A 57,671-nucleotide genomic window follows, 5' to 3' on the forward strand; every position below is an offset into this window, starting at 1 on the left:
ATATGCCCATCCATAATCAACTTACCGATATGAGAATAAATCGTAGTCGTAGTCAACTTTCTAGTTAGTGCAATATCTTCTATGCTCATCTTCTCTTTCCACATCTCTAAGGTAATAACGAAGGTAGATTTCTTCTTCTCTTTTGTCTTCGTTTTTGGGCTAGAAGAATATACTTCTATATCTTCCTCCTCTTCTACTCCTAGTTTAGTACTTCTAATCAGATTAGCGATATTGACTAAATGGTTAATCTTATATTCACTGATCTCTAGTGAGCGCAGATTCTCCTTGCATATCTTCTTATCCTCTTCTATTAACTGTAACATAATAGAAGCCTTCTTCATCTGAATAACGGTCTTCAGCAATGACTCTTCTAACGGTACTAATTCTTCGTAGAACGCCTTTGATTTCTTCGCAGTTTTTACCTGTGCTATAGTGAACAATAGTTCAAACACCATGTGGTCTAAACGAGGAAAAAAGTAATCATACGCCTTAAGTACACGCTCTTTAGTAAACTCAAATCTGAAGGGCTCTTCCTCAAACAACGCTCTCAACTGATTGACAAATTTCTCTGAGTGAACAACCATTTCATCTAAGTGATTAGTCATACGCTGAGCCCAGCCCATAAAGGCACTTTTTTTACTTCTCTCCGCCTCGGCATTATAACTATAAAGATGTGTATGCCACTGTGTACTAAGATTAAACCAAGAATAGGTCTGTATCAAATAGTTTCGTAGAAAGTTCTTTGTTTCTATCTTTAATTGCAGATTTAATTCTTCTGCACCAGCCTTATTCTCAGCATAGCTCATTACATCCTCGTCATTGACTAACCCATTCATCTGTATAGGTGATAATAACACTAATCCATCTAACGAACGAAGTCTAGATAAGGCTACATAAGCCTGCCCAGGCAAAAACACCTTAGATACATCTAAAACAGCTTTATCGAAGGTAAGCCCTTGACTCTTATGTACCGTAATAGCCCATGCTAGCTTAAGCGGATAATGACTAAAGGTACCTAAGACCTCCTCTACGATCTCCTTAGTATTAGGGTCTACCGTATATTTTATATTCTGCCACTCGTATCGTTCTACTTCAATGACTTCTTTATTTTCAAACTCTACGAATATCTCATGCTTTGTCAAGGTCTTCACTATACCCATCTTACCGTTGTAGAATCGCTTCTCAGGAGAGATATCATTCTTAATAAAAATAACCTGAGCACCTTCTTTAAGCGTCATTTTTGCTTCTATAGGATATATCTTTTCTGGGAAATCCCCGACTACCTCAGGCATAAAGCTAAACTCCTTGGTAAACAATCCTCTAAGTGCATCCTCATTTATCTTATCCGCCTTAGCATTATGCGTACTTAGAGTGATATAACCAGGGTTATCTTTTATATTAAAATTAGGATTAGTATATTGATTTAAGAGTGCCACATCTTCTCTAGATACGCGATTATTTCGAAGATTATTAAGCAAATTAATAAACACTTGGTCTGACTGTCTATAGACTTTCTCTAACTCTATATACAAAGGTGGATACTGTCTAACGACTTCTGAATGGAAGAAATATACCCCGTCATAATAGCGCTTTAGCACATCCCACTCTTGGTTCTTCACAACAGGAGGTAACTGTAGTAAATCTCCTATGAAAAGAACCTGTACACCACCAAAAGGCTGTTGACTCTTACGCACAGTTTGCAGCATAAAGTTCATCGCATCTAATACATCTGCACGCAACATACTGACCTCGTCTATAATCAATAAATCCATGTTTAAGAACAACGCTCTACGAGCATTACTCATCAGCATATGACGTCTTAGCGATACGCGATTTTCAAACTTGATTGTATCAGTAAAAATAGGAGGATTCTTAGTATCAGGAACGAAAGCAGCAAAAGGCAAATGAAAAAAGGAATGTATGGTCACTCCACCAGCATTTAAAGCCGCTATCCCAGTAGGAGCCACTATTACCGCATTTTTGTGGGTAGTATTAATAATTTCTTTTAACAAGGTAGTTTTACCAGTACCAGCCTTTCCTGTCAAAAAAAGAGATCTATTCGTCTCATTGATAAACTTTAAAACGTATTCTGCTTCTTCTGAAAAATTAGTCATTCCTTTTTTTTTACAAAATACGATAATAAAACTGTACTAAACGAAAAAAGCTCCTGTTAAAACAGGAGCTTTCTCTAAAGTAATTCAAAGATATTACTTTTTATCTTCTTTGCTTTCTGCAGGTTTTGTCTCCTCTAATTTAGCAGGAGTAGCACTACCTTTATATTTAGCATTTAATTCTTTGATCATGATATCAGTAACATCATTACCGTCTTTGCTATAGATAACAGTAGACGCATCCTCAGTATTGAATACATAGTCTAAGTTATTCTTTTTAGCATATTCAGCGATATGTTCTTTTACTTTTTTTACTACAGCTTCCATCTCTTCACCGCTTTCTTTTTGTAAAGCTTGCATTAAAGTTTGTTGTTTAAACTGTAATTCTTGCTCTTTTCTTTGAAGGTTAGCAGCAGTTTGCTCAGCCCATGCTTGACCTTTTTGACGAGCATTAGCTTGGAAGTTTTGAACCTCTTGTTGGAACTTAGCAACTTCAGCTTCTAAGCTTTTTCCTTTTTCTTCAGATTGGATCTTATATTTTGATTCCATATCCTTCATCTCTTCATACTCCTTCATCAACTTAGCAGAATCTACATAAGCAGTTTTGAATTCAGTAGCAGGAGTTGCATTATTATTACATGAAAATAATAATCCAGCTATACCTAGCATTAAAATAGTTTTTTTCATTTTCGCTTTTTTAAACCTGTTGTAAATGTAATAAACTTTTTACAGTTAAATAAAAATAATTAATATATAATAAAAATCTATCACATACATATTATAATATAGATAATACTAATATACAACGTCTTATTTAAACAATAAAAAGAACTATTATCTCAAAAAAGGAATATAAAGACATAAATACTATATAGAAAGTCGCTTAAAACGCTTTAAAATAAGAAATAGCAGTTCAAAAGAGCTAAAAACACCTCTTAACCTATTAAAAAGTAGCTTAGTTCTTTTTTAAATAATAAATCAGGGAAGAGTACTCTAAATTTGTTCTTGCTTCAATATTTGATTTTAATCCGACACGAAAAGCTTTAAACCAATTCTTCTTTCCAGTTTTATATTGTTCTGATAAAAGTGAAACATAAAAACTATCAAATAACATTGGGTACGTTTCTACTAATTCGAATTGGTAAGGATTAAAAAGTAATGGTATTGACTTCTGAGAAAAATGCCAAAGGTGACGAGGTACATCATAAGCTGCCCAATATTGACCATAATACTTAGCATCGTAAGAATTATAATTAGGTACAGCTATGATCAGTGTGCCTTCTTTTTTTAATATACGTTGAAGAGTTTTTATCTGTGTGTCTAGATCAGGTACATGTTCTAACACATGCCACATCGTAATAACATCTACAGAATGATCATCTATATCTTCTAGTGAATCCACTAAGTTTATTCCTTTACTTAAACTTAATTGTCTCGCTCCACTATTTGGTTCATAACCTAAAATAGACCAACCTCTATTTCTACCTTCTAATAGAAACTCCCCTGTCCCACATCCTATGTCTAAAAGTAGACCTTGATCACTTTTAATATCTTCAAGTATTTTGTACTTATTCTGGATTGCTTTTGATTTGATAGTTTGATATACTTTATCGAAGAAAGTCTTTTTACTATCTGTATGAGAAATGTATTCAGGGCTTTCGTAATAACTATCTAATTTATCCAAATCAGGAACTGGTTCAGTTTTTAATAACTGAAACTTCTCATCTAAATAAAGTTCAAATTTTTCTTTAGAAACAGAATGATCTTCTACCTCTAAATATTTAATAGTTGCATTAATTTCCATCAATGAAGTTTTAAAAGCCACACAAATATAAACAACATACATCAGCTTTGATTCTAAAACCACAAAAAAATAATGACCTAATTAAATGGAATTTTAAAATAAAAAAAGATAGAACCAAAGCCCAAAAAGAATAATTCAAGTTATTATTTAACTTCAAATAACTACCCTAAGCAATTCACTTAAAAAACAAAAAGCAATAAACTAAATCAATCATCCTAAACAATTACTCTAACTAAAAATATAAAATAAAGAACTAGATAGTTTCTTTCCTAAGTTTCGTTAAACTTCATTTTGATTCTTAAAAATAGTCAAGTTAGATAGACTAATAACACATAAAATTATTGCATAATATTATCCCCTACTCTCTACATAAAAAATGATATAAGACAACCAAGATGATTATATATAAATATAAACTCTTACGAATAATCTACTTTCTTTTTTCTACTCCAATTAGTACTATGTAGTAAAATTATATGATCACTATGAAAGTAAATAAACATCTACATAAGACCACTTTCTAATATAGTATTAAGGTCTAAACTAATCCTCTTATTTTAAAGAAAGAAAAAACTAAAGCATCAAATACCATCTACTCAACACCACTATTAAAGTTAAATCACAAGAGTATTAGACGATCCCTTACAATACAAAACACAATAATTATAGAGCGCATACTACATCTATAAGTGCTAATAATAACCCAAAAATAAGTACTCTGAACTTTACAGATCATGCACTATATCTCTACCTACTCTATGCCTTAATGTATGTACCTGCTACACTACTTCTATACTATTCTATACAGCTACATCCATAAAAAAAGGTTGGTATGTTCCACGTGGAACATACCAACCTTCTATATTTATTCAAAGCTTTTAAAGTTACTTATCTTCCCATGTGGATTAACAAGATAGAGATATCTGTAGGTGTTACACCACTGATACGAGAAGCTTGAGAAATCGTAATAGGTCTAATATTTTTAAGCTTCTCACGTGACTCAAATGATAGAGATACTATCTTATCATAATCAAAATTAGCAGGGATTCTCACATCCTCCAGCCTATTAAGTTTGTCAGCATTATTCTTTTCTTTCTCTATATACCCAGAGTATTTTACTTGGATTTCTGCTTGCTCTATGATCTCCTGATCAAGATCATGTTCCTCTATATACGTCTTTACCTTTTCGAATTTAAGGATATCTTCTAGCTCGATTTGTGGACGAGAGAATACCTTAAACATCTTATCAGGTTGACTCATTAGAGACGATCCTTTCTCTTCTAAAATAGGATTAGCCTCCTCTGTTTTTACACTTGTTTCTTTAAAGAATTGAACGAAGTTTTCTGCTTCAGTCTGCTTATGCTCCATTCTTCTCATACGTTCTTCAGACGCTAAACCTAGCTCATAAGACTTCGGTGTTAATCTAAAGTCAGCATTATCTTGACGTAATAAGGTACGGTATTCTGCACGAGATGTAAACATTCTATAAGGCTCTTCTGTCCCCTTCGTGATTAGATCATCTATTAATACACCTATATATGCTTCGTCTCTTCTAAGGATTAACTCCCCTTCTTCTCTTACTTTTAAAGCAGCATTCATACCAGCCATTAGCCCTTGCGCAGCTGCCTCTTCATAACCTGTAGTACCGTTGATTTGTCCAGCGAAATATAGTCCTTCTACAAGCTTAGTTTCAAGCGTATGCTTTAACTGTGTAGGTGGAAAATAATCGTATTCGATAGCATATCCAGGTCTAAATATCTTAGCATTCTCAAACCCAGCTACCGAACGTAGAGCCTTAAACTGTACCTCCTCTGGTAGTGAAGTAGAGAATCCATTTACATAGATCTCACAAGTATTCCACCCCTCAGGCTCTACGAATATTTGGTGTCTATCTTTATCTGCAAAGCGGTTAATCTTATCTTCTATCGACGGACAATAACGTGGTCCTATACTCTTAATTCTACCCGTAAACATCGGAGAACGATCAAATCCTTCTCTTAATAAATCGTGTACTTCAGGAGAAGTATACGTCATGTAACAGTCTCTTTGTTGAACTAATGGTTGTGTCACATCTAAGTACGAGAACTTAGAAGGGTTAATATCTCCCCCTTGCACTTCCATCTTACTATAATCTAATGATCGACCATCTACCCTAGGAGGTGTACCTGTCTTCATTCTTCCAGAAGTAAAACCAGCTTTCACAAGATCTTCTGTTATACCGTAAGCAGCACCCTCACCTGCTCTACCACCACCGAACTGTTTTTCTCCGATGTGGATAAGCCCATTTAAGAATGTACCATTCGTTAAAATAACTGTCTTAGCTTTTATTTCTAACCCAAGATTAGTTACTACACCTTCGATCTTATGATTCTTAATAATCAAAGATTTTACCATATCCTGATAAAAATCAAGGTTAGGCGTACCCTCTAACATAAGCCTCCAAGTCTCAGAAAAACGCATACGGTCAGACTGTACTCTAGGAGACCACATAGCTGGTCCTTTGGATTTATTAAGCATCTTAAACTGGATCGCAGTCTTATCTGACACGATACCAGAATACCCTCCTAATGCATCTATCTCTCTTACGATTTGCCCTTTTGCGATACCTCCCATTGCAGGATTACAAGACATCTGAGCGATGTTCTGCAAACTCATTGTAATCAATAAAGTTTTAGAACCCATATTTGCAGCAGCAGCAGCAGCTTCAGAACCAGCGTGCCCACCACCTACTACTATTACATCATATTTATCAGCGAATATACTCATTGTTCCACGTGAAACATTAAAATTAAAATACTCGAAAAAACACTATTGTTCCACGTGGAACATAGCCATTTTCTCTTCTTCTTTACTACGCATTAAGCGTTCATCCTCTGGAGATTTATCCTTATAACCACAATAATGTAAGACACCATGAGACATAACTCTCAGTAACTCAACGTCAAAATCAACATTAAAGTCCTTAGCATTATCGCGTACTCTTTCTATAGATAAAAAGATGTCACCAGAGACAATCTTTCCTTCACAATAATCAAAACTGATAATATCTGTCAATGTATCATGATCTAAATACTTAACATTAATCTCATGTAAGTAAGCATCATCACAAAATATATAACTGATATCTCCAGGGATCAATCCTTCTGAAGTCACTATCTCCTCTATCCAATCTTCATAATTAGTCTCATTAACTAACTGAAAATCAGTTTCATAGTTAAAAAATATCATTCTTTTTCTCTATTAAAAAATAATTGTTGCAAAGGTACACGGAAAAATAAAAAATAGACTTAAAAAGCCCTTAAAATATCAAATTTACAAACTAAATACACAGATAGTTAATTCGTTAGCCTCTTATAGCTAAAACCGGACTCAAAAAGCCTCAGCTAATCCAAAACAACGCGCTTAGCTTTTGATATTTAATACCAACTCTTGATGAGAATAATATATTGAAATTATACAGCGATGTTTTCTTGTATAAAAAAACTTTTATAAAATATACCCCCATACCATCTTCCAAAGTTACGCAAATAGAAAACCAAACTCCTACTTAGATCGATAACAATTAGAAAAAAATCTAGTGATACAAAAACAACGCACTACTACTACTCTATTTTTTTTCACGTGAAACAAAAAAGAAAATATGACAATCTCAACGCGTCACTTTTTACAATTCAACATTAAAATAAAAATATGAACCATCGGAAAATAAAAATAACAAAAAAAGTTAAAAATCTGCTCTTCTCATATTTTCGATAAAACGTACCAATGGCCAGGAAAAAAAATATACGCGATTCTCAGGGCGTTGAAAAAATAGACTAAAAACAAAGAAATTTAATTCTCTTAAAATTTATCCTTCATACAAACTCATATTTTCAAGAAACTAAATCTAAAACTCGAATATTCAAATCTGGTAACATATATCCCATCCAGTAAAAAACAGAAAAATACAACTTAATAAAATCTACTCCACTAAACCGAAAAAATTAGTAATGTCTAAAATCAATCCACTGAAAAAAGAAAAATATAAAAACTTCTAAAAATGTTCCACGAGGAACAATTAGCTCCTCATCAATAAAGACTCAAGAAACAAAAAAACAAAATCTAAAAACACAAAGATTTACACTATTGAAAAAAAAACATAAATATCACCTGGATCATAAAATCAGATTACACCATCAGAGATTTTGATTAACAAGAAAACAACTTACCTCCTAAAATTCTCAGTCAAAAAAAATGATCACCGAAATGAAAAATATAGAATAAAAGTTCTAAAATAACTCCTCTAATCTAACCTAAAAAACACATTGAAAAAACGCGCGATAATACACCCAAAAAACTACACAAAAAAGGTTACAAAAACAGAGTCAAATTTTACTAAAAACAACCTCTTATAATTTAGATATTTTACCCTACTTCCGCTGTCAGAAAATATACGCAAATTACAAGCCGATATTTCGGAATGTTCCACGAGGAACAATCCCTCTCTTTTAAAAAAACAACCTCCTATATTTTTAGTATAACAACCAGCTACTCTATCAAAAAAATATAAGCAAACCTCAGAGGCTTAAAAAATGTTGACCGTCATCTTACTTATTCCTTCTCTAAAAAACAACGCCTTATAATTTCAATATTTCACACTCAACAATACATAATACCAAATATGAAAAACAAAAACACTTATCAACGTTATTAACAACTATCATATATATAAATAGATTTTTTAAAATTTTAAAATAAACTAATAGTATAGTATTGTCTGTTAATATGTACAATAACTTTTCTCTATAAATTCTATAAAATCAATTATTAATACTTATCAACAGGTTGTTAATTCACAAATCATTTAAAATAAATAGTTTAGACTGGTTATTAACAAGAGACTTTTTCGTTATCAACAGTTATTTTTAGATAAATGAGGGTGTGTAAAACTGTTCACAACCTATACTTTTGATCTTAATATCCACACAATATGTTTTAGAAAATAAATTTGCAAATATGTGTGCATGAGCTGTATTGTAATTTTTTTGAAATAAACAAAAAATACTTTTTTTAAACTTTTTACAGTTATCAACACAAATTGTTAGTTCTTAGTTTGTTTAATATCAGTGTTATACTGTTTCTTATTAACAATGGAGTGTATGGAGATAAATAGCTGTATTATAATACATTATAAAATATAGTAAACTTAGTTACTATCTCTGTTTTAGCACCTTTTGTACTCCTAATAGAGGTTATAAACAGAGTTTCGATTGTATTTTTGAGTTCAAAATTAAGTGTCCCGAGGTAATTATTGGGGTTAGTCACTTTGTGAAATTTGGGGTAAGATTGGGTAGATTACATACTCATTTTTCAGGTATGGAGAGGAGTTTTTTTATCCATGATGGACGTTAGAATGAAGTACTTTTTTAAGATTTTTACATTGTTTTTACTTCTTATTTTTTTACCGAATAGATGAATTTTTGAGGAAAATATTCTCTCTATTTTCACTTTTAGACATGCTTTTTTTACTGTTATTTTTGCCCTTATTTTAGATATTTTGGTGATGTATTTTGACCTAGTTTTTGATGTGTTTTTTGAGGGTTAAAAACGCGTTTTTTTCACTTTAAAAAAGGATGTTTTTTTGTCTAATTTGGATTAACAATATTTCTGAATTGTTAGTTTCTACTAGATGAAAATGTAGTGTATTTAGTTAGTAGATTGTTCGGGTAGAAATTTGGTACGGTTCGGTAAAAAACCTTCTAGCCCAAGTAAATACTGGGTATTACCGAACACTATCCGAACAGATTTATTTTGAATTCATATAACAGGTTTATTTAGTGTTAGTTAGGTGTTTTAAATATAAGCAATTAAGATCAAAATAATCATAGTAGGTCATTATGATCAAAGAAGGTCATTCTTAGTCAGTTTGGTTTGCATATATATAATATAGGTGTATCTTAATGATAATGTACTCCTATATATAAGGTGTGAGATTTGATAGATTTCGGCTTTGTATAAAATATTATACTAAATATCAATAGATAAATGACCTTAGTATTTATCTTTGTAAAAAATTTAAAACAAAATGGCTAAGCAAGTTCGCGTGCGTTTTGCACCAAGTCCAACAGGACCATTACACATTGGTGGCGTAAGAACCGCATTATTCAATTATTTATTCGCTAAAAAGCACAACGGAGTATTCTATATCAGAATAGAGGATACTGACCAAAATCGTTTTGTACCAGGAGCTGAGGCTTATATATTAGAAGCTTTAGAATGGTTAGGGATTTCACCTGATGAGACTATCGGTAAGAATGAAAAGTTCGGACCTTATAGACAGAGTGAACGCAAGGAATTGTACAAACAATATGCTGATCAGCTGATCGAAAGTGGATGGGCATACTACGCTTTTGATACTGCTGAAGAATTAGACGAATTAAGAAAAGTAGCTGAAGCAGAAGGAAAGACATTTATATATAATCATACAAATAGAGAGCAGCTGAGCACTTCTCTTAAATTAAGTAAAGAAGAAGTGGATGCTAAGATAGCTAATGGTGAGGCTTATGTTATCCGCTTTAAGACTCCTGTAGGAGAGACTTTACATCTAAAAGATATTATCAGAGGTGATATCAAGTTCGAAACGAGCTTATTAGATGATAAAGTGTTGTATAAAAGTGACGGAATGCCGACATATCACTTAGCTAATATCGTGGATGACCATCTTATGGAGACATCACACGTGATTAGAGGTGAAGAGTGGTTACCTTCTCTTCCACTACACGAGTTGTTATACAAAGCGTTCGGATGGGAAGCTCCTGAGTTCGCTCACCTTCCTCTAATCCTTAAGCCAGTAGGTAACGGTAAGTTATCTAAGCGCGATGGAGATAAACTAGGATTCCCTGTGTTCCCATTAGATTGGCAAGATCCTACATCTGGTGAGAAATCTTCTGGATATAGAGAGAGAGGATTCTACCCTGAGACTGTGGTGAACTTCCTAGCTTTACTAGGATGGAATGACGGTACAGATCAAGAGATTTTCTCATTAGAAGAGCTAGTAGAGAAGTTCGATTTAACACGTGTACACAAGGCAGGTGCTAAGTTTGACCCAGAGAAGAATAAATGGTTTAATCAGCACTATCTGAAACTACAAAGCGATGCTGACTTAGCTAAGGCATACCAAGTAATCTTAAAAGAGAACGGTATCGAGGCGACAGATGCTTATGTAGAGAAAGTAGTAGGATTAATCAAAGAGAGAGCAACATTCGTAGCTGATTTCTATGAGTTGAGTGATTTCTTCTTCATAAAGCCAACAGAATACGATGCTAAGGCATTAAAGAATTGGAAAGAAGATACCTCTGATATTATGACACAAGTGTCTGATGTAATAAAAGGTATTGAGGCATTCGAAGCGAAGAATATAGAGTCTATCGTGAAGGATTGGATCAATGAGCAAGGTATCGGAATGGGCAAAGTGATGCAACCACTTCGCCTTAGTCTAGTAGGTGCTGTGAAGGGGCCAGACTTATTTGACATCATCGAGATGATCGGTAAAGAGGAAACTTTAGAAAGATTAGCTATCGCTGTAGAAGCGAATAAATAAGATATAGAAGAGGTCTGAACATCGTTTAGGCCTCTTTTTTTATTATTATATATTCTGTGATATTTTGGATATAAATGCCTAAATTTAGGTGTGTATTAAAACGTAATGCTATGAAAAAGGTCAGTTATATTATTTTATTTCTATTCGCGGGTTTAGTATTTAATAGTTGTTCTAGTGATGACAATGGAGGATCTAACGCTGAGAGCGAATGGATAAAATTTGTTCAAAAGCACTTGATTGGGGAATGGACACCTCAGCAGATAGACGTAAAACCTCTTATAGGACAGGCAGTATTTAGCTCTCCTTATCCTCATACTCCTAGCTGTAATAAAGATGTATTAGTACTCCAAAAAGACTTTACAGGTAACTTCGATCACTATGTACAGGGCTGTCAAATGGGCAAAACTAACTTTAAATGGAATCATAGACTAGGTGAACTTAGTTTTACGCTAGAGAATGGTACTGAGATACCTATGATCTTATTAAAAAAGTCAGAGAAGGTACTTGTACTAGCGATACCTGCTAAGGCTGTAAAAGAATATCTGATTCCTTTATTTCCAGAAATAGAGTATGTAGAAGATAGTCAATTGAACCTGCTTTTTGCTAATATTATACTGACAAAGTAATAAAGAATGAATTATTCTTTTAAATAAGAATATAAATATTTATTTTAACAGAATAATTCATAAAAATTGCACTATGACACCAATGTACTTTATAGTCGGAGCGGTAATTATATTGTTACTTCTTGGCTTTTTTACAGTGAAGCAGCAGTCAGCTGTGATCATTGAACGATTCGGAAGATTTAATAGTATTAGACATTCTGGATTACAAATCAAAATACCTTTTGTGGATAGAAAGGCAGGAGTGGTAAATCTTCGTATCCAACAATTAGATGTATTAATCGAGACTAAAACGAAAGATAACGTATTCGTTAAACTGAAAGTTTCTATTCAGTTTAAGGTTATCCAAGATAGAGTAGAAGATGCGTTCTACAAGCTAGAATATCCTCATGACCAGATTACTTCGTATGTATTCGACGTAGTGCGTGCAGAAGTACCTAAGCTGATCTTAGATGATGTGTTCGAGCGAAAAGATAATATCGCTATCGCGGTGAAACGCGAATTAAATGAAGCGATGACAACGTACGGATATGATATCATCAATACACTTATCACGGATATCGACCCTGATATCCAGGTAAAAAATGCGATGAACCGTATTAATGCGGCGGATAGAGAGAAAGTAGCTGCAGAGTATGAAGCAGAAGCAAGTAGAATCCGCATCGTAGCGAAAGCAAAAGCTGAGGCTGAATCTAAGCGCTTACAAGGACAGGGTATCGCTGATCAACGTAGAGAGATCGCACAAGGACTGGTAGAGAGTGTGGATGTATTAAATAAAGTAGGTATTAACTCACAAGAAGCTTCTGCGCTAATCGTGGTGACACAACACTATGATACGTTACAGTCTGTAGGAGCTGATAGCCGTTCTAACTTAATCCTATTACCAAATGCACCATCAGCAGCGAGCGATATGCTTACGAATATGGTAGCTTCATTTGCAGCTAGTAGCAAGATAAAAGAAATGAGTACTGTAGAAGGTGTTTCTAAGCGTTCTGAGGACTTTTCTTCTAAAGAATATAATGATTACTCATCAAGCTATGAAGATGGCTTAGAAGATGAATAAATACAAAAAGGGCTCCATCTAGATGGAGCCCTTTCTTATTGAAAAACTATTTGTTTTTAGTTCTATTCTTAAAGAAGTATTTTAAAGCAGTTGTTATTAAAAACGCTTGAATATTACTCGAACCTTTTACATAAGATGTAACTGAGCCTAATGTATTTCTAACGACTCTATCAGGTGATAATTCTGTTTTTATATTATCTACTGCTCTAAAGACTTTGTGATAGTGTATATCTTTTTTCAGTTTTAGAACTTCTAGATCATATTTGATTTCTTCAAAAGAAGAATAAGACTTTCTCATCGTACCAGTTTTAATCGTTAAATATTATCTCAGATAACTTTCTAAGAAATGGTTTCTCTACTAGAGGTTTTCTAAATAGATAAGCTAATACAGCTATCAGCATATAGAATGCTGCTACTAGTAAAAAACCTAGAGCTGTACTCTCAAGACAAGCTGCTAAAGCATAAGCTGCAAATAAAGATAAGAAAAGTAGAGACATCATAACAAACAGACATACTAGAAGTAAAGTCATAAACTTGCTCCCAGCTTTGGCTGTAATCTTAAACCCCCATAAGCGATAGTAATCTAAACTAGTATTAATAAACTCTTCAGAGTTAGTCTTAATGTCGTCTAGATTCTCTTTTATATCTTTAAATGCCATTTCTTATATACTACTTGATTACTTCTTAGCGTTTTCAGCTATACTGTTTCCTTTAGACTTTAACTCTGCTAATTTTTTTTCTAAAGCAGCGATTACGTCGTCTTTTTTGTCTTCTGTATGAGCTAAAAATTCATCAAATCCAGCTTCGAAATCTTGTTTCTTTTTTGCTACAGTTTGACGTACTTGTTTTTTTAATTCATCAATTTTATCACTTAAATCATCTTTTGACTCATTAAATGTTTTTTTGATTTTTTTACGTGTTTTTTTTCCTTCGTCAGGTGCAAATAATATTCCTAAACCTGCTCCTACTACTACTCCAGCTAATACTGCGATAGCTGTATTTCCTAATTGATTTGACATAGCTTTTAATTTTTAAAATGATTAATACTCTAAGATATAAAAAAAGCAGTGTTTTAACCGTTAATTTTTAGTTAAAACACTGCTTTTGTGTAGTTTTTATCGAAGTATTACTTTTGTTCTACTTTTGCCCAAGTATCTCTTAAACCTACGGTTTTATTGAATACTAGTGCTTCTGGAGTACTGTTTTTATCTACACAGAAATAGCCTAAACGTTGGAATTGGAATTTATCTCCTTCTACTGCTGTACTTAGACTTGGTTCTAGATATCCTTTCACTACCTCTAAAGAGTTAGGATTGATAAAATCTAAGAAGTCTACCTCTTTATTACCATCAGGGTTCTCATCTACGAATAGACGGTCATAGATACGCACTTCTGCTTCTACTGCATGAGGTACAGATACCCAGTGTATAGTTCCTTTTACTTTTCGTTTGCTCGCTTCAGATCCACTACCACTTCTACTGTCAGCATCATAAGTAGCGTGTATTTCAGTGATGTTGCCATTCTCATCTTTTACTACGCTTTCACCTTTGATGATATAAGCATTTTTAAGACGTACTTCTTTTCCTAAAGTCAATCTAAAGAATTTGCTATTCGCTTCTTCTTTGAAGTCTTCTCTTTCGATATAAAGCTCTTTAGAGAAAGGCACTTTACGGAAAGTCATTACTTCTTCTTCAGGGTTATTCTCTGCATCTAGCCACTCTTCTTGTCCTTCAGGATAGTTAGTGATTACTAGTTTTACAGGATCTAATACTGCCATCACACGAGGAGCTATCTTATTAAGGTCTTCTCTGATGCAGAATTCTAATAGAGATACATCGATAAGATTATCACGCTTAGCGATACCTATCGTATCAGCATAGTTTCTAATAGAAGCTGCTGTGTATCCTCTTCTTCTCAGTCCTGATATCGTAGACATACGTGGGTCATCCCATCCTGTCACGTGTCCTTCGCTTACTAGACGAGCTAGCTTACGCTTACTTACTACTGTATGTGATAAGTTTCTTCTAGCGAATTCGCGTTGTTTAGGTCTGATATTATTCTCATCTACCACTTGATCTAAGAACCAATCATATAACTCTCTGTGAGGTAAGAACTCTAATGTACAGAATGAATGTGAGATGCTCTCTAAGTAATCACTCTCTCCGTGAGCCCAGTCATACATAGGGTATATACACCAGTCATTATTCGTTCTGTGGTGTGCTTTTTTCATGATTCTATACATGATAGGATCACGCATAAGCATATTTGTATGTGCCATGTCTATCTTAGCACGTAAAATATGAGTTCCTTCTTCAAATTCGCCATTCTTCATTCTTTCGAATAAATCAAGGTTCTCTTCTACAGATCTATTTCTATATGGACTATCTACACCTACTGTAGATGGAGTACCTTTTTGCTGAGCCATTTCTTCAGAAGTTTGGCTATCAACATAAGCTTTACCGTCCTTAATCATTTGGACAGCCCAGTCGTATAGCTGTTGGAAATAGTCAGATGCATAAACTTCATTTGCCCATTTGTACCCTAGCCACTCTACGTCTTGCTTGATTGCGTCAACAAACTCCTGTTCTTCTTTAGAAGGATTGGTATCATCAAAGCGCAAGTTCACAGGCGCATTGTATTTAAGACCTAATCCAAAGTTTAAACAAATAGAACTCGCGTGACCTAAATGCAAATAACCATTAGGCTCAGGCGGAAAACGGAAATGAAGTTTTTCTGTTGGCAAACCATTCTTGATATCTTCTTCAATGATTTGCTCAATAAAGTTTAATGATTTCTCTTTTGTTGACATGGAAATAATTATTATAACTACAAAGGTATCAAAAAACTAATCAAAAGCTGATAGTCTTTTAGCATATTATGAATTATAGGAGGCAAATAATTTGTACTTTTAGCCATTATTAAACAAACAAATGTGTTATGGGAATAATTAGATTAAACAATATTAGAACGTTTTCTTTTCATGGATGTATGGATGAAGAGGCAAAAATAGGTTCGGATTACCGAGTAGATTTAATTGCGAAAGGAGATTTTACGATGGCTGCTTCTACAGATGATTTGAAACATTCTATAGACTACGTTCACTTAAATACAATCGTGAAGGAAGAAATGGCTATTCGATCTAAGTTATTAGAGCATGTAGCACAACGAATCATCGATAGAGTAATCCTAGAAATAAGAATGGTAGAAGAAATAACAGTATTAGTCTCTAAAATAAACCCTCCTGTAGGTGGTGATGTAGAATATGTAACTGTTGAAATGCAAGGAGTTAGATAATATCGTCTTGAATTGTTGTAAAAAAGTACATTAATTGGTTTTGAAATATCAAAATATTTAGTAAGTTTGCAATCCAATTCAAGGACAAGGCTTCGTGTCCGAGTGGCTAGGAAGCGGTCTGCAAAACCGTCTACAGCGGTTCGAATCCGCTCGAAGCCTCAACTAAAGGATAGTGAAATCACTATCCTTTTTTTATGCATTATAGTTAACGTTATTCGTATTATAAAAAGAAAGGACTTAGTAATTTACTAAGTCCTTTCTTTTTATTTCTTACTCTCTAGATTAGGTAGAGGGAGGTTAATATGATTATCTGCAGATTTTGGAAGTATTCCTTTAATCATAATGACTAGTCCGAATACCATAATAACAATACTGCTTATTTTTTTTATCTTTAAGATATTGGTTGCTGTAAGCTTTTCGCGTAGTTTTTTTGCTAAGAATATCTTGAAAAGATCTGTAACGAAGTACGCTAGAATAGTGAACCCAAAGAAGGTAAACATCTTATTAGGATTCATATCCATCTGCGGACCTAATGTTATGATAATCCCTAACCAAAAACCGAGTACTCCTACATTGATAAAATTAAGTAGGAACCCTTTTGCAAATAAGTTTAAGTATTCACGTCTTAGATTAGGAGGGGCTATTTGTAAGGTTTGTACTTGTACCTTTTTTAGTTTGATAAAAGAGATAATCCCATAAGTAAGCATAATCATTCCACCAAAAAGGAATAGTGCAGGGTCATCCTTTATCGCATTGATTAATTTAAAGCTACTAAAGAACGCTATAGCGAAGAATACCGCATCAGCTAATATAACACCTATATCGAAAGCTATAGCTGCCTTAAACCCTCTTGTAATACTTGTCTCAATAAGAATAAAAAAAACAGGTCCTATCATAAAACTCAGAAAGAATCCAAGAGTGACACCTGTTAATAAATCATCAAACATCTTATATAATTAAAAAATGCCAATTCTAGAATTGGCATTTATTCATAATCTTTTGCAAGATACATTTTTTTGTATAAAAACGTATTATTACTAATCTACTTTTTTAATTACTCCACCTAGAACATTCTTTTCATTAATGGTTTTAGGGTTTCCATGAACTCTGATTTCTCCACCTGCTCTAACCTTTGCCTCTACTAATTCAGTAGCTCTTACTTCTGCAACACCGCCAGCATTCACGGTAACAATAGTTTGATTTGTTTCTAGGTTTTGACTCTTTACTTTAGCACCAGAACTATTCAGTACATCTTGTACATTTGCTTTTCCTTCTAGTGTAATAACTGAACCCGCACTTGATTTAACAATTGCTTTGTCTACATCTATATTTAGATTAATCATTCCACCAGTCTTCGCATTTATAGTTAGCGTAGTTGCTTTGATAGGAGTTTCTCCTTTTATAGTAGCTCCTTCACCTGCTACTACTTCAGATAGCTTGTTGTAATATAGTTTTACTTTGATATCATCTCCTTGAAAACTATTTACGAAGTTCATCTTTATTTTTAATGCTCCGTTCTTGTTTACTACGTTTACATAGTCTTCTTTATCTCCTTCAATTTCTATTTTGCCCTCTTCTCCAGGAACTAAAGTTACTGAAATTTGATCAAAAACATTAACTTTTGAAAAGTCTCCTATTGATTTCGTTTTTTGTGCAAAAGAAATTGTACTTGCCATTACAGCAATGAATAAAACGATTTTTTTCATCTTAGTTTACCTTTTTAATATAGTTGAAATCTAATTGTTTTTTTACAAGATCTGCATTCTTAACAGTAACGATAACCTCATCACCTAGTTGAAGCATCTTTTTCGTTGCTTGTCCTACTAATGCATATTGTTTCTCTTCGAATACGTAATAGTCTTCTTTTATTTCTCTAATACGCACCATACCTTCACATTTATTATCTACTATCTCTACATAGATACCCCATTCTGTAACACCTGATATAACACCCAAGAATTCTGTACCTTGCTGATCTTGCATATACTTCACTTGCATATATTTGATACTATCTCTTTCTGCATTAGCAGCTAGGTTCTCTCTAGAAGAACAGTGTGAACATTTTACTTCATATAACTCTGGATTTACGTTGTCACCATGGTCTAAATAATGTTGTAATAATCTATGAGCCATTACGTCAGGATAACGACGAATAGGTGATGTAAAGTGTGAGTAGTAATCAAACGCTAATCCATAGTGCCCAATATTATTCGTAGAATAACTCGCTTTACTCATACATCTAATCGCTAGAGTATCTACTAAGTTTTGTTCTTTTTTACCTTCTACATCTTTTAGAAGTTTGTTTATAGACTTAGAGATGCTAGACTTAGACTTAAAGTTAATATTATGTCCAAAACGTGCAATCACAGTCTGAAGACCAAATAACTTCTCTTGATCTGGTTCGTCGTGAATACGATATACGAATGTTTTCTTTTGTTTACCAATAAACTCAGATACTTTTCTATTTGCTAATAACATGAATTCCTCAATCAAATGATTAGCTTCTTTTGATTGCTTAAAGAATACACCTACTGGCTCAGCAGCTTCGTTTAGGTTAAACTTAACCTCTACTTTATCAAAAGAAATAGCACCATCTGACATACGGTTCTTACGCATGATCATCGCTAATTCATTTAGCTTTAATACTGCATCAGCTACTTCTTCACTTATTTCTTGATCTTCTCCTGTAAGTGAGATATCAGCAGGAATAACTCTGTCTTTAGAATCAATGATATACTGAGCTTCTTCGTAAGCCATACGTTGGTCTGAATGCGTTACAGTACGACCAAACCATTTGTTTCTGATTTCTGCTTTATCGTCTAATTCAAATACAGCAGAGAAGGTATATTTATCTTCATTTGGTCTTAACGAACAAGCAAAGTTAGATAACACCTCAGGTAACATAGGTACAGTTCTATCTACTAAATACACAGAAGTAGCTCTGTTATAAGCCTCTTCATCTAGGATAGTACCTTCTTTTACATAGTGAGATACGTCAGCGATGTGAATACCTATTTCGTAGAATCCATTTTCTAGTTGTCTGAATGATAAAGCGTCATCGAAGTCTTTTGCATCTTTAGGGTCAATCGTGAACGTAAGAATATCACGCATATCTCTACGCTTCGCTATTTCCTCTTCAGTGATAGAAGTATCTAAGTGATTAGCATAGTCATCTACTTCTTTAGGAAATTCAGCTGTTAATCCATATTCAGCTAAAATAGCGTGTATTTCAGTATTGTGCTCTCCTTGTTTACCAAGTACTTTCATCACTTTACCGAATGGACTATCTGCTTTCTCTGGCCAATCTTCTATTTCTACTACGACTACATCTCCATCACGTGCCTCTCCTACTTTTTCTTTGGGAACAAATATATCTGTGTACATCTTAGCATCTGCAGTAGATACGAAAGCAAAGTTCTTCTGAATCTCAATAACTCCTACAAATTGTTTTTTGTGTCTTTCTAAGATTTCTACTACTTCTCCTTCAGGTTTTTTACCTTTTCGTTTGTTGTAGATATAGGCTTTAACGAAGTCACCATCTAAAGCCTTGTTTAGGTTATTTGTTGGGATAAATACATCATCCTCTACTCCTTCTACTACTAGATAAGCAGTCTTACGAGAAGTCATATCGATATAACCTTCTACATAATTTGCTTTAGGGATGAATCTGTATTTACCAGTTTCGATCTCTTCTATTTTTCCTTTCGAGATAAGGTGTTTAAGCTCTTTGATAATCTCATTTCTACCTTGAGTATCGTTTATTTCTAATTGAGCAGCGATCTGTTTATAGTTATACGTTTTAGTCGTATTCTTAGATAAGAATTTTAATATTTTTGGAGCAAAGTCAAATGCTTTACTCTTTTTATGTTTAATTTTTTTTGTCATTTTCTAATTCATTATGTTTACCTAAAATAGGGTTGGTAATTATCCTTAAATGTACGAATTACTAACTGTTTTATCCTATTTTTTAGTAATATTTTAATTTGATTGTTTTAATCAGCGATAATATTTCTTCTTTTGTAGCTAAGTTTTTAAAGAAATAGGTCGAGAAATAACTCTTTTAGAGAAAGGAAGGTAGAGTTATTTAATACTTATATTTTATCGTTGATCAGTACACTGTACTCTCATTGCTTTAAGTACGTTTGATTCTGCAAATTTATAATGTTCTAGTTTATTTTCCAAAAACTCCCTAAAAAGAGAAATAGAATAATATAAAAAGCAAGAATAAGGTTCTTCGATATCCTATTCTTGCTTTACAATACATTTCTTTAACGTAGTTTGACAGTGAGGTAGGTAAGGTCTAATCCATACAGGAAATTACCATTATAGTACTAGCTTTTATTAATATCGTTTTTTTCTACCATTGATTATAGTTGCCTCATCTTCATCTTTTTTAATTATACCTGGAGAGGTACTATAAAGTTGCTGATTTATAATATGTTATATATTGTCGTCTTCTCCGTATTTATAGTATTAGTTACTTATTTGTTTGACTAAGAGAAGGGAGTTAGAGAATAGAATAATTTTTTGAGAATAATGATGCCTTTTATGTACTACTGCTAAGATTCTTTATAGCAATTAATTATATAAAGTGAATTGTATATAAAATTTCGTACTTTAGAAAAACCAACAAAAAACTATATTTATGAATACTATTTCTTATGTGCATGGTGCATCTGATACACCATTGTTAGGAGAAACCATAGGACAGAATCTAAAAAAGATAACAGATCGATACCCCAAAAATGAGGCATTAGTCAGCGTTCATCAAGGATTCAGAGCAACGTATCAAGAGTTCTATAACCTTACTACTCAAGTTGCAAAAGCATTATTAGCGCACAATATACAGAAAGGAGATCGCGTAGGGATATGGGCACCCAACTGTTATGAATGGGTGCTTATGCAGTATGCTACTGCTCGTATAGGTGTGATATTAGTTAATATTAACCCTGCTTATCGAGCACATGAGATCGAGTTTGCGGTTAATCAATCTGAAATATCCCTTATCGTATCTGCTCCAAGTTTTAAAAGTAGCGATTATAGGAAGATCATCTCCTTGATTTTTGAAGATTGTCCTTCGTTAAAAGAAGTTGTTTTCTTAGGAGAAGAATGGGATACTTTCTTATCAGATAGCGATCAAATAACGGATGGAGAACTAGCCATTATAGAAGACTCTGTACAGTTCGGAGAAGCTGTTAATATACAGTATACTTCAGGGACTACTGGTTTCCCTAAAGGAGTAACCCTTACACATCATAATATCCTAAACAACGGTTATTTTATCGGCAAGCGTTTAAAGTACACTACAGTAGATAGAGTCTGTATTCCTGTGCCTTTTTATCACTGTTTTGGGATGGTTATAGGCAATCTGTGTTGTACCTCTCATGGAGCTACGATCGTTATTCCAAATGACGGATTTGACCCAGCTAAGACTCTTCAGGTAGTACAAGACGAGAAGTGTACTTCATTATATGGAGTGCCTACTATGTTTATCGCTGAGCTACAGTTGCCAGACTTTAAAGAGTATGACCTTACCTCTTTGAGAACGGGAGTGATGGCTGGCTCACTGTGTCCTGAGCAAGTAATGCGTCGCGTGAAGACAGAGATGAATATGGAGGAAGTAAGTATCTGCTACGGTATGACTGAGACTTCACCTGTATCTACCCAAACGCATATCGGTATTGATATTGTCAAACAGACAACTACGGTAGGAACTGTACAAGACCATCTAGAAATCAAAATTATAGACCCAGAAACAGGTAGAATAGTTCCTAGAGGAGAAGCAGGCGAACTGTGTACACGTGGGTATTCAGTGATGCTGAAATATTGGAATAATCGTACACTCACTTCTGAAGTATTAGATGAGAACAGATGGATGCATACAGGAGACTTGGCTACTATGGATGATCAAGGGTATATTTCGATTACAGGGCGTATTAAAGACCTTATTATTCGCGGAGGGGAGAATATATCTCCGAAGTGGATAGAAGACTTCTTATACACCCATCCCTCTATTGCAGATGTGCAGGTTATCGGGGTTCCAGATGAGAAATATGGAGAAGAGATTATGGCGTGGGTAATCTTAAAACCAGGCATAACCTTGACAGGTGAAGAATTAAAAGGCTTCTGTACGGAGAAGATAGCCCACTTCAGAATACCGAAGTATTGGAAGTTCGTATCAGAATTTCCAATGACCATATCAGGTAAGGTAAGAAAAGTAGAGATGAGACAAATAGCAGTGGAAGAATTAGGGCTGTAGAAAAGATTTATTCTTAACTTTGTACAAAATTATTCAACACAACACACAATGAAAATAGCAATCGGAAATGATCACGCGGGACCTGAATACAAAAAGGCTATCGTTAAGTATCTAGAAGAAAAAGGATTTACAGTAACTAATTATGGGACAGATGATTTTTCGTCTGTTGACTATCCAGATTTTGGACATAAAGTAGCTACAGATGTAGAAGAAGGTAAAGTTGATTTCGGTATCGTAATCTGTGGAAGCGGAAACGGTATAGCGATGACTGCTAATAAACATCAAGGTGTGCGTTGTGCCCTTTGTTGGACAAAAGAGATTGCTGAGTTAGCAAGATTGCACAATGATGCTAATGTGATCAGTATCCCTGCTCGTTATACTTCTATAGAGCAAGCTGTAGCGATGGTAGAGACTTTCTTAAACACAGCTTTCGAAGGTGGAAGACACCAGAATAGAGTGAACAAGATTACTTGTGCCTAAACAAGTTTTAATAATATAGAAAAGTCCATAATTAGCATTATGGACTTTTTTATTTTGTATACTATTACTCTATTTCGAAGATAGCTTGTATCTCTACCGCAGAGTTGACCGGTACAGAAGTAGCACCTAGAGTACCTCTAGCATGTTTGCCCTTCTCTCCAAATATTGCTACGGATAAGTCTGATGCCACATTCATGAGATTAGCGTGCTGAGCGTAGTCAGGAGTGGTGTTGAATATTCCTGTTAGCTGTACGGTTTTCTTTACTCTGTTGAGGTCACCATCTACAGCTAATTTAAGCACCGCGATTACATTTAGCATCGTCTGTTCAGTCGCTTGCTTTGCTTGTTCTTCTGTAACATCTACACCTACCTTACCAGGATATAATATTTGGCCATCCTTTAAGGCTACCTGATTGATGAATATTAGATTTCCACTGCGTGAGTAAGGCGTGTAGTTTCCCACAGGATTAGGCGCTACAGGCAGTATGATGTTTTTTTGTTTAAGCGTAGTTTCTACATCAGTGACTACTTGTTTAGGAGTGCTTTCCTCTTTCTTCTGAAAAGTTCCTTTTAGGGCTTTGGCAACTTTGGCGAAGTTTTGACCTTGCGTATAAGCGATTAGCAGTTCACTTTCGCTGGGACGTTGTACCGTTTTGTTTGAAGCAAGGCTACTGGCTCCCAAGACACTATTGCCTTGAGGGATACTATTATCCAGCTTCTCCGTAGCTCTAATGCCATTCGGTACGAGTATCATCCCATGTACTGCTAAGCTGTTCCAGAACGACTGCAATGCGAGCTCCTTCCCTGCTCCGCTACCAGCAGACATAAATACGGCTGTAGGCATTCCCTCTAGGGCATGAGCAGTCCACAGATCTACAGTCTTCGCGAGAAAGGCACTCATCGGAGTACTGATATTGCCAAAATATACAGGAGACCCCCATACGATGCCATTATAAGTAGGTAGCTCCTCAGGAGTAGCTATCTGTAGATCACTTAATAGTGCATTTGCTGAAGGTTGTACTAGTTTTATAGTCGCCTCTGCGTGAGGGTTGCTTTCTATTCCCTTAGCGATTTCTTGTGCCATTCTATACGTACCACCTGTATCAGAGTGGATAAGTACTAATATTTTGGTTAGGGTGTCTTTTGCCATGATCTGTGTTGTTGTGAAGAGTAATGCACAAGTGATTAGTGCAGTATATAATGCTTTCATATTAATTATTTAAAGTATAATCACAAAGGTATGCCTGCAGTTTATATTATATTTGTCAAAAAATATATGCAAAACGCCAATATCAAATGTGGATTGACCGAGAAACTCTTAGGAGTATATGATGATACTAATGAGGTACAGGCGTATGTATGGTATGAAGACAACTTCGTTCACGATGAGTATCAGCACGCTCATCAGCGATATCAGCTCACCTACGTAGAACAGGGCTATCAGTACCTTCATGTAGATAACTGTATCTATCTAGTCCCTCAGTATCACATAGCATGGATACCTTCAGGACAGCAGCACGCTACTACCTCTACAGCGAAGGATATTAATCTTAAAGTACTGTTGTATAAAGAGGTGCCAGCTGACTCATTCTATGATCAAGTGCACATCTTCCCTGCTCCTACTGTGCTGAGGGAGATGCTACAGTATGCGACAAAGTGGAATAGAGTAATCGAGACAGAATTAGAGAAAGAACAGTTCTTACAGGCTATTCTTATGAGTTTAAAATCGTTCTGTGAAGAGAATCAATCGCTCCAATTACCTATTCCTACCGATCATAGGTTAATACCTGTATGCACTTATATCAATGAGCATCTTACCTCAACGCTAGACTTAGATGAACTAGCCAGTATCTCTACCATGTCTGTGCGCAATCTACAGCGCCTGTTCAAACTAGAGACGGGTATCACTCTACAGAAATACCTTCAGATCATCCGCATCTTGAAGAGTATAGAGCTAATAGATACAAGAGAATTTATCTTGAGTGAAATCGCTTTTAAAGTAGGTTATAAAAGCTTAGTGGCTTTTAGAAACTCCTATTTTGACATAGTGAAAGTATATCCTAAAATTAAAAAATAAGGGTATACACCCCTGACAAAAGGTTGTCACTACCCTACTCTACCTTTGCTCCATAATCTTAACAATATACAGAATGATACGCTTAAGTAATGCATCAGTGTGTGCGATGGAGTTCACCAGTTTTAGAAAGAAATCAACAGTAAGTGATGACGAATTATTAGTTGCAGTAGCCCGATTTGAGCGTCAATTGGCGCAGGTAGAAGGTATTGTCTATCATACCTTAGTTCGCAACTATGATAACGAGTATGCTAATGTGCTGTTCGCTACTTCTATGGAGGTGATTAAGACCTTAGAAACAGTGATAGGAAACACCAAAGAAACCCAAGACTTCTTCAGTATGGTAGACATGAGTACAGTGCAGGTAGAGTATCACCAGATAAACAAGTCTAACTTCACAGTGCCTTCCTACTTTGGTTGTATAGAGAATGGTAAGTTTTCTCTTAAAGATACTACCCAAGCCTCTACTCTATTATCTGCTTCGTATGCTGTAGAACAAGCTTATCTCAATGCTTTCGAGAACACCAAAGGGCACTTTATCTCCACTCGTGGCGATAACCAATATGCCGAAATCGTATTAGGTCATACCTTAGGCAATACGAAGGAGATTTGCTACGGATATTTTGGAAATGAAGCTTGCCTTTCTCTTCTGGAGCTAATCGAAGAGAGTAGTATGCATTTAGGTTTTTGGTATGTGGTGGGATAATTATAAGATTAGTTGAAGGTCTAACTATTTTTATTGGGTACTTAAGCCCTATTTGAGCTGTTTTCTATTTATTTAGTTAGTAGATTGTTTGGGTACGAGTTTGGTATTGTTTTGAAAACAGGCTCTCATCTCAAGTAAACACTGGGAATTACCGAACACTATCAAAACAAAATAAAAGCGATTATTTGTTATATGTTGATTATTAGTGTTTTGTTTGTTTTTTGAATGATTATAATTGATCAAAAAGGGATAATTAGACCATTATTACCAAATGAGGTCAAAAGTGACTTTTTTGGACACCATAATTACTTTTAATATATGTATTTTTGAAAAAAAAATATGAAAAAGTATATATGTAGCATCGCAATAGCTATGTTTGGAGTATTTATAACTTCATGTAGTAATGATGATAATCTAAATGATAGTAAACCTGTAGAAGAGAGAAAGGGACGCTTTGACAGCAGTCCTTTTAGTTGGGATGTGAAGGGAAGTGCTGAAGTGAATGATCTATTGTTTATAGAAGATACTAATTATACTGTAGAGATATTGGGAGAACATTATTCTACTAGTAATGATTTATATCCTGGAGCTGTATTTCCAAAGAGTAGCATAGATAGATTGACATTTGATGCTATGGTGAAAGCAGAAAAGAATCCTTATGATTTAATGTTTATGTTCTATAAATCTTTTGTTTTAAGTGATATTAGTACGAAGAAAGAGAAGGTAACATATTTAAATGCTGTTAATCAAGCTCTAGGCAGTGAAGCTTTTCGATCAGAGGTAAGAAACAGAGCTTATGGTATTGAGGATTTATATATTACAGAGTGTTATACTTATAAAGACGTTGTCCAATCTTTTAGTGGTAATCTGAAGTTAGGAGAAGTTTTTGCGAAAAATATGAAAATGAATGCAGGTGATAGTAGATATAAGTCTATTTTACTCATGAGAGTAGGTAAGGTATTCTATGGAGAGTGGTTTGAGGGAGATTATGAAAATTTCTTTAAAGAGCCTATGAATGAGAAGGATTTGTATTATGTGAAGAGAATTATGAGAGGAACTCCCGTTACTTATGTGGCAATAGAGAGTAAGGCCGATTATGCAGACTTAAAAGATGCTGTAAGATCAGCATTAGTACATTATCGAAAAGAAGGTAATTTAAATTTAAATGATAAGAATGGTGAAATCTTGAGTAATGCAAGTTTTACAATATTAAGCACTGAAGATAAGATAAACAGCTTAGGTAGGTGGAGTACTTCTAAAGACGATATGTTCTCAGTACTTAAGAATAATTTGTCTGCGAATTATATAGGACAGCCTATTTACTTAGAGATTAGATCTGTAGATACAGATAAAAGATACTAAACAATAAAATATTTAAAGAAGACTTATAACTGCGGGTATAGGTCTTTTTTTATGGATATTATCGTTTAAAGACGATAAAGAATAAGGCTACCTGTATGGCTAGGATGGCATAAAACTTTAGTTTAAAAGAGTCTTTAGAAATCTTATGTCTAAGTTTCTTCATCGCAATCCATGCACCTAGTGTTCCACCAAAAAAGCAAAGAGACAGGAGGTTCTTCTCAGAAACACGTCTTTTGTTTTTAATCGCTTGTTCTTTGTCAAAGGCAAACATGGAGAAAGCTAAATAGTTTATTATAAGTAGATATAGGAATAAAAACTTCATGAGATTTATTTATTGTGACAAAGGTAGTATTTTAGCTATTCTTAAAATAATAAAATATGACGTTGATAGAGTTTATTCAACAGGCTGTGAGTGCTAGTGCAAAAAGTATAGAGAATACGCTGTCTCTGTTAGGAGAGGGATGTACTATACCGTTTATCGCTAGATATAGAAAAGATAGAACAGGTAATCTAGATGAGGTGATTATCGAAAAGATAGCGAAGTATAGTGAGCTGTACGAAGGAATAGTGAAGAGAAAGGAGTCTATATTAGGCTCAATAGAAGAACAGGGCAAGCTAACAGATGAATTGCGCAATAAGATTACAAATAGCTTTGATCTAACAGAGATAGAAGATTTATACTTGCCATATAAGAAGACGCGTAAGACGAAGGCTGATACAGCTAGAGAGAACGGTCTAGAGCCATTGGCTAAAGTGATTATGGCTCAGAATGCTCATGATATAGAGTCTATCGCTGCGAAATATCTTAATGATAAGGTAGGAAGTGAAGAAGAGGCTATACAAGGGGCATCTGATATCATTGCAGAATGGATTAATGAAAATATGTATGTGCGAAAATCACTGAGAAGAAAGTTCCAACGCAGTGGAGTGATCAGTACTAAGGTGGTAAAAGCAAAAAAGGAAGAAGAGCATGCGCAGAAGTTTGAGCAATATTTTGATTGGGCAGAGCCTGTGTATAAGATACCTGCACATCGATTATTAGCAATACTAAGAGCCGAGAAAGAAGGTTTTATCAAGTTTAATGTAGGTATTGATAAGAGTGAGGCTATTAGCTTCATAGAAGATAATGTAGTGAAAGGTAAGAATGAGTGTGGTAAGATAGTAGAGAAGGCGGTAGCGGATAGCTATAAACGTCTGTTAGAACCAGCATTGTCTAATGAAGCCTTGGTAGAAGCGAAGGAGAAGGCAGATTTAAACTCTATACAGGTATTTGCGGATAATCTTACTCAGTTATTATTAGGTTCGCCATTAGGAGAGAAACGCATACTAGCTATTGACCCTGGGTTTAAGACTGGGTGTAAGGTAGTTTGTTTAGATGAGCAAGGAGATTTGTTATACAACGAGACTATATTTCCTCATGCTCCTCAGAAGGATACTACTATGGCGATGAAGAAGATTCGCTCTATGGTCAATGCATACAATGTAGAAGCTATCGCTATCGGTAATGGTACAGCCTCTAGAGAGACGGAGTTCTTTATTAAGAAAATAGCTTTTGATAAACCAGTACAAGTATTCGTAGTGAATGAGGCTGGAGCATCTGTGTACTCTGCGTCTAAGATAGCGAGAGAAGAGTTTCCTGCTTATGATGTGACAGTGAGAGGTGCTGTGTCTATCGGGCGTCGTCTGTCTGATCCATTAGCAGAGCTAGTGAAGATAGATCCTAAGTCTATCGGAGTGGGACAGTATCAACACGATGTAGACCAAACATTGCTTAAAAAAGAGTTAGATAATGTGGTGATGAAGTGTGTAAACTCAGTAGGAGTTAATCTTAATACTGCTAGTAAATCGCTACTGAGCTATGTATCTGGGATAGGTGAGAAGATGGCTGAGAATATAGTGCAATACAGAACAGAGAATGGGCCATTCGAGAGTAGAACAGAGCTTAAGAAAGTACCTCGACTAGGAGATAAAGCCTTCCAGCAGGCAGCTGCATTTGTGCGTATTAAGAATGCTAAGAATCCACTAGACGACTCTGCTGTACATCCAGAGGCTTATGGTGTGGTAGAGAAGATCGCTAAAGATATGAAGGTATCTATAGGGGATATGATCTCTAATAAAGAGCTTATCGCTAAAGTAGATGCTAATAAATATACTACGGGTGAGGTAGGAGCATTAGCGCTTCAAGATATCTTAAAAGAATTAGAGAAGCCTGGTCTAGATCCTAGACGCAGTGCTAAGGTATTTGAGTTTGATCCTAGTGTGAAACAGATTACAGACTTAAAAATAGGTCAAGTACTGCCTGGTATTATCAATAATATTACCAACTTTGGTTGTTTTGTAGATGTTGGAATTAAAGAGAGTGGTCTAGTGCATATCTCTCAACTTAAAGCAGGCTTTGTATCAGACGTGAATGAAGTAGTAAAGTTACACCAGCATGTACAAGTGAAGGTGACGGATGTAGATGTGGCTAAAAAAAGAATACAACTGTCTATGATATTAGATTAAACCCAGATTCCGCATTCGGCCCATACTACGAATAAATTCAGAGTTTTTTTGTAGAATTTACTCTCGTTAATAGGTCTATCGCATATTCTAGGTTTAAAAAAAATAAAAAAACATTTCTAAATCTTGTTTTTGGCACGATACTTGTTTTTAAACTAGTACTTGAGTTTGAAAACAATAATGTTGTTATTGAAAAAGAAAACAAGCAGGTAAGTAGTGTTTTTATTATGTTTTATAAGTGAAGTGCCTATCTTTTATTGTCAAGATAGGTACTTTTTTTTGTGCTATAGTGACGTATAAAAACAAAAAAGCGTTATATAGCAAGCCATATAACGCGTAAAATATATAAGTTTAGAACAGAATTATTCTGTCTTAGAGTTATCTTGTGTATTCTCTTTTTTAGTTGTCTGTTGAGCGTTTTCGTCTCTAGTAGCATCTTTAAATTCTTTGATACCAGAACCAAGTCCTCTCATTAATTCAGGGATCTTTTTACCTCCGAATAACAATAGAATGATAGCTACAATAACTATAATTTGCCATGGCCCAACCATTCCTAAAAATATGTGTAATGAGTTCATAATAATCTTTTTGAAACATTAAGTAGCGACAAATATAGTAAGAAAAATGTAAAACGTTTATTCGTAATAGGTTTTATTTAACTTTTAACGTTTATCTAGTAAGGATTTTTCTTTTAAACTGTGAATATTTAGGTAAAGTGACAGAGTCAAATTTTATAATTATTATATTTGTGTAGTAAAATAGGTACAGATGTTAGGAAAGGGACATAAAAGAAAAAAGTGGAAAAGTACACTTTTAAGTAAATACCGTATTGTTATCGTTAATGATAAGACCTTTGAAGATGTAAAATCTTTTAAGCTTAATTTACTTAATGTTTTTGGCGCCAGTACTACATTGGTATTTTTGTTTATTCTATCAACTGTTTTACTGTTGGTATTGACTCCGTTAAAGGAATATATACCGGGATATTCTTCTGCTGAGTTAAAACAAAGGGCTGTAGAGTTAGCTCTAAAAGTAGATTCGCTAGAGAATGAATCTAGACAGAATCAACACTATCTAAGTGCGATCAAAAGCGCATTGTTAGGAGAAATACAGGTGACAGAGGCTAGTATAGATTCTTTAAAACTAACTCAGAAACCACTGAATCAAATCGAACATAAAGATCCTAGTGAAACAGATATGAAGCTAAGAGAAATGGTTCGACTAGAGGATAAGTATAATCTCTTCGAAGAAAGTAAACCTAAAGTTAGCCAAGTCCTATTTAGCCCAATTAATGCAGAAATAGTAAGAAAGTATGATAGTAGAGCTATGCATTTCGGGATTGACTTTAGAGCACCTGCTAATACACCTGTAAAAGCAATTAGTAAAGGGACTGTGTTATTCGTAGACTGGACTATAAAAGATGGTTATACAATCATCTTATTACACGATGAAGGTTTAATATCTGTATATAAGCACTTAACATCTCTTACTAAAGGAGAGTATGAAAGTGTAAGGTCAGGAGAAGTGATAGGTCTGTTTGATGGAAGTAGTGAGGCTACTGCATTAAATGCTTCTACAAAATACTTCCACTTCGAACTTTGGAAAGATGCTTATCCATTAGATAGCTCATTATTTATAGATTTAGAATAAGAGAATATGTCAATAAAGTCATTTGGAGCTAAAATATTTGCTTCAATTATACATAAGAAAACACAAAAGTGGGTCAATGACCCTATCAATACACAAAAGAAGGTTTTTGAACAATTGCTAGAGGATGCTAAGCACACTGCATTTGGAAAAGACCATAATTTTGCTTATATTAATAGCTACGAAGATTTTGTAAAGCAAGTACCTGTGCGAGATTATGAGGGGTTAAGACCTTATGTAGATAGAGTGGTAGCTGGTGAGAGTGATGTGTTGTGGAAAGGGAAACCTCTTTACTTCGCAAAGACTTCGGGTACAACTTCGGGTGCTAAGTATATCCCATTGACCAAAGAGTCTATGCCTTATCATATAGAAGCTGCTCGTAATGCAATATTAGCTTATGTACATGAGACAGGAAAAGCGGACTTCGTAGATGGTAAAATGATCTTCTTACAAGGCAGTCCTATACTAGATGAAAAAAATGGCATAAAATTGGGTAGACTATCAGGTATAGTAGCTCACTATGTACCTGCTTATTTACAGAAAAATAGATTGCCTAGTCTAGAAACAAACTGTATAGAAGACTGGGAGACCAAAGTAGATGCTATAGTAGAGGAAACAGTAGATCAGAATATGAGTGTGATCTCTGGTATTCCGAGCTGGGTGCAGATGTACTTCGAAAAACTAAAGGAGAAAAAGGGTAAACCTGTAGGAGATATATTCCCTAATTTTAATTTGTTTATTTATGGCGGTGTAAACTATGAGCCTTATAGAGGTAAATTTGAACAAATGATAGGGCGTAAGGTACCATCTATAGAGTTGTTCCCAGCTTCAGAGGGGTTCTTCGCTTATCAAGATACACAGACAGAGAAAGGGATGTTATTACTGCTAAATGCAGGTATCTTCTATGAGTTTATAAAGGTAGAGGAGTTCTTTAATGAGGATGCTAGAAGATATACCATAGGAGAGGTAGAGCTAGGTGTGAATTATGTATTAATTATCTCTACCAACGCTGGACTATGGGGATACAATATCGGTGATACGGTACAATTCGTTAATTTGAAGCCTTATAGAGTAGTAGTATCTGGGCGTATAAAGCATTTTATCTCTGCATTCGGAGAACATGTGATCGGTAAGGAGGTAGAGTCGGCTATACAAGAAGCAATGGAGGGTACTTCAGTAACTGTTAATGAGTTTACTGTAGCACCACAGATTAGTCCAGAAGAGGGATTGCCTTACCATGAATGGTTGATAGAGTTCGGCAATGAACCTGAAGATTTAGAAGCTTTTGCTTTAAAGATAGATAATGCTTTAAGAAAGCAGAATATGTATTATGATGACTTAATTGTTGGAAAGGTGTTGAAGACATTAGTCATCTCTAAAGTGAAACAAGAAGGCTTTAATAACTATATGAAAAGTATAGGGAAGCTAGGAGGGCAAAATAAGTTACCTAGATTAAGCAATGATAGAATCATCGCTGATCAATTAAAATTATATTAGTAAAAAGAAATAATAAGACGTAAAAAGGAGAAGTATATGAAAGAGATAAAGAATATATCTAGAACGAGAGCGCAAGTGTCGTCTGCAGCTGTGGAGCGTATGTATATTACAATGCGCCATTTGTTTAACAGAGGTTTCTATAAACCGATGGGAGTGTCAGGAGATACATTAAGAGAAGCGCTATTAGAATTGCGTCCGGAAATATATGGTACTATCGCAGAAGAAAAAGTAGAGTTAAACGGATTGTTATATGTTATAGAACGCCTTCCGATCGGAATAGAGGAGTGTCGTTATATTAACTTGACATCTGATGAGGGGTATTCATTCTCTCACTTTACAGCCATCGTACCGCCTAAGAGAAGAAGAAACTGTTATCGAATAGATGAGGAGCAGATGAATATCGAGATCACTAGAGGTAGATCTGATATCTATGATGTTTTGACTCACTTGACATTTATATTTATTGAATCACATAAGATTAAAGATCGTGTATTGATAGGAGAGGATGGAAAGGTAACTCGCGATTGGAAAAAGATAGAAACTGCTGCTAAAAAAGAAGAGTTTTTAGAATTAGAGGAGAAAGAGGTGATCATGTCTCACTTAGCTAATGTATTAGGACGTTCTTTTGCTGAGGTTCTTGATGTATATGAGAAGTTTGCTATTCCTGAAAATCCAGATCGCTTCTTAGATGTGATTTATTGGTTAGGAAAGTTAGCTATAGAAGAGGATGTGTATAACGATAAACGTACAATCACTTTTAGTCCACTACTTAGAGAGCGTCTAGGTCACCATATCTATGGAGAAATGTGGTCTGATAGAATTAAAGAAGTACTTACAGCAAAAGGATTATTAGAGCGTCCAATCCATATCATCAGTGCGAATATGCACAGTGTGATGAATTCTATCTTTGCTCCTTCAGTTGTAAAGAGTGAAGTAGAGGTGAGTTCTGAGCTAGAGGTGTACGAAGAATTAAGTAAGCCTGAGAACAAACACCTTAGAGATTTAGTTAATGAACGTGCTGAAAATGAAGGAATGATTTTCTTAAGAGATGAGTCAGGAACGAACATTGACGTTCAAATATTTGATACTGCTAAGATAGATTTCGCTACTACAAACTTTAAGGCTCAGCAAATAGAAGGAGAGTATCCTGTGATTATCGTTATGGATTACGCTTTCGGTGAGCAGGCTTATGAGACTATCGATGAGCTTTTAAAGCCTTATAAGAAAACAACGATGATAGATGTGGAATCTGTGTCTATCATGGGGAAAGCAGGTATCTTAGTAGGAGATAAAGGTGATATTATGATTCCATTCGCTCATATTAATGAGGGAACAGGGGATAATTATCCTTTTGATAATGAATTGACAGTAGATATGTTTAAGAATGATGATATCCCTGTATTTGGAGGAACAATGGTTACTGTATTAGGTACATCACTTCAAAATAAGGATTTATTAAAGTTCTTCCACGATTCTACGTGGGGTGTAATCGGTCTAGAGATGGAAGGTGCTCACTACCAAAAAGCAATACAGTCTGCTTCTAAAATCAGAAAAAGTATTAATCCTGATGTGAAAGTAAGATATGCTTACTATGCTTCTGATAATCCATTAGAGACAGGTAGTACATTAGCTTCAGGAGGGTTAGGTACGACAGGAGTAAAGCCTACTTACTTAATTACCATCAAAATACTAGAGCAGATATTTAATATTAAGTAATTAAATTCTAAATAGTTTAAGATAAATGAGCCATCACAGAATATATGTGGTGGCTTTTTATTTTGATTTATATGTTAAATTGTGAATTTAAGTGTAATTTTATAGTCTTAGAATTTAGTTGAAAAAGATGAAGGTATTTACTACTCCTATACAAGATTGTGTTATCATAGAACCAAAGGTATTCTTCGATGAGAGAGGATATTTCTTAGAGAGCTTTAATAAGGCTGTTTTTGAGAAAGAAACAGGGTTAGCTGTACGTTTTATTCAAGACAACCAATCTAAGTCTTCTAAAGGCGTTCTAAGAGGGCTTCACTATCAAATAGGAGCTTATCAACAAGCTAAGTTAGTAAGAGTATTACAGGGTGAAGTATTAGATGTAGTGGTAGATCTACGCAAGGACTCTAGTACATATGGACAACAGTTCACTCAAGTGCTATCAGCAGATAATTTTAAACAGGTGTTTATCCCCAGAGGATGTGCGCATGGTTTTTTAGTAAAGAGTGAGACAGCAATATTCGCTTATAAGTGCGATAACGTTTATAATAAAGAATCAGAAGGGGGCATTATCTATAATGATCCAAGTTTAGGGATTGATTGGGAGTTTAATCTTGATGAGGTTATCGTTTCTGATAAAGATAAGGTATTACCACTATTCGAAAATGCTTTGCCAATATGATCAAGATATTAGTCACAGGGGCTACAGGACAAGTAGGACAATGCTTACAATCTATAAGTCATGAATATGATGGAGTGGAATATTTTTTCTATGGTTCTAGTCAGTTAGATATAACGAATGAAGTTTCGATAGATGAGGTTTTCAGTAAAGTGTGCCCTGATTATTGTTTTAATTTTGCTGCTTATACTGCTGTAGATAGAGCAGAGGATGAGAAAGAGTTAGCGTACAAAGTAAATGCTGAAGGAGTAATGTACTTAGCAAGAGTATGTAAACTATATAATACTACGTTAGTGCATCTGTCTACTGATTTTGTATTTGATGGTCATAAACAGACTCCTTATACTGTCTCTGATATCCCAAACCCTATAAATGTGTATGGTGCTTCTAAATTAAAAGGAGAATTATACATAAAATCGAATATGGAGCGTTACTATATCGTGCGTACTTCATGGGTGTACTCTGATTTTGGGCATAATTTTAAGAAAACGATGCTGAGATTAGCAGAAAATAGAAGTGAAGTAAGTGTTGTTATGGATCAAATAGGTTGTCCTACTGATGCAATAGAGTTATGTCATTTTTTAATGTCTCTGATGCAAGGAAATCATGATTATGGGGTTTATCATTATAGAGGTGATGTAATCTGCTCTTGGTACGACTTTGCTGTATCCATATTTAAAGAGAATAATATTAATATAAAAGTGAATCCAATCACTACTGAGGAATATCCTACTAGGGCTAATAGGCCGAGGTATAGTGTGTTGGAGGTGTGAGCTAAATATAGAAAGTAATTAAACACTAAATAATTAACGGCTTATACAACTTATGTCTAAGGAGTACTAGAGTTATTTTAGTGGTATAAAATATACTATATATAATGAAACGTATACTAATAACAGGTGCAGCAGGTTTTTTAGGATCACATTTATGTGATCGATTTATAAATGAAAGATATCATGTGATAGGAATGGATAATTTGATCACAGGGGATCTAAAGAATATAGAACATCTTTTTAACCTACCTAACTTTGAATTCTATCATCACGATGTAACTAAGTTTGTTCATGTACCTGGCAAATTGGATTATATCTTACACTTTGCTTCACCAGCTAGCCCAATTGATTATTTAAAAATCCCAATCCAAACGCTTAAAGTGGGATCATTAGGGACACATAATCTTTTAGGATTAGCACGTGTAAAAGGTGCACGTATCCTGATTGCGTCTACTTCTGAAATTTATGGGGATCCATTAGTGCACCCTCAGACTGAAGAATACTATGGAAATGTAAATACGATAGGGCCAAGAGGGGTATATGATGAAGCTAAGAGATTCCAAGAATCTATTACGATGGCATATAATACATTCCATGGTGTAGAGACTAGAATTGTACGTATTTTCAATACTTATGGTCCTCGTATGAGACTGAATGACGGACGTGTTATACCTGCGTTTATTGGACAAGCATTAAGAGGAGAAGATTTGACAGTATTTGGAGACGGTGGACAGACCAGATCATTTTGTTATGTAGATGACCAAGTAGATGGAATCTTTAAGCTATTACTGTCGGATTATCATTTACCAGTTAATATTGGAAACCCAGATGAAATTAGCATTCTTGATTTTGCGAAAGAAATTATAGCTCTAACCAACTCTAATCAAAAGATTGCCTTTAGAGATTTACCAATAAATGATCCTATGCAACGTTGTCCCAATATAGACAAAGCGAAGAGTATTTTAGGATGGGAACCTAAAGTGGGAAGAAGTGAAGGGATGAAATTGACATACGAATATTTTAAGACATTTACGACTGAGGACTTATTGAGAGAAGAACATAAAGACTTTTCTAAGTTCATATATTAGATAAAGATCACTTCTCTAGTAGTAATAACTTCCTAATAAAAAGCATATTAATAAAAAAGCATCTAAACTAAATTAGATGCTTTTTTATTTAGTGTAACTTTCTTTATTGATTTAATTATATTTATTTTTGGTGTTTAATAACAAACAACACAATTAATGAAAATTTTACTATTAGGTTCAGGAGGACGTGAGCACGCACTTGCTTGGAAAATGCTTCAAAGTTCTAAATGTGAAGAATTATTCGTGGCACCAGGAAATGCTGGTACAGCGAAGATTGCTAAGAATATAGCTGTCAATCCAAATGATTTTGAGGCAGTGAAAGCTACTGTTTTAGAACATAAGATTGATATGGTGGTAGTAGGACCTGAAGATCCTCTTGTAAAAGGAATTGTAGATTTCTTTAAAGGAGATGATCAAGTAAATCATATTCCTGTAATTGGGCCTTCTATGAAAGGAGCTCAATTAGAAGGAAGTAAAGACTTCGCTAAAGAGTTTTTATTTAAACATAATATACCGACAGCAGGTTATGCTACTTTTACTAAAGATACGGTAGAGGAAGGAAAGAAGTTCTTAGAGACAGTTAAAGCTCCTTATGTATTGAAAGCAGATGGGTTAGCAGCTGGTAAAGGTGTAGTTATTTTAGAAGACATTAATGAAGCTAAGGCAGAGTTAGAGAATATGCTAGTAGATGCTAAGTTTGGTGATGCTAGTTCTAAGGTAGTTATTGAAGAATTCTTGTCTGGTATAGAACTGAGCTGTTTTGTATTAACTGATGGTAAATCGTATAAGTTATTACCAACAGCAAAAGACTACAAGAGAATAGGAGAAGGAGATAAAGGGTTAAATACAGGAGGTATGGGAGCAGTTTCTCCAGTTCCTTTTGCGACTGATGACTTTTTAAAGAAAGTAGAAGAGAGAGTAGTTATTCCGACTGTAAGAGGATTACAAGAAGATAACTTAGACTTTAAAGGTTTTGTATTCATTGGATTGATTAAGGTAGGTGATGATCCATTCGTGATTGAGTATAATGTGCGTATGGGAGATCCTGAGACAGAAGTGGTGATGCCTAGAGTAAAGACTGATTTAGTAGACCTTTTTGAAGCAGTAGCGAATGAGACTTTAGACACGATGGACATAGAACTAGATGAGCGTACAGCTACGACAGTAATGTTAGTATCGGGTGGTTATCCTGAAGATTATGAGAAAGGGAAAGTAATTACAGGTATAGACGATGTAACAGACTCTATTGTATTCCATGCTGGAACAGCGTTAAAAGATGGAGAGGTAGTGACTAATGGAGGTCGTGTATTAGCTGTTACATCTTATGGAAATAGTTACGATGAGGCATTAAAAAAATCTTATCAAAACATAGCTAAGCTAAATTTCGATAAGATTTATTTCCGTTCAGATATAGGTTTCGATTTGTAAAAATCGAAACTATTTTAAAAATGAGTGGGCTGTAGTATCTTGGTCATCTTCATTATTTGCTTTGAAGATTTTTAGTTGTTTTAACCAAAAAGCAAAATAGTAGCAAGTAATAAGGATAAACGCCCAAGTAATAATATTTGCAGTCCACCAATTTGTTAATTCTAATTTTGCAAAAAGATCCATTGGAATAAATAGAACTTTTTCAAAAAGGAATCCTAATCCAAGAAAAAATGAAGTCATTGTACTTTATTTTAAATTAAATAAAATTATTTTATTAATCCGTTACTAAACTTACGCAACCCAAAAAGAGGAAGTATAGGTTTAATATGTACAAAAATATAAAATATATAAATGTTAGCAAGTATTTTTAGTAAAACAAAACCAATTAATTACATTATACTGACCATCTTAATTCTATTAATCAGTGTTTTGTATTTATTTATAGACCAAGATCAGCTGGTTTGGACTACTTATGAGTTTGGTAAGAGAACTGTTTTACTGGCTTTGCTAATGGTGATGATGTATTTGTCCCAGTTTATTGCTACTCGTAATCGATTAGTAAGGGATAATGCTTATGTACCTCTACTATTTGTATCTTTTTTAATGTTATTTCCTACGGTTCTAGTACATAGTAAGGTTATTATAGCCAACTATTTTATCATGCTAGCATTGAGAAGAATATTCTCATTACATTCATTGAAGCAGTCTAAGGAAAAGATGTTTGATACCTCTTTGTGGATTTTTGTAGCAGGTTTATTTCATTTTTGGAGTGTGCTATTCTTGCTTCTATTGTTCTTTGCGATAACCTATTTTGGAGCGAAAGATTATAGAAATTGGTTTATTCCAATCATTGCTTTTTTCTGTGTCTCTATTTTTTTAGAATTATACTTAGTGGTTACAGATGGTAGTTATTATGATTGGTTTTGGGAGAAGTGCAAAGTGAGTTTTGACTTTATGTATTTTGAGAACGTATATCAGAATGTCGCTTTGGCAGTTTATGTACCTATCGCTTTACTGTTCTTTGTTAGTCAAGCGGCAAGTATTTCTTCAAAACCTTTTAATATGCAAAGCACCTATAAGAAAATACTGTTATCTTTCCTTATAGGCGTTGCTATTTATGTGATTTCTGCTGATAAAAACAACGGAACTTTAATATTTACTTTCTTCCCATTAGCTGTGTTAGGAGCTAACTATATAGAAGATATTCCACAGAAGTGGAGAAGAGAAGCCATAGTATACAGCGTATTCGGACTAGGGTTATTCTTCTATTTTATGCAGTTAGTATTATAGTTTATGTCCGTATGCTAGATCTCCTGCATCACCAAGTCCTGGTACGATATAATTGTGATCGTCTAATTTCTCATCTAGAGTAGCTACCCATAGATTTACATTATCAGGAAGGTTTTCTTCTAAGTATTGTACTCCTTCAGGAGCAGCGATAACTACTGCGATATGTAGTTCTTTTGGCTTTTCTTCAGCCATTAGCTTATTGATTACGGCTACTAGAGATTGTCCTGTAGCTAACATTGGGTCAATAAGAATCAATATTTTGTCTTGGAATGAAGGTGCCGCTTGATATTCTACTAATATCTCACTAGCCTCACCGTGTTTTCCATGACGGCGATAAGCAGATACGAATCCGTTCTCAGCATTGTCAAAGAAGTTCATAAAACCTGTGTGCAGAGCTAATCCAGCGCGTAGGATAGAACATAATACTACATTGTCTTCAATACAAGTCGTGTGTTTTACTCCTAAAGGAGTTTGTACAGCGATATCCTTATACGGTAATTTTTTGCTTAACTCATAAGACATAATCTCTCCGATTCGCTCGATATTTTTTCTAAATCGCATGCTATCTTTTTGGATATTAACGTCTCTAAGTTGTGCTAAAAAGTGGTTTAGGATACTGTTTTCTGCTGAAATATAATGAATTTTCATCTCGGTATAATTAGTACGATAAAGGTATAAAAACTATATTTGTAAATAAAATAATTAGTATGTTTTCAGAATTAGCATTTCCAATATTCGAAGAGAGTATTCGTGACTATCATAAATTTGATAATGTTGACCAGCCAATCAACAACCCATATCCAAAAGATGATATTAAACATTTATTGTATTTAAAGAACTGGATTGACACTGTTCAATGGCATTTCGAAGATATTATCCGCGATCCACAGATCGATCCTGTTGCTGCATTAACATTGAAAAGAAGAATTGATGCTTCGAATCAAGAGCGTACAGATATGGTTGAGTACATAGATAGTTACTTTTTACAAAAACATAAAGATGTTCAAGTAAAGGCTGGTGCTAAAATCAATTCTGAAAGTCCTGCTTGGGCTATTGATAGACTATCTATCTTAGCACTTAAGATTTATCACATGAACGAAGAAGCTACTAGACCTGAAGCTACTCAAGACCACAGAGATAAATGTCAAGCTAAATTAGACGTTCTTTTAGAACAAAAGAAAGACTTAACTACAGCTATCGATGATTTATTAAATGATATCGCTAATGGAGATAAGTATATGAAAGTGTACAAGCAAATGAAAATGTATAATGATGAGGAATTAAACCCAGTATTGTACCAAAACAAGAAATAATATTATCTTTGATAAAAAAATATAGAAAGCGTGAGTATTCACGCTTTTCTTGTTCATAACCTAATTTAACTTGTTGTGGCACAATTAAAACATATATTGATATTTAGGCTGTCTGCTATGGGAGATGTCGCTATGACTGTTCCTGTAGTGCGTGCTTTGGTAGCACAGCATCCAGATGTACGAGTGACTGTAGTATCTCGTCCTTTTTTCAAACCTTTTTTTAAAGATATAGACAGAGTTGATTTCTTTGCAGTTGATGTAAAGAAACGACACAAGGGGTTCTTAGGTTTGATTAGATTATTTAGTGATTTAAAGAAGCTTAAGGTTGATTATTTTGCCGATTTTCACAATGTACTACGAGCACAGATTATCAGATCTTTATTTAGTTTGAGCGGTACTAAAGTTGCTGCCTTAGACAAAGGAAGAGAAGGAAAGAAAGAACTTACCCGAGCAGAGAACAAAGTTTTTAAACAGTTACCTACGATGTTTTCTAATCATCAGAACACATTAGCTAAGCTGGGCTTTAAAGTAGACTTAACGAATCCTCAATTCCCTGCTGTACCAGAGTTAGCCCCAGAGTTATTACAATATGTAAAAGAGAAAGATACCGTGTGGATAGGGATTGCTCCCTTCGCACAGTATGATACTAAAGTATACCCTCTTAGCCTGATGCAACAAGTAGTAGATTCTTTAGCAGAACGCGAGAAGTCTATTATTTTCTTATTCGGAGGAGGTGAGAAAGAGATAGCTTTACTAAACCAACTAAAACGCGATAATTATAATGTAATCGTGATGGCAGGTAAGGTGAAGTTTGATATAGAGATTAATCTTATTCAGCATTTAGACGTAATGCTATCTATGGACTCAGGTAATGCACATATAGCCGCTATGCTTGGCAAGAAAGTTGTAACTCTTTGGGGAGCGACACATCCTTATGCAGGTTTTGCTCCGTTTAATCAACCTGCAGATTATTGTATCACTGCAGATAGATCACAGTATCCGTTATTACCTACTTCTGTGTATGGAAATAAGGTTGTAGAAGGGTACGAAAAGGCGATGCATACGATAGATCCACAAGTAGTGTGTGACAAGGTTATAGAAGTAATAAAATCAGATAAATAATTGTATTTTTGCAGTATAAAATATTGACTATGAACATAGCAGATTATATTAGAGATATTCAAGATTTTCCGAAGGAAGGTATTGGTTTTAAAGATATCACTCCATTATTAAACGACCATGCAGCTATGGTAGAAGCTACTAATCAGCTATTGGCTTTAGTAGGTAATAAGAAGATCGATAGAGTGGTGGGGATGGAGAGTCGAGGTTATTTTTTTGCAACCTTATTAGCGGAGAAGCTAGGAGCAGGATTTGTTCCTGTGCGCAAGCCAGGTAAGCTTCCTTTTGACACTATATCTGAAGCGTATGGACTAGAATATGGAACAGATATTCTAGAGATACATACCGATTCGATTAAACCAGGAGAGAAGGTATTAATCCACGATGACGTATTAGCTACTGGTGGTACAGCTGAGGCTGTTTGCAAGCTTGTAGAGCGTTTAGGTGGAGAGATAGTACAAGTAAACTTCTTAATGGAACTATCATTCTTACACGGAAGAGATAAGTTAGCTAATTATGACGTGAAGAGTCTAATCAGTTACTAATTAATTATAAATACAGCTATAAACCCTATTCAGTATCTCGAAATTCGTGATATTGAATAGGGTTTATTTGTTTATTTTGAGAGGAGTGGTCGCATAGTGATCGGATTATGATCGCATAGTGGTCACATAGTTTTGGCGTATTTTTATGCGACCACTATGCGATTATTATGCCAACAGACCAGCATCACTTAGAAGCAAAATTTACTTTAACGACAGTGTTTTACCTTCTCGAATCAGAAAGTTTTTTTAGTGTTGTTTTCATCTGGTTAGAAGGAGAATATGACGTTTTAAAACAAATATAGGTAAATTTTTTATTAAATATTTTTTCGCTTATGCTACCCAATCTTGTAGTATATAAGGCATTGAGGGCTGTTTTATTTTTTTAAGAAAAAGCTTGCATAATCCGATTTAAATTAGAAAACTTTGTCCATGCTTCTTTAAGCACAAATACGATATGAAGAAAACCGATTTAAATATGACTTTTATTTCTGACAACATTGCTCTTGCATTTGTTGCGGTTTCTTCTGTTTCTACATCGCGGGTATCTCGCGTCCGGGCTTAATCTTTTTTAGCCTTTTTAAATATAATGCCTTCTTTGGCATTATATCTGTACATATATCATTGATTTTTAATGCTTTTCAGACAGTTTGTATATTGTTGTACCTATTCGGTATCAATATTTAAGCGCGTTTGATTCCTAATCACTTGTTTTGAAATGAATTCAAATCAGTTTATCGTTATTCCTGCGAATGAAACACACGTAGGATATGCGGAACAAATTTGTGAAGAGATGGCTCAGTCGGCTCTTGCCAGAGGGACGGGTATCGCAAGAAGAAAACCAGAGTACGTTGCTACTAAAATGGTTGAGGGCAAGGCTGTTATCGCTTTGCACGTAGATGGTACGTGGGCTGGTTTTTGTTATATCGAGACATGGAGTCACGGTGATTACGTAGCCAACTCTGGACTGATTGTCAATCCTACTTTTAGAAAAGAAGGGCTGGCCAAAGCGATTAAAAAACGCGTATTCGAATTGTCAAGAGAGAAGTATCCAAAGGCTAAAATATTCGGTCTAACTACAGGATTTGCTGTGATGAAGATCAACTCAGAATTAGGCTATGAGCCTGTTCCTTATTCAGAATTGACACAAGATGAGATGTTCTGGAAAGGGTGTGAGAGTTGTGTTAACTTCCAAATTTTACAGAGCAAAGAGAAGAAGAACTGTCTGTGTACAGCTATGCTTTGGAACCCTGAGGACAAAGAAAAAGAGCTTCGCAATAAAATAGACCAAAAGGCGAAAGCAAAAGAAAGACTCAAAGGAATGCAAAAAAAGTATTCTTTGCTCAAGAGATTGCAAATGCAATTAAAGAAGACAGTCAAAAAAACGAATCTATTTTAATTTTAAATCCATCTATCATGAACAATAAGAAAGTAGTATTAGCATTTAGCGGAGGATTAGACACGAGCTTCTGCGTCATTTATTTAAAAGAAGAATTAGGGTATGAAGTACACTCTGTAGTGGTAAACACTGGGGGCTTCGACGCTGAGGAAGTGAAAGTTATCGAGGAGAAAGCGTATGCCTTAGGGGTGGCTTCTCATACGACTATAGACGAGACAGAAGATTACTATAACGATAGTGTGAAGTACTTGATATTTGGTAACGTATTGAAGAATGCGACTTACCCATTATCAGTAAGTGCTGAGCGTGTATGTCAAGCTACAGCTATTGCTAATTACGCTAAGAAGATAGGGGCAGAAGCAGTAGCGCATGGTAGTACAGGTGCTGGAAATGATCAGGTGCGTTTCGATATGATCTTTAATATTTTGGTACCTAATGTACAGATTATTACACCGATTAGAGATTTAAAGTTAAGTAGAGAGGAGGAGATTGACTTCTTGCAAAAACACGGTGTTGAAATCAATGCAGAGAAAGCAAAATACTCAATTAATAAAGGATTATGGGGAACTTCAGTAGGTGGAAAAGAAACCCTAACTTCTCATTTATATTTACCTGAAGAGGCATGGCCTACACCGATTACTAAAGTTACTCCTGAAACAGTGGAGATTACTTTTGAGAAGGGTGAGCCAGTAGCTCTAAATGGTAAGCAACTAAAACCTACTGAGGTTATCCAACAATTACAAGATATGGCACAACCATTTGGTATCGGTAGAGATATCCACGTAGGGGATACGATCATTGGTATCAAAGGGAGAGTTGGTTTTGAAGCAGCAGGACCTATTATTTTAGTGAAAGCTCACCACACTTTAGAGAAACATACGTTGACGAAGTGGCAATTGAGCTGGAAAGAACAATTAGCTTCATTCTATGGTAACTACTTACACGAAGGACAATTCCACGATCCAGTAATGAGAGATATGGAAGCATTTTTGAGTAGTACACAGCAGACCGTAAGTGGAAAAGTTACAGTAGAGTTACACCCACACCGTTTTGTAGTGATAGGTATAGAGTCAGAGCATGATCTGATGTCTAATAAGTTTGGTAGCTATGGAGAGATGAACAATGCATGGACAGGCGAAGATGTAAAAGGGTTCTCTAAGATTTTTGGTAACCAAGTAATGATTTGGCACAAAGTTAATAACCAAGACCAATAGAACTATGCAAACAATAAAAGCAGGAATAGTAGGTGGAGCAGGTTACACTGGAGGAGAGTTACTAAGACTTCTCTTACCTCATCCCGCAGTAGAGATTGCCTTTGTACACTCTAATAGCAGTGCAGGTAAGCCTGTGTATGAGGTGCATACAGATTTGTTTGGCGATACAGACTTACAGTTTAGTGCGACGTTGAACCAAGATATTGATGTGTTGTTTTTGTGTATGGGTCATGGTGATTCTAAAGTATTCTTAGCAGAAAATGACATTGATAAGGAGATTAAGATTATAGACCTCAGCCAAGACTTTAGATTAAAAGACACAGCTGGAGAGTTCGTTTACGGATTGCCAGAGCTGAATAAAGAGAAGATAAAGAAAGCGAATTACATTGCTAATCCAGGTTGTTTTGCTACAGCACTTCAGTTAGCCTTGTTGCCTTTAGCACATGCAGCTAAGATGCCTGATTCTGTTTATATCAATGCTTTGACAGGATCTACTGGTGCAGGTCAGAGTCTATCTACTACATCTCATTTTAGTTGGAGAGCGAATAATATATCCGTATATAAAGCCTTCACTCACCAACACCTTAGCGAGATAGGAGAAAGCCTTGTACAGTTACAGCCAGACTATGTACTGAACATTAAGTTTATCCCAGAGAGAGGAGACTTTGCGAGAGGGATTTTTGCCAGTGTGATGTTTGAATCGACTTTGACAGAAGAGGAACTGTATAATATTTATGAGAAGTATTATGCATCGCATCCATTTACACACGTAAGCAAAAAGGGTATTGACCTAAAGCAAGTGGTAAATACGAATAAATGCTTGGTGTCTATCGTAAAGAATGGAAATGATGTATTAGTGACCAGTGCGATAGATAACCTACTAAAAGGAGCAAGCGGACAAGCTGTTCAAAACATGAATCTGCTATTCGGATTAGACGAAAAAACAGGTTTACAACTTAAAGCTTCGGCTTTCTAACAACGATTTATTATGATGAAATTATATGATGTATACCCACTGAACCCTATCGAGATTGTAAAAGGATTAGGGAGTAGAGTATATGACAACAACGGTCAAGAGTATTTAGACTTATATGGAGGGCACGCTGTGATCTCTATCGGACATACTCATCCGCACTATGTAGCGAGATTAACTGACCAATTAAACAAAATCGGATTTTATTCTAATTCTATAGAAATTCCTCTACAACAGCAATTAGCTGCCTTATTAGGGGAAGTAGCTAGGTTGGACAATTATCAATTGTTTTTGTGTAATTCAGGAGCAGAAGCAAATGAAAACGCTTTAAAATTAGCTTCTTTCTATAATGGTAAAAAGAAAGTTATCGCTTTTGATAAAGCTTTTCACGGGAGAACATCTCTTGCCGTTTCTGCTACTGATAACCCAAAGATAGTTGCCCCAGTCAATCAAACGGAGAATATTGTGTTCTTGCCTTTTAACGATGAAGAGGCTCTTGAACAAGCTTTTGCCTCTTATGGTGATGAAGTAACAGCAGTGATTATAGAAGGGATACAAGGTGTAGGAGGAATACAAGTAGCGACTGATAGCTTCTTAGCGAAGATTAGAAGTCTTACTACACAGTACGGAGCTGTATTTATCGCAGACGAAGTACAGTGTGGATATGGACGTACAGGTTCTTTCTATGCTGTGAATGACGGTGGAGTGAGTGCTGATATCTATACGATGGCGAAAGGTATGGGGAACGGATTTCCTATCGGAGCGATAGCGATAGGAGAGCAGTTTAAGCCATGGCATGGACAGTTAGGAACTACTTTTGGAGGAAACCACTTAGCTTGTGCAGCAGCCTTATCTGTATTAGAGGTTATGAAGCAAGATAACCTAATGGCGAATACCGCACAAGTAGGGAACTACTTAATCAATGAATTAAAGAAATTAGATAAGATACAGGAAGTAAGAGGAAAAGGACTAATGATCGGAATAGACCTTGCTCCTGAGTTAAAAGAGGTTCGCAAAGAACTATTAGTGAAAGATCACATCTTTACGGGTAATGCAAGCCCTAATGTAATTCGGTTGTTACCAGCATTAAATCTGACTCAAGCTGATGCAGATTTATTCTTGGATAAATTCAACAACAGATTACAACAATTCTAAAAAGACAATTACAATGAAACAATTTTTTTCCGTTAACGATATACCTTCTCTATCTAAAGCAGTAAACAGCGCATTAGCGTGTAAGGCAAACCCTTTTGCAGAAGAAGCTCTTGGCAAGCACAAAACAATAGGTTTAGTATTCTTAAACCCAAGTTTGCGTACAAGGATGAGTACTCAGAAGGCTGCTGCTAACTTAGGGATGAATGTAATGGTGATGAATATGACATCAGACGGTTGGGCTTTAGAGACTAAAGACGGCGTAGTGATGGACGGAAATACAGCAGAGCATATTAGAGAAGCCGCAGCTGTGATGGGTGAGTACTGTGATATATTAGGGCTTCGTTCGTTCCCAGGATTAAAAGATGCTGAGGAAGACTATAGCGAAGAATTGTTTAGCAAGTTCGCTAAGTACTGTGGCAAACCTGTAGTGAGCTTAGAGAGCGCGACAAGACATCCCCTACAGAGCTTCACAGATTTAATCACGATAGTAGAGCACTTCGATTATAACTATGACGCTGCACAAGATAAATTAGTACCTCAAGGCAAAAAACCTAAAGTAGTATTGACATGGGCACCGCACGTTAAGGCGCTTCCACAGGCAGTACCGAACTCTTTCGCAGAGTGGATGTGTAGAGCTCAGGCAGAAGGTCTTGTAGATTTTGTGGTGACTCATCCAGAAGGTTATGCTCTGAAAGAGGAGTTTACAGCAGGAGCTACAGTGACTACTAATCAGGACGAAGCTTTAGCAGATGCTGACTTTGTATATGTGAAGAACTGGTCGAGTTATGAAGACTACGGACAGATAACGTGTACAGATCAATCTTGGATGTTGACTTTGGACAAATTAGAAGCAACAAACCAAGCCAAAGTAATGCACTGTTTGCCGGTAAGACGTGATTTAGTAATCTCGTCAGAAGTATTAGATAGCGATAGTTCTATTGTGATACAAGAAGCAGGAAACAGAGTATGGGCAGCACAAGCTGTATTAAAAGAAATGCTTAAAAACCAATAAATTATGCAAAGCCTTACAGTTATTAAGATAGGAGGTAATATCGTCGATGACGAGTCTGCGTTAAATGCTTTTTTAGACATCTATGCTCGTATAGAAGGCCCTAAGGTCTTAGTACACGGTGGAGGTAAATTAGCTACGCGTATGGCTACTCAGTTAGGGATAGAAACTCAGATGGTCAATGGGCGTCGTATCACTGATGAGGCGATGTTGCCTATAGCTGTAATGGTGTATGCAGGTTTGATAAACAAACAAATCACTGCACAACTTCAAGCGAGAGGTTGTGATGCGATGGGAATCTCAGGAGCAGACGCTAAGCTGATACAGAGTCATAAACGCCCTACCGAGCCGATAGACTACGGCTATGTAGGAGACTTTGAGGCAAGTGATGTGAATGTGGTTCGATTACAACAATTGTTAGAGATAGGGATTAGTCCTGTATTCTCTGCGATTACGGCTGATAAGGAAGGCCAACTACTAAACACCAATGCAGATACTATTGCCTCTAATATAGCAGTTGCTCTCGCTACTAAGTATAAAGTAGCCTTAGTCTATTGCTTTGAGCGCAAAGGGGTATTGCAGGACATTAACGATGAGAACTCTGTGATCACTACCATTGATCAAGAGAACTTTACACAACTAAAACAACAAGGGGTGATAGCTGATGGTATGTTGCCAAAGATAGAGAACGCTTTGGCGGCTGTCAACCAAGGAGTAGATAAGGTATGTATCAAGAAAGCGGAAGATCTATTAGATATAAAAGCTGGTACTACGATTCAACTTTAATAGAACATAACAAGACAACGACCCATAACTATATAAAACCACAATGAAAGACAACTTATCACAACAGGCAATAGCTTTATTAGAAAGCCTTATAGCATCACCATCTTTTAGTAAAGAAGAGCACTTGACTTCTGATCTAATAGCCAACTTTTTAGAGTCTCATGGAGTAGCTATTCACCGAGAGCTTTTTAATGTATGGGCGTTTAATAAGCATTATGATCCGAGTAAACCTACGATCTTATTGAACTCTCACCACGATACTGTGAGACCAAATAAAGACTATACTCGTGACCCTTTTAAGCCTGAGATTATAGATGGCAAGTTGTTCGGATTGGGGAGTAATGATGCTGGAGGGTGCTTGGTGTCTTTAATCGCTACATTTCTACACTTCTATGAGAAAGAGGGAATGAAGTATAACTTCTGTATCGCTGCTACGGCAGAAGAAGAGATATCAGGGAATGATGGCTTAGAATTTGTAATACCTAAATTAGGAGAATTAGAATTCGCTATCGTAGGAGAACCTACACAAATGCACTTAGCTGTAGCAGAACGAGGACTAATGGTACTCGACTGTGTAGCTCATGGGCGTTCAGGACATGCAGCGCGTAATGAAGGTGACAATGCGATATTTAAAGCGATAAAAGATATAGAGTGGTTTAATACCTATCAGTTCCCTAAGGTATCTGAAGAGTTTGGACCGATCAAGATGAGTGTGACGATGATCAATGCGGGTACACAGCATAATGTAGTGCCTTCTACTTGTGACTTTGTAGTAGATGTACGTGTGACAGATGCTTATACAAACGAAGAAGTATTAGAGATAGTGAGACAGCATGTAGACTGTGAAGTCAATGCGCGTTCTACTCGATTAAAGCCTTCGTCTATAGCTAAAGATCACCCTATCGTACAGGCGGGTATAGCCTTGGGTAGAGAGACGTATGGCTCACCTACGACGAGTGATCAAGCCTTGTTAAGTATTCCATCGCTTAAGTGTGGACCTGGCGACTCTGCTCGCTCGCATACAGCAGACGAATTCGTCTACGTAAAGGAGATAGAAGAGGGAATAGCCTTGTATATAGAGATGTTAACGCAAATCGTGTAGCAAATGAAATTATGGCAAAAGAATACCACTGTAGATAGTAATGTAGATACTTTCACAGTAGGACAAGATAGAGTGTTAGATATGAACCTGGCGGCATTTGACGTTATGGGGTCATTAGCACATACACAGATGTTAGAAAGTATAGGGTTATTAGAGTCAGAAGACTTAGTCCTTATCCAAAAAGAATTAAAACAGATATACCAAGAGATATTAGCTGGTCAATTCGAGATAGAAGATGATGTAGAAGATGTACACTCTCAAGTAGAGTTATTATTGACCAGAAGAATAGGTGAGGCTGGTAAGAAGATACATTCAGGACGTTCTAGAAACGATCAAGTATTAGTAGACCTTAAACTTTATTTTCGCCATGAGATAGAGGAGATAGTCACTAAGACGAAGGAGGTATTTGATACACTACAGCAATTGAGTAATCAGTATAAAGATGTTTTACTGCCTGGCTATACGCATTTACAAATCGCAATGCCTTCGTCATTTGGCTTGTGGTTTGGAGCGTATGCAGAGAGCCTTGTAGACGATTTAGAGATGATGCTGGCTGCGTGGAAGGTGACGAATAAGAATCCTTTGGGATCGGCTGCGGGTTATGGTTCATCATTTCCGTTAAACAGGCAGATGACTACAGACCTATTAGGCTTTCAGTCTATGAACTATAATGTAGTGTATGCACAGATGGGCAGAGGGAAGACGGAGCGTATCTTAGCACAAGGGTTAAGCGCTATTGCAGCTACTTTAGCTAAGTTCGCGATGGATGGATGCTTGTATATGAGTCAGAACATGGGCTTTATCAAATTCCCAGATCATTTGACTACAGGGTCGAGCATTATGCCACATAAGAAGAATCCAGACGTTTTAGAGCTTATTCGTTCAAGATGTAATAAGATACAAGCTTTGCCTAACGAAATAGCCTTAATGACTACTAATTTGCCTTCTGGGTACCACAGAGATCTTCAGTTATTAAAAGAGAACTTGTTCCCAGCTTTCACTTCATTGAAAGAATGTTTAGATATTCTGAAATTGATGTTGGACAATATAGAGGTGAATAAAGATATATTAAGCGATCCGAAATACGACTATTTGTTTAGCGTTGAGGTAGTGAATGATTATGTACTAAAGGGGATGCCTTTTAGAGAAGCATATAAAGAGATAGGGCTGTCGATAGAGGCAGGTACTTATCAACCGTCAAAAGAGGTAAACCATACACACGAAGGTAGTGTAGGTAACCTGATGAATGAAGCAATCAAAGTAGAGTTTGACCGTGTGTACACGTCATTCAACTTTGACCAAGTAAATGAGAAACTAGTAAGTTTAGTGTTGTGATAGATTGAAAGAGGCTTTTCCACGCGGTGGGAGAGCCTCTTGCTATTTATTAACATCAGATATAGTTAGTTATGTTATCTGTAATTCTTAGAGAGTTGTATAGAGTGTAATGCTTCATGCAACTCTTTTTTATTGTGATGTTTTAATGTGTTTTATATCTTGGCACGGATTACAAATCCGCGCCAACGACACTGCAAATCCGCGCCAACGAGGTTGTACATTTGCGCCAACGAAATACAGTAGGTGTTATAGGATGGGTGAACTATCTGTGTTATATCGATCGCGTGGATTTGCAATCCGTGCGTTGTTTTTAAAGTATTAGTATATCAGTATTGTGTTTTATATCTCGGCACGGATTTTAAATCCGCGCCAACGACATTGCAAATCCACGCCAACTAGGTTGCAAATCTGCACCAAAGAAAACGAATTAATATTCCAAGTTTAATAAAGTATTATAAGAATATATCTGCTTTTGCTATAATATGGAGATAACGCTCTAAAATGGTTTTATTGGCTTAGTTTGATTATATGTTTCTATTTTAAAACATTGTAAATTAACCGTTTGCAGTAGATTGGTTTACTTTTGTTCGGGAATTGTTCGGATATAGCCCCATATTCATTGGGAAAACAGCCTTTTTTCTGAACCATACTCAAGTTGTATTCGAAGGATCTATTATTAGTGTTTATATCATAATAGAGATAGACTGTTTAAGAAAATGAGGTTAAATAGTTGTAATAAGTAATAATGGGATTAAGAGTTAAATGACGTATTTATATTTATTGTGAGGGTTATTATTCTTGTCGTGTAGTAATGTAGAAGTTAGAGAAAAAGCTATTCTTCGCATAGAGACTATCCTAGGTATAAGTGTAGAGGATGAATATGAGGTGATGGATGAGCATGAGCTTATAGCTATAGGAGATGGTCATTATACATTCACATTTAAGCTAAGTGAAAGGGATTATGACAAGGTGTATAATTCTGCTATAAAGATCTTCGATAAGGGGGCGTTTAGTGATATACTAGGCGAGGAGAATAAGCTTAATTATTCTGTAATAAACGATACTATTCTCAGGGCTGAATATCAGTATTGTGTTTTATATCTTGGCACGGATTACAAATCCGCGCCAACGACACTGCAAATCCGCGTTAACTAGGTTGCAAATCTGTGTCAATGACATATAGTATGTATTATAGACAGGGTGAACTGTCTGTGTTATATCGATCGCACGGATTTGCAATCCGTGCGTTGTTTTTAAAGTATTAGTACGTTATTTCTAAAGTATTAAATGTGCTTTTATTACCTTTTTTTATAGGGTGGTCGGCTTAAAAGTTCTAAAAATAGCTTATCATATAGTATGCAATAGGCTATCACCTCGGTGTATTATCGCAAAAAAAAAGCTCTCCACTGTGGGAGAGCTTAGATTATAGCGTATATCTATTATATATCGTCGTAGTCTATATAGATTTCGTCTGATGTCACGATAGCTTGACATGATAGGATAAGTCCGTCTGCTATCTCATCATCTGTAAGGATACTGTTCTTCTTCATCACAGCAGATCCTTTAACGATCTTACACATACATGAGCTACAGATACCTCCCTGACATGAGTATGGAGCATCTATACCTGCTTTAAGTACACCGTTTAGTAATACTTCACTCTTCGGCATCTCGAAAGTAGCTTCTTCATCATCTACTAGCGCAGTCACCTTAGTAGTACCTCCTTCTGCCTGTACAGGATTTACACCATCTGTGTTAGGAGTGAAGATCTCAAAAGCGATTTTGTCTTTAGCAACTCCTCTATCTTGTAGAGTAGCACTTACAGTATCGATCATGTCTTCTGGACCACATAAGAAGAAACGAGCGAACTCTTTTTCTTTGTGTTTGTTGTTTACTACGAAGTTGATCGCTGCTTTATCTATACGTCCGAAGATAGAATCGTTCTCTCTAATACGAGAGTAAACGAAGTGGATGAATAGACGCTCTGCGTATTGTTCTTGTAGTTTGTATAATTCGTCATGGAAGATAGTCTCTTCCGCATTTTTATTACCGTATACTAGTACGAACTTGCTGTTAGGCTCTTGTTCTAATACTGTTTTTAGTATAGACATCACAGGAGTGATACCACTACCTGCTGCAAAGGCAGCATAGTTATTAGCTACTGAAGCGCTAGGCTCAAAAGTGAATCTTCCTTCTGGATTCTCTACTTCTAGTTGGTCACCTGCTTTCAATGTTTCGTTTGCAAAAGTAGAGAACACACCGTGTTCTACTTTTTTTACTGCTACACGTACTTCTCCACTAGTAGGAGTAGAGCAGATAGAGTAAGCTCTACGGATCTCTTTCCCTTCGTGTTGGTGTTTAATATTAAGATATTGACCTGCTGTGAATGCAAATTCCTCTTTTAGGTTGGCAGGAATATCAAATGCTATTGATACTGCATTAGGAGTTTCTCTGCGAACTTCTTTTACAGTTAATAGGTTGAATCTTGACATAGGTAGTTTAGTTTGAACTGACAAAAATACAAAAGAGAATGAGTTAAAGGTGTATTTAATGTTATAATGACTAATTCTTTTACAGTTAATTAACGCTTTAGAACTTTCTCTACTTAGGTATTGTCTTATTCTGTGAGAGGATATAGTGGTATGAAGTCAATGAATATGAAGGTTAGCGATGTGATGAGGTATGAAGACTGTATGAGGTGTTCTGTTATTTAGTATAATATCATGGTCAAGGTGTAACAATGTAATAAATACAATGTCTAATAGTTACTATTAAACAAAACCTAACCAATGAAACAATTTGTTACACTTTTTATGCTTCTGTTTGGTTTGACTGTATTCGGCCAACTAAAGGGAAGTATAAAAGACTCAGAGGGTAAGCCCATTAGTTATACTACGGTGTATCTAGAAAAAAGCCAACAGAATACAATAAGTAATGAACAGGGACTATATGAGTTAAGCTTACCTCAGAAGGGAGAGTACACAGTCGTATATCAATTCTTAGGCTATAAGACGCTGCGAAAGAATATTACCTATACTGGTGCTGTCCAAGAGGTAAATGTGGTACTGGAGTCTGAAGACTTCATACTAGAAGATATCGTGATCACAGCTGGTAAGAATCCTGCAGATGATCTGATCCGTCTAGCGATAAAGAACAAACAGAAGAATACAGAGGGAATGTCTGCTTTCACTGCAGATTTTTATTCTAAAGGAATGCTGAAGACGCTGAAGATGTCTAAGTTTTTTCAAAAGAAGGTACAGGTGAATGGTAGTGGATTATCTGGTGTGGATTCACTAGGTAGAGGGATAGTGTATCTGTCAGAAACAGTGTCTAGCCTAAAGTACCAAAAACCACATAAACTAAAGGAGCATATCATAGCGTCTAAGGTGAGTGGGAGTAATAGTGGATATAGCTTTAATACTGCGGATGAGTCCTTCTATGACTTCTATGATAATCATATCGTGATCGGTGAGATGGATACTAAACTAATCTCTCCGATAGCAGATGCAGCGTTCTCATACTATAAATATACGCTAGAGGCTACCTTCAGAGATAAAGGGGTATTGATTAATAAAATCAAGGTAACGCCTAAGTCATCAGTTCAGCCTGTGTTCTCAGGTGATCTATACTTAGTAGATGGGATAGGGGCTATCTATGGTATAGATTTAAAGGTAACAGGGGTAAGTGTACAGCAGCCATTGATAGAGGAGATCAATGTAAGTCAGAACTTTAGTTATAATGAGGAGAATAAGAGCTGGGTGAAGCGCTCGCAGAACCTTGACTTAGTCTTTGGAGCATTAGGAGTACGGATACAAGCGGTGTTCTTAAGTGTGTTTAACAGCTATAACTTCACACCTAATTTCACTAGAGCGAGCTTTGATAAAGAGATTTTATCCTTTGCGAAGGATGTGAATAAGAAAGGGGATGATTTCTGGAAAGAGAATAGATTATTTGCTTTGTCAGAAGAGGAGTTGAATGATTATCGCGTGAAGGATAGTATAAGATTAGTGAAAGAGTCTCCTGCATATAAAGATAGTATTCGCAAGAAACACAATAGATTTAAAATAGGTGATGTGTTCGGTGGGTATAACTATAGAGGAGAAGATAATAAGTATAGTATCGGCTACACAGGGTTAATAGGAATTGATAAACCTGGGTTTAATACTGTGCAGGGGTTCAATATGAATACAGCTGTGTATGGTTCTATCTACGATAAGGATAAGATAGGGTATACTTATGGTAGAGCTAGTTTTGACTACGGGTTTGCCTCTGATAGGCTGAGAGTGTATGGAAAGCTATTGCGCCAGTTTAAGGGAGCATCTAAGTCAGCAGTATATATAGAAGGAGGGAGTAAGATAGAACAGTATAATAAGGAGAATATACCAGAACTACTGAATACTGCATTCTCCCTATTAATGAGAAAGAACTATGCGAAGTATTATAATCACAATGATGTGTATGTGGGGTATTACGGTCAGTTCTTCAATGAAGCTCTAAAGGTACACAGTGCGATAGGGTATGAGGATAGAAGTCCGCTGTATAATAATGCGAATGGCTCATTCTATAAGGGTAGTAGAGCTTATACCTCTAATGATCCGTTAGCTCCTCTAGATATGAACAGTAGTCCGATCACGAATCATCATCTATACAAGTTTAGGGTAGGTACTACGCTATCTTTAGGGATGAACTATGTAAGCTATCCTACTAAGCGTATCTATATGCGCAATCCTAACTATCCTCTGATAGAGGTGAACTATGAAAAGGGATTCAGTGGCAGTGAGAAAGGATTAGAGTATGATAAGCTAGAAGCTAGATTTAGCCAAGGACTAACGGTGAGCAATAAAGGGAGATTTGAGTATAATGTATTAATGGGTAAATATTTTGGTGCTGATAATATCTCTTATGTGGATAGAAAACACTTCACAGGTAACGAGACTCATCTAAACATCACGAATGATAGATTGACTTCGTTTAATTTATTACCATATTATGCTTTGAGTACGAATAAGTCTTATGTAGAGAGTCATTTTGAGTATGATTTTAAGGGATTCTTGATTAATAAGGTTCCATTGCTAAGAGAGACAGGATGGAATGTAGTATTAGGGTACCACAATGCTATGGTAAGCGATATAAAGCCATATCACGAGTTTACAGCAGGTCTGTCTAACTTCGGATTTGGTAAGGTTAATTTCTTCCGTATAGACTATGTACGCTCTTATCAAGGAGGGATGTTTGCTAGAGACGGTATTATGATAGGAGTGAAGAAGAGCTTCTAGTTAATCATCCACTATTGTTAGATATAGATAACCCTTATGATGCATATTGTGATTATAAGGGTCTATATGTATAAGAATATAAAAAAACACCTCATCTAGATCAGATGAGGTGTTTTTAATATATATCGTTTTCTTATTAGAAGTTCGATTTAAATTGTTCTAAGAAACGTACATCGTTCTCAAAGAACATACGGATATCTCCGATTTGGTATAATAGCATAGCAATACGCTCTATCCCCATACCAAAGGCAAAACCACTGTACTCAGTAGGGTCGATATTACAGTTCTTAAGAACGTTAGGGTCAACCATACCACATCCCATGATCTCTAACCACCCTGTACCTTTAGTAATACGGTAGTCTGTCTCAGTCTTTAATCCCCAATAGATATCTACCTCAGCACTAGGTTCAGTAAATGGGAAGTATGATGGACGTAATCTAATCTTAGATTTACCAAACATCTCTTTAGTGAAGTATAAC

At 35.6% G+C, this 57,671-nt stretch carries 50 protein-coding genes and 1 tRNA gene (2 of these 51 cut by a window edge); 32 read left to right on the top strand and 19 right to left on the bottom strand.

What is annotated here, in order from left to right; all coding sequences use genetic code 11:
* From HX049_RS07440 to ybeY, 5 genes are all read right to left on the bottom strand, one after another.
* Positions 1-2,114: the 5' portion of a helix-turn-helix domain-containing protein gene (locus HX049_RS07440; RefSeq protein ID WP_286415133.1), read on the bottom strand. 166 nt of this gene lie to the left of the window's left edge; the window shows 2,114 of its 2,280 coding nt (coding positions 1-2,114); its start codon is at positions 2,112-2,114; its stop codon lies beyond the left edge, outside the window.
* 93 nt (positions 2,115-2,207) lie between these two features.
* The gene (locus tag HX049_RS07445; protein WP_006262473.1) at positions 2,208-2,798 is read right to left on the bottom strand and encodes an OmpH family outer membrane protein; all 591 of its coding nucleotides are present in this window, start codon (positions 2,796-2,798) and stop codon (positions 2,208-2,210) included.
* A 268-nt stretch (positions 2,799-3,066) separates the two neighbouring features.
* Positions 3,067-3,915, bottom strand: a complete 849-nt coding sequence (locus HX049_RS07450) for a class I SAM-dependent methyltransferase (protein ID WP_286415135.1) — start codon at positions 3,913-3,915, stop codon at positions 3,067-3,069.
* An 888-nt stretch (positions 3,916-4,803) separates the two neighbouring features.
* Positions 4,804-6,681, bottom strand: a complete 1,878-nt coding sequence (gene mnmG, locus HX049_RS07455) for a tRNA uridine-5-carboxymethylaminomethyl(34) synthesis enzyme MnmG (RefSeq protein ID WP_286415137.1) — start codon at positions 6,679-6,681, stop codon at positions 4,804-4,806.
* A 42-nt stretch (positions 6,682-6,723) separates the two neighbouring features.
* Complete coding sequence (gene ybeY, locus HX049_RS07460; protein ID WP_286415139.1) at positions 6,724-7,143, bottom strand: rRNA maturation RNase YbeY; 420 nt, start codon at positions 7,141-7,143, stop codon at positions 6,724-6,726.
* Between the two features lie 2,836 nt (positions 7,144-9,979).
* Here ybeY and gltX point away from each other — a divergent pair.
* The 3 genes from gltX (at position 9,980) to HX049_RS07475 (ending at position 13,180) form a co-directional block, all read left to right on the top strand.
* Complete coding sequence (gene gltX, locus HX049_RS07465) at positions 9,980-11,494, top strand: glutamate--tRNA ligase (protein WP_131540373.1); 1,515 nt, start codon at positions 9,980-9,982, stop codon at positions 11,492-11,494.
* Positions 11,495-11,604: 110 nt separating this feature from the next.
* Positions 11,605-12,120: a hypothetical protein gene (locus tag HX049_RS07470; protein WP_286415142.1), complete on the top strand. Its 516-nt coding sequence runs from the start codon at positions 11,605-11,607 to the stop codon at positions 12,118-12,120.
* A 73-nt stretch (positions 12,121-12,193) separates the two neighbouring features.
* Complete coding sequence (locus tag HX049_RS07475; RefSeq protein WP_006257943.1) at positions 12,194-13,180, top strand: SPFH domain-containing protein; 987 nt, start codon at positions 12,194-12,196, stop codon at positions 13,178-13,180.
* A 46-nt stretch (positions 13,181-13,226) separates the two neighbouring features.
* On the opposite strand, the gene HX049_RS07480 is transcribed toward HX049_RS07475, so the two are convergent.
* From HX049_RS07480 to HX049_RS07495, 4 genes are all read right to left on the bottom strand, one after another.
* The gene (locus HX049_RS07480; RefSeq protein ID WP_006257944.1) at positions 13,227-13,478 is read right to left on the bottom strand and encodes a DUF6327 family protein; all 252 of its coding nucleotides are present in this window, start codon (positions 13,476-13,478) and stop codon (positions 13,227-13,229) included.
* A 10-nt stretch (positions 13,479-13,488) separates the two neighbouring features.
* Entirely contained in the window at positions 13,489-13,839 is a 351-nt protein-coding gene (locus HX049_RS07485; protein ID WP_025125990.1) for a phage holin family protein, read from the bottom strand.
* Between the two features lie 18 nt (positions 13,840-13,857).
* The gene (locus HX049_RS07490; RefSeq protein WP_286415143.1) at positions 13,858-14,199 is read right to left on the bottom strand and encodes a YtxH domain-containing protein; all 342 of its coding nucleotides are present in this window, start codon (positions 14,197-14,199) and stop codon (positions 13,858-13,860) included.
* 107 nt (positions 14,200-14,306) lie between these two features.
* Positions 14,307-15,989 carry a glutamine--tRNA ligase/YqeY domain fusion protein gene (locus tag HX049_RS07495; RefSeq protein ID WP_006260462.1) on the bottom strand — a complete coding sequence of 561 codons (1,683 nt, stop codon included), beginning with the start codon at positions 15,987-15,989 and terminating at the stop codon, positions 14,307-14,309.
* Between the two features lie 128 nt (positions 15,990-16,117).
* On the opposite strand from HX049_RS07495, the gene folB reads away from it, so the two are divergent.
* Entirely contained in the window at positions 16,118-16,474 is a 357-nt protein-coding gene (folB, locus tag HX049_RS07500) for a dihydroneopterin aldolase (RefSeq protein ID WP_006257948.1), read from the top strand.
* Between the two features lie 88 nt (positions 16,475-16,562).
* A tRNA-Cys gene (locus HX049_RS07505) sits at positions 16,563-16,633 on the top strand.
* Between the two features lie 104 nt (positions 16,634-16,737).
* Here HX049_RS07505 and HX049_RS07510 read toward each other — a convergent pair.
* From HX049_RS07510 to rnr, 3 genes are all read right to left on the bottom strand, one after another.
* Positions 16,738-17,421: a LysE family translocator gene (locus HX049_RS07510; protein ID WP_006265999.1), complete on the bottom strand. Its 684-nt coding sequence runs from the start codon at positions 17,419-17,421 to the stop codon at positions 16,738-16,740.
* A gap of 90 nt (positions 17,422-17,511) precedes the next feature.
* Positions 17,512-18,180, bottom strand: coding sequence for a head GIN domain-containing protein (locus HX049_RS07515; RefSeq protein ID WP_131540366.1), 669 nt, complete (start codon positions 18,178-18,180; stop codon positions 17,512-17,514).
* Position 18,181: 1 nt separating this feature from the next.
* On the bottom strand, positions 18,182-20,359 hold the full coding sequence (rnr, locus tag HX049_RS07520) for a ribonuclease R (protein WP_286415145.1): 2,178 nt from the start codon (positions 20,357-20,359) through the stop codon (positions 18,182-18,184).
* A gap of 760 nt (positions 20,360-21,119) precedes the next feature.
* Here rnr and HX049_RS07525 point away from each other — a divergent pair.
* Both HX049_RS07525 and rpiB read left to right on the top strand, forming a co-directional pair.
* Positions 21,120-22,733, top strand: a complete 1,614-nt coding sequence (locus HX049_RS07525; protein ID WP_286415146.1) for an AMP-binding protein — start codon at positions 21,120-21,122, stop codon at positions 22,731-22,733.
* A gap of 48 nt (positions 22,734-22,781) precedes the next feature.
* Entirely contained in the window at positions 22,782-23,213 is a 432-nt protein-coding gene (gene rpiB, locus HX049_RS07530; RefSeq protein ID WP_006257955.1) for a ribose 5-phosphate isomerase B, read from the top strand.
* A 64-nt stretch (positions 23,214-23,277) separates the two neighbouring features.
* Here the strand turns inward: rpiB and HX049_RS07535 are convergent, their stop codons facing one another.
* The gene (locus tag HX049_RS07535; protein WP_286415148.1) at positions 23,278-24,423 is read right to left on the bottom strand and encodes an Atu1372/SO_1960 family protein; all 1,146 of its coding nucleotides are present in this window, start codon (positions 24,421-24,423) and stop codon (positions 23,278-23,280) included.
* Positions 24,424-24,489: 66 nt separating this feature from the next.
* Between HX049_RS07535 and HX049_RS07540 the strand changes: the two genes are divergently transcribed.
* From HX049_RS07540 to HX049_RS07550, 3 genes are all read left to right on the top strand, one after another.
* The gene (locus tag HX049_RS07540; protein ID WP_286415150.1) at positions 24,490-25,290 is read left to right on the top strand and encodes an AraC family transcriptional regulator; all 801 of its coding nucleotides are present in this window, start codon (positions 24,490-24,492) and stop codon (positions 25,288-25,290) included.
* Positions 25,291-25,363: 73 nt separating this feature from the next.
* The gene (locus HX049_RS07545; RefSeq protein WP_286415151.1) at positions 25,364-25,993 is read left to right on the top strand and encodes a hypothetical protein; all 630 of its coding nucleotides are present in this window, start codon (positions 25,364-25,366) and stop codon (positions 25,991-25,993) included.
* 339 nt (positions 25,994-26,332) lie between these two features.
* Positions 26,333-27,355 (top strand): hypothetical protein, encoded by a 1,023-nt coding sequence (locus tag HX049_RS07550; protein ID WP_286415153.1) that lies wholly within the window; start codon positions 26,333-26,335, stop codon positions 27,353-27,355.
* A gap of 58 nt (positions 27,356-27,413) precedes the next feature.
* Here HX049_RS07550 and HX049_RS07555 read toward each other — a convergent pair whose 3' ends face one another.
* Complete coding sequence (locus HX049_RS07555) at positions 27,414-27,677, bottom strand: DUF1294 domain-containing protein (RefSeq protein ID WP_006257968.1); 264 nt, start codon at positions 27,675-27,677, stop codon at positions 27,414-27,416.
* Between the two features lie 56 nt (positions 27,678-27,733).
* Here HX049_RS07555 and HX049_RS07560 point away from each other — a divergent pair, with 56 nt between their 5' ends.
* Positions 27,734-29,860, top strand: a complete 2,127-nt coding sequence (locus HX049_RS07560; protein WP_286415154.1) for a Tex family protein — start codon at positions 27,734-27,736, stop codon at positions 29,858-29,860.
* Between the two features lie 359 nt (positions 29,861-30,219).
* Here the strand turns inward: HX049_RS07560 and HX049_RS07565 are convergent, their stop codons facing one another.
* Positions 30,220-30,435, bottom strand: coding sequence for a twin-arginine translocase TatA/TatE family subunit (locus tag HX049_RS07565; protein ID WP_006257970.1), 216 nt, complete (start codon positions 30,433-30,435; stop codon positions 30,220-30,222).
* Between the two features lie 190 nt (positions 30,436-30,625).
* On the opposite strand from HX049_RS07565, the gene HX049_RS07570 reads away from it, so the two are divergent.
* The 7 genes from HX049_RS07570 to purD all read left to right on the top strand — a co-directional run bounded on the left by HX049_RS07570 (position 30,626) and on the right by purD (position 38,679).
* Complete coding sequence (locus HX049_RS07570; protein WP_286415155.1) at positions 30,626-31,507, top strand: murein hydrolase activator EnvC family protein; 882 nt, start codon at positions 30,626-30,628, stop codon at positions 31,505-31,507.
* 6 nt (positions 31,508-31,513) lie between these two features.
* On the top strand, positions 31,514-33,001 hold the full coding sequence (locus tag HX049_RS07575) for a GH3 auxin-responsive promoter family protein (protein ID WP_286415157.1): 1,488 nt from the start codon (positions 31,514-31,516) through the stop codon (positions 32,999-33,001).
* A 36-nt stretch (positions 33,002-33,037) separates the two neighbouring features.
* Positions 33,038-34,717, top strand: a complete 1,680-nt coding sequence (locus HX049_RS07580) for a DUF6909 family protein (RefSeq protein WP_286415158.1) — start codon at positions 33,038-33,040, stop codon at positions 34,715-34,717.
* 127 nt (positions 34,718-34,844) lie between these two features.
* Entirely contained in the window at positions 34,845-35,393 is a 549-nt protein-coding gene (gene rfbC, locus HX049_RS07585; RefSeq protein WP_286415159.1) for a dTDP-4-dehydrorhamnose 3,5-epimerase, read from the top strand.
* Positions 35,390-36,163, top strand: coding sequence for a dTDP-4-dehydrorhamnose reductase (gene rfbD, locus HX049_RS07590; RefSeq protein WP_286415161.1), 774 nt, complete (start codon positions 35,390-35,392; stop codon positions 36,161-36,163). The genes rfbC and rfbD overlap by 4 nt, the downstream gene beginning before the upstream one ends.
* Positions 36,164-36,267: 104 nt before the next feature.
* The gene (locus HX049_RS07595) at positions 36,268-37,251 is read left to right on the top strand and encodes a UDP-glucuronic acid decarboxylase family protein (RefSeq protein WP_286415162.1); all 984 of its coding nucleotides are present in this window, start codon (positions 36,268-36,270) and stop codon (positions 37,249-37,251) included.
* 156 nt (positions 37,252-37,407) lie between these two features.
* Positions 37,408-38,679: a phosphoribosylamine--glycine ligase gene (purD, locus tag HX049_RS07600; RefSeq protein ID WP_286415164.1), complete on the top strand. Its 1,272-nt coding sequence runs from the start codon at positions 37,408-37,410 to the stop codon at positions 38,677-38,679.
* A 9-nt stretch (positions 38,680-38,688) separates the two neighbouring features.
* On the opposite strand, the gene HX049_RS07605 is transcribed toward purD, so the two are convergent.
* Positions 38,689-38,919 carry a DUF6341 family protein gene (locus tag HX049_RS07605; protein WP_006257986.1) on the bottom strand — a complete coding sequence of 77 codons (231 nt, stop codon included), beginning with the start codon at positions 38,917-38,919 and terminating at the stop codon, positions 38,689-38,691.
* Positions 38,920-39,030: 111 nt separating this feature from the next.
* Between HX049_RS07605 and HX049_RS07610 the strand changes: the two genes are divergently transcribed.
* On the top strand, positions 39,031-39,969 hold the full coding sequence (locus tag HX049_RS07610) for a DUF6427 family protein (RefSeq protein ID WP_286415165.1): 939 nt from the start codon (positions 39,031-39,033) through the stop codon (positions 39,967-39,969).
* Here HX049_RS07610 and upp read toward each other — a convergent pair.
* Positions 39,964-40,617, bottom strand: a complete 654-nt coding sequence (upp, locus tag HX049_RS07615) for a uracil phosphoribosyltransferase (RefSeq protein WP_006257988.1) — start codon at positions 40,615-40,617, stop codon at positions 39,964-39,966. The genes HX049_RS07610 and upp overlap by 6 nt on opposite strands.
* 59 nt (positions 40,618-40,676) lie before the next feature.
* Between upp and HX049_RS07620 the strand changes: the two genes are divergently transcribed.
* The 12 genes from HX049_RS07620 to HX049_RS07675 all read left to right on the top strand — a co-directional run bounded on the left by HX049_RS07620 (position 40,677) and on the right by HX049_RS07675 (position 53,071).
* Positions 40,677-41,282, top strand: coding sequence for a DUF4254 domain-containing protein (locus HX049_RS07620; protein WP_286415167.1), 606 nt, complete (start codon positions 40,677-40,679; stop codon positions 41,280-41,282).
* A 75-nt stretch (positions 41,283-41,357) separates the two neighbouring features.
* Positions 41,358-42,404: a glycosyltransferase family 9 protein gene (locus HX049_RS07625; protein ID WP_286415169.1), complete on the top strand. Its 1,047-nt coding sequence runs from the start codon at positions 41,358-41,360 to the stop codon at positions 42,402-42,404.
* Positions 42,405-42,433: 29 nt separating this feature from the next.
* A complete protein-coding gene (locus tag HX049_RS07630) occupies positions 42,434-42,946 on the top strand; it encodes an adenine phosphoribosyltransferase (RefSeq protein WP_286415171.1) in 513 nt (170 codons plus the stop codon).
* Positions 42,947-43,661: 715 nt separating this feature from the next.
* Complete coding sequence (locus HX049_RS07635) at positions 43,662-44,342, top strand: GNAT family N-acetyltransferase (protein ID WP_155091951.1); 681 nt, start codon at positions 43,662-43,664, stop codon at positions 44,340-44,342.
* Positions 44,343-44,359: 17 nt separating this feature from the next.
* Positions 44,360-45,556: an argininosuccinate synthase gene (argG, locus tag HX049_RS07640; protein WP_286415173.1), complete on the top strand. Its 1,197-nt coding sequence runs from the start codon at positions 44,360-44,362 to the stop codon at positions 45,554-45,556.
* Positions 45,557-45,560: 4 nt separating this feature from the next.
* Positions 45,561-46,532 (top strand): N-acetyl-gamma-glutamyl-phosphate reductase, encoded by a 972-nt coding sequence (gene argC / locus HX049_RS07645; RefSeq protein ID WP_286415174.1) that lies wholly within the window; start codon positions 45,561-45,563, stop codon positions 46,530-46,532.
* 12 nt (positions 46,533-46,544) lie between these two features.
* A complete protein-coding gene (locus tag HX049_RS07650) occupies positions 46,545-47,684 on the top strand; it encodes an aspartate aminotransferase family protein (protein ID WP_286415175.1) in 1,140 nt (379 codons plus the stop codon).
* Positions 47,685-47,697: 13 nt separating this feature from the next.
* Positions 47,698-48,696: an acetylornithine carbamoyltransferase gene (locus tag HX049_RS07655; RefSeq protein ID WP_286415177.1), complete on the top strand. Its 999-nt coding sequence runs from the start codon at positions 47,698-47,700 to the stop codon at positions 48,694-48,696.
* Between the two features lie 3 nt (positions 48,697-48,699).
* Positions 48,700-49,479 (top strand): acetylglutamate kinase, encoded by a 780-nt coding sequence (gene argB, locus HX049_RS07660; RefSeq protein WP_286415179.1) that lies wholly within the window; start codon positions 48,700-48,702, stop codon positions 49,477-49,479.
* Between the two features lie 43 nt (positions 49,480-49,522).
* On the top strand, positions 49,523-50,581 hold the full coding sequence (locus HX049_RS07665) for a M20 family metallo-hydrolase (RefSeq protein ID WP_286415181.1): 1,059 nt from the start codon (positions 49,523-49,525) through the stop codon (positions 50,579-50,581).
* A 3-nt stretch (positions 50,582-50,584) separates the two neighbouring features.
* Entirely contained in the window at positions 50,585-51,916 is a 1,332-nt protein-coding gene (gene argH, locus HX049_RS07670) for an argininosuccinate lyase (protein WP_286415183.1), read from the top strand.
* Positions 51,917-52,714: 798 nt separating this feature from the next.
* On the top strand, positions 52,715-53,071 hold the full coding sequence (locus HX049_RS07675; protein ID WP_286415185.1) for a hypothetical protein: 357 nt from the start codon (positions 52,715-52,717) through the stop codon (positions 53,069-53,071).
* Between the two features lie 284 nt (positions 53,072-53,355).
* On the opposite strand, the gene HX049_RS07680 is transcribed toward HX049_RS07675, so the two are convergent.
* Complete coding sequence (locus tag HX049_RS07680; protein ID WP_286415186.1) at positions 53,356-54,408, bottom strand: ferredoxin--NADP reductase; 1,053 nt, start codon at positions 54,406-54,408, stop codon at positions 53,356-53,358.
* A gap of 297 nt (positions 54,409-54,705) precedes the next feature.
* On the opposite strand from HX049_RS07680, the gene HX049_RS07685 reads away from it, so the two are divergent.
* Positions 54,706-57,192, top strand: coding sequence for a DUF5686 and carboxypeptidase regulatory-like domain-containing protein (locus tag HX049_RS07685; RefSeq protein ID WP_286415188.1), 2,487 nt, complete (start codon positions 54,706-54,708; stop codon positions 57,190-57,192).
* A gap of 136 nt (positions 57,193-57,328) precedes the next feature.
* Here HX049_RS07685 and pheS read toward each other — a convergent pair whose 3' ends face one another.
* Positions 57,329-57,671 carry the final stretch of a phenylalanine--tRNA ligase subunit alpha gene (pheS, locus tag HX049_RS07690; RefSeq protein WP_286415190.1) on the bottom strand. Its footprint extends 674 nt past the window's final position, so the window shows 343 of its 1,017 coding nt (coding positions 675-1,017); its start codon lies off the right edge, out of view; its stop codon occupies positions 57,329-57,331.

It is taken from the genome of Myroides odoratimimus (assembly GCF_030326305.1).
GTDB lineage: Bacteria > Bacteroidota > Bacteroidia > Flavobacteriales > Flavobacteriaceae > Flavobacterium > Flavobacterium odoratimimum_A.

Coding starts and splice junctions, on each gene's coding strand:
- HX049_RS07445 (WP_006262473.1), bottom strand. CDS start 2,798: ATGAAAAAAACTATTTTAATGCTAGGTATAGCTGGATTATTATTTTCA.
- HX049_RS07450 (WP_286415135.1), bottom strand. CDS start 3,915: ATGGAAATTAATGCAACTATTAAATATTTAGAGGTAGAAGATCATTCT.
- mnmG (WP_286415137.1), bottom strand. CDS start 6,681: ATGAGTATATTCGCTGATAAATATGATGTAATAGTAGTAGGTGGTGGG.
- ybeY (WP_286415139.1), bottom strand. CDS start 7,143: ATGATATTTTTTAACTATGAAACTGATTTTCAGTTAGTTAATGAGACT.
- gltX (WP_131540373.1), top strand. CDS start 9,980: ATGGCTAAGCAAGTTCGCGTGCGTTTTGCACCAAGTCCAACAGGACCA.
- HX049_RS07470 (WP_286415142.1), top strand. CDS start 11,605: ATGAAAAAGGTCAGTTATATTATTTTATTTCTATTCGCGGGTTTAGTA.
- HX049_RS07475 (WP_006257943.1), top strand. CDS start 12,194: ATGACACCAATGTACTTTATAGTCGGAGCGGTAATTATATTGTTACTT.
- HX049_RS07480 (WP_006257944.1), bottom strand. CDS start 13,478: ATGAGAAAGTCTTATTCTTCTTTTGAAGAAATCAAATATGATCTAGAA.
- HX049_RS07485 (WP_025125990.1), bottom strand. CDS start 13,839: ATGGCATTTAAAGATATAAAAGAGAATCTAGACGACATTAAGACTAAC.
- HX049_RS07490 (WP_286415143.1), bottom strand. CDS start 14,199: ATGTCAAATCAATTAGGAAATACAGCTATCGCAGTATTAGCTGGAGTA.
- HX049_RS07495 (WP_006260462.1), bottom strand. CDS start 15,989: ATGTCAACAAAAGAGAAATCATTAAACTTTATTGAGCAAATCATTGAA.
- folB (WP_006257948.1), top strand. CDS start 16,118: ATGGGAATAATTAGATTAAACAATATTAGAACGTTTTCTTTTCATGGA.
- HX049_RS07510 (WP_006265999.1), bottom strand. CDS start 17,421: ATGTTTGATGATTTATTAACAGGTGTCACTCTTGGATTCTTTCTGAGT.
- HX049_RS07515 (WP_131540366.1), bottom strand. CDS start 18,180: ATGAAAAAAATCGTTTTATTCATTGCTGTAATGGCAAGTACAATTTCT.
- rnr (WP_286415145.1), bottom strand. CDS start 20,359: ATGACAAAAAAAATTAAACATAAAAAGAGTAAAGCATTTGACTTTGCT.
- HX049_RS07525 (WP_286415146.1), top strand. CDS start 21,120: ATGAATACTATTTCTTATGTGCATGGTGCATCTGATACACCATTGTTA.
- rpiB (WP_006257955.1), top strand. CDS start 22,782: ATGAAAATAGCAATCGGAAATGATCACGCGGGACCTGAATACAAAAAG.
- HX049_RS07535 (WP_286415148.1), bottom strand. CDS start 24,423: ATGAAAGCATTATATACTGCACTAATCACTTGTGCATTACTCTTCACA.
- HX049_RS07540 (WP_286415150.1), top strand. CDS start 24,490: ATGCAAAACGCCAATATCAAATGTGGATTGACCGAGAAACTCTTAGGA.
- HX049_RS07545 (WP_286415151.1), top strand. CDS start 25,364: ATGATACGCTTAAGTAATGCATCAGTGTGTGCGATGGAGTTCACCAGT.
- HX049_RS07550 (WP_286415153.1), top strand. CDS start 26,333: ATGAAAAAGTATATATGTAGCATCGCAATAGCTATGTTTGGAGTATTT.
- HX049_RS07555 (WP_006257968.1), bottom strand. CDS start 27,677: ATGAAGTTTTTATTCCTATATCTACTTATAATAAACTATTTAGCTTTC.
- HX049_RS07560 (WP_286415154.1), top strand. CDS start 27,734: ATGACGTTGATAGAGTTTATTCAACAGGCTGTGAGTGCTAGTGCAAAA.
- HX049_RS07565 (WP_006257970.1), bottom strand. CDS start 30,435: ATGAACTCATTACACATATTTTTAGGAATGGTTGGGCCATGGCAAATT.
- HX049_RS07570 (WP_286415155.1), top strand. CDS start 30,626: ATGTTAGGAAAGGGACATAAAAGAAAAAAGTGGAAAAGTACACTTTTA.
- HX049_RS07575 (WP_286415157.1), top strand. CDS start 31,514: ATGTCAATAAAGTCATTTGGAGCTAAAATATTTGCTTCAATTATACAT.
- HX049_RS07580 (WP_286415158.1), top strand. CDS start 33,038: ATGAAAGAGATAAAGAATATATCTAGAACGAGAGCGCAAGTGTCGTCT.
- rfbC (WP_286415159.1), top strand. CDS start 34,845: ATGAAGGTATTTACTACTCCTATACAAGATTGTGTTATCATAGAACCA.
- rfbD (WP_286415161.1), top strand. CDS start 35,390: ATGATCAAGATATTAGTCACAGGGGCTACAGGACAAGTAGGACAATGC.
- HX049_RS07595 (WP_286415162.1), top strand. CDS start 36,268: ATGAAACGTATACTAATAACAGGTGCAGCAGGTTTTTTAGGATCACAT.
- purD (WP_286415164.1), top strand. CDS start 37,408: ATGAAAATTTTACTATTAGGTTCAGGAGGACGTGAGCACGCACTTGCT.
- HX049_RS07605 (WP_006257986.1), bottom strand. CDS start 38,919: ATGACTTCATTTTTTCTTGGATTAGGATTCCTTTTTGAAAAAGTTCTA.
- HX049_RS07610 (WP_286415165.1), top strand. CDS start 39,031: ATGTTAGCAAGTATTTTTAGTAAAACAAAACCAATTAATTACATTATA.
- upp (WP_006257988.1), bottom strand. CDS start 40,617: ATGAAAATTCATTATATTTCAGCAGAAAACAGTATCCTAAACCACTTT.
- HX049_RS07620 (WP_286415167.1), top strand. CDS start 40,677: ATGTTTTCAGAATTAGCATTTCCAATATTCGAAGAGAGTATTCGTGAC.
- HX049_RS07630 (WP_286415171.1), top strand. CDS start 42,434: ATGAACATAGCAGATTATATTAGAGATATTCAAGATTTTCCGAAGGAA.
- HX049_RS07635 (WP_155091951.1), top strand. CDS start 43,662: ATGAATTCAAATCAGTTTATCGTTATTCCTGCGAATGAAACACACGTA.
- argG (WP_286415173.1), top strand. CDS start 44,360: ATGAACAATAAGAAAGTAGTATTAGCATTTAGCGGAGGATTAGACACG.
- argC (WP_286415174.1), top strand. CDS start 45,561: ATGCAAACAATAAAAGCAGGAATAGTAGGTGGAGCAGGTTACACTGGA.
- HX049_RS07650 (WP_286415175.1), top strand. CDS start 46,545: ATGATGAAATTATATGATGTATACCCACTGAACCCTATCGAGATTGTA.
- HX049_RS07655 (WP_286415177.1), top strand. CDS start 47,698: ATGAAACAATTTTTTTCCGTTAACGATATACCTTCTCTATCTAAAGCA.
- argB (WP_286415179.1), top strand. CDS start 48,700: ATGCAAAGCCTTACAGTTATTAAGATAGGAGGTAATATCGTCGATGAC.
- HX049_RS07665 (WP_286415181.1), top strand. CDS start 49,523: ATGAAAGACAACTTATCACAACAGGCAATAGCTTTATTAGAAAGCCTT.
- argH (WP_286415183.1), top strand. CDS start 50,585: ATGAAATTATGGCAAAAGAATACCACTGTAGATAGTAATGTAGATACT.
- HX049_RS07680 (WP_286415186.1), bottom strand. CDS start 54,408: ATGTCAAGATTCAACCTATTAACTGTAAAAGAAGTTCGCAGAGAAACT.
- HX049_RS07685 (WP_286415188.1), top strand. CDS start 54,706: ATGAAACAATTTGTTACACTTTTTATGCTTCTGTTTGGTTTGACTGTA.